Here is a 57,055-nt window from a genome sequence, read left to right as displayed (position 1 = left end):
GGCCGCGCTGGAGCGGGGCGAGTTCTTCATCGAGTACCAGCCGCTGGTGCACCTCGGTGACGGCAGTGTGCGCGGCGCGGAGGCCCTGGTGCGCTGGCTGCACCCGCAGCACGGGGTGCTCGGCCCCGACCGGTTCATCCCGCTCGCCGAGCGCACCGGGCTGATCGTTCCGCTGGGCCGCTGGGTGCTGGAGCACTCGGTGCGGCAGGCCCGCGCGTGGCGAGAACGCAACGGGGAGACGACCCCCCTGCGCATCAACGTCAACCTCTCGCCGTGCCAGCTCACGCACCCCGGGCTGGTGCAGGACACCGTCGACATCCTGGAGCGCGCGGGCGTCGAGCCCGAGGCGCTGTGCCTGGAGGTCACCGAGTCGGCCCTGATCGGCGCCGACGACGATCTGCTCAAGCCGCTGCGCCGGCTCGCGGAGATGGGCGTCGACATCGCCCTGGACGACTTCGGCACCGGCTACTCCAACCTCGCCAACCTGCGCCGGCTGCCGGTGAGCGTGCTCAAGCTGGATCGGTCCTTCACCCAGAGCATGCAGCAATTCCCGGCCGACCCCGTCGACCTGAAGATCGTCGAGGGGATCGTCTCACTCGCCCACAGCCTCGACCTCGCGGTCACCGTGGAGGGCGTGGAGACCGGGGCCCAGGCCGAGCAGCTGCGGATACTGGGCTGCGACACGGCCCAGGGCTGGTACTACGCCCGCCCGGGCCCGCCGGAGCGGCTGCACGAGCTGGCCATGGCGGACGCGACGGGCTGAGCGCCGGGCGGGCGCACCCGTCCCGGTGGCCCGCCCGCCGGCCGCTTCCTACGATCGGGGAAGAGGACCCGACCGGGCCCGGTCGCAGGGAGCGCGGGTATGGACACCACCGAGATGCGCCGCCTCTTCGAGACCCACCGGGAGGCGGAGGCGGCGCGGGACATCGACGGCATTCTCCGCACGTTCGTCACGGACTGCTTCCTCGAGACGAAGGCGCTCGGGCTGCGCAGCCAGGGCAGGGACGCGGTGCGCGCCGCCTACCAGCAGCAGTACTTCACGGCGTTCCCCGACCTCACCCCCGAGGACGAGGGGATCACCTACGGCGACGACGTCATCGCCGTGTGGGGAACTCTGCGCGGCACCAGCCGCGGGGACTGGCTCGGCGTCCCCCCGGGAGGCGGCGCCTTCGAGGTGCCCTTCGCCAACGTCGTCCCCTTCCGGGACGGCCGGATGGCAGGCGAGACGATCTACTTCGACCTGGCCACGCTCTGCGCCCAGGCCCACATCCCCCTGAACGCCATCCGCTCCGCGGCAGCCGACCGCCACAGCCGCCCCAACCCCTGACCACCCCGTCCGCCGGCCCCGCGGCGTGCCTTCACGGCCGGCCGAGGGCCGGGCGGACCCGCCAGGGGCGCGGGGAACTGCGCGACCGGCCCCCACGCGCCCGCGCGGTCCGCGACGGCGCGCATCCGAAACGGCGGCAACAGGCCCCGCAAGGGACCCTCACCGCTCCAGCAGCATCCGCTGCAACTCCCGAGCCGCCCGAGGCGGAGCCACATCGCTGCGGTGGGCCAGGGCGATCGTCCGGTGCAGCCCGGGGCGGGCCAGCGGGGTGACCCTAAGGCCCCGCCCGGAGCGCGCGGCGACCATGCGCGGTACGACGGCGACCCCCAGCCCCGCCCGCACGAACCCCAGCACCGCGTCCATCTCCCCGCCCTCCACCGCGAAGTCCGGCTCGAACCCCTCGGCACGGCAGGCCGCGACGGTCAGTTCCCGCAGGTCGTAGCCGTGGCGGAACATCACCAGGCGTTCGCCCTCCAGGTCGGCGATACGGACCGTACGGCGGCCGTGGCCCGGACGCGTGGCCTCCGGGGAGGAGACGACCACCAGGTCCTCCCGCAGCAGCTCCACCGTCGTCAGGGCGGGGGAGGGCGTGGGCAGCGGCAGGACGACCAGGGCCAGGTCGAGTGCGCCACGGGCCAGCTCGCGCACCAGGTCGTGCGAGCCGCCCTCCTCGATCAGCAGCCGGATGCCGGGGTACCGGTCGTGGAAGGCACGCAGCACGTCCGGCAGCAGACCCGTGCACAGACTCGGGGTCGCGCCGAGCCGCACCCGGCCGCTGCGCAGCTGCACCAGCTCCTGCACCTCGTACCGCGCGGTCTCGGTGTCCGCGAGGATCCGGCGGGCCAGCGGCAGCAGCGCCTCCCCGGCGTCGGTGAGGGTGATGTTGCCCCGCGCCCGCAGGAACAGATCCGCCCCCAACTCCCGCTCCAGCGCCTTGATCTGCTGGGACAACGACGGCTGCGCGACATGCACGAGCTCGGCGGCCCGGGTGAAGTGCCGCGTCTCGGCGACCGCCACGAAGTACTGGAGCTGCTGGAACTGCATCCAGCCATGATAGGCCTGCCCTATCGAATCCAGCCGTACCATGTCTTGGACTGATGGGGTGGGACGGCTCTAGCGTCCTGTGCCATGGCTCTGGCAACGCGGACGGACCGACGGCCGTCGATGGCGCGCACCGTGTGGGACTCCTCCGTCGGCAAGAAGACGGTGATGGCCGTCAGCGGCCTGATCATGCTGCTGTACCTGGTCGTCCACATGATCGGCAACCTGAAGATCTTCTTCGGGCCCGGCGAGTTCAACCACTACGCCCACTGGCTGCGCACGGTCGGCGAACCGTTCATGCACTACGAGTGGACGCTCTGGCTGATCCGCGTCGTCCTGCTCGTCGCGGTCGTCGCACACGCCGTCTCCGCCTACCAGCTCAGCCGCCGTGACATCAAGGCACGCCCCAGCAAGTACGTGCACAAGAAGCCGCGGGCGAGCTACGCGACGCGCACCATGCGCTGGGGCGGGATCATCCTCGGCCTGTTCATCGTCTGGCACATCCTCGACCTGACGACCGGCACCGTCCACCCGGGCGGCTTCCAGGAGGGCCACCCGTACCAGAACGTCGTGGACACCTTCTCCACCTGGTACGGCAACGTCGTCTACATCGTCGCGATGCTCGCCCTCGGCCTGCACGTCCGGCACGGCTTCTGGAGCGCCGCCCAGACCCTCGGCGTCGGCAGTCGCACCCGAGACCGCGCCCTGAAGGCCGTCGCCGACGTCCTCGCGCTGCTGCTCACGGCCGGCTTCATCGCCGTCCCCGTGGGCGTCATGACCGGAGTGGTGAGCTGAAGATGACCTACACCGACTACACGACCGGCGAACCCGTCGTCGACGCCAAGGCCCCCTCCGGCCCCGTCGCCGAACGCTGGGACAAGCGCCGCTTCGAGGCCAAGCTGGTCAACCCCGCCAACCGCCGCAAGCACACCGTCATCGTCGTCGGCACCGGCCTCGCCGGCGGCTCCGCCGGCGCCACCCTCGCCGAACAGGGCTACCACGTCGTCCAGTTCTGCTACCAGGACTCCCCGCGCCGCGCCCACTCCATCGCCGCGCAAGGCGGCATCAACGCGGCGAAGAACTACCGCAACGACGGCGACTCCGTCCACCGCCTGTTCTACGACACGGTCAAGGGCGGTGACTTCAGGGCCCGCGAGTCCAACGTCCACCGGCTCGCGCAGATCTCCGTCGAGATCATCGACCAGTGCGTCGCGCAGGGCGTCCCGTTCGCCCGCGAGTACGGCGGTCTGCTCGACACCCGCTCCTTCGGCGGCGTCCAGGTCTCCCGTACCTTCTACGCCCGCGGCCAGACGGGGCAGCAGCTCCTCCTCGGCGCCTACCAGGCGCTCAGCCGGCAGATCGCGGCGGGCAACGTCGAGCTGCACCCGCGCACCGAGATGCTCGACCTGATCGTCGTCGACGGGCGGGCGCGCGGGATCGTGGCCCGGGACCTGATCACCGGCCGGATCGACACGTACTTCGCGGACGCCGTCGTCCTCGCCAGCGGCGGCTACGGCAACGTCTTCTACCTGTCGACGAACGCCATGAACTCCAACGCCACCGCCATCTGGCGGGCGCACCGCCGTGGCGCCTGGTTCGCCAACCCGTGCTTCACGCAGATCCACCCCACCTGCATCCCGCGCACCGGCGACCACCAGTCGAAGCTGACGCTGATGAGCGAGTCGCTGCGCAACGACGGCCGGATCTGGGTGCCGAAGGCCAAGGGCGACACCCGCCCCGCGCACCAGATCCCCGAGGACGAGCGCGACTACTACCTGGAGCGCATCTACCCCTCCTTCGGCAACCTCGTCCCGCGCGACATCGCCTCGCGCGCCGCCAAGAACGTCTGCGACGAGGGCAGGGGGGTGGGCCCCGGCGGACAGGGCGTGTACCTGGACTTCGCCGACGCCATCAAGCGGATGGGCCGCAAGGCCGTCGAGGCGAAGTACGGCAACCTCTTCGACATGTACCAGCGGATCACCGACGAGGATCCGTACGAGGTGCCGATGCGGATCTACCCGGCCGTGCACTACACGATGGGCGGACTGTGGGTCGACTACGACCTCCAGACCACCGTCCCCGGCCTGTTCGCGATCGGAGAGGCCAACTTCTCCGACCACGGCGCCAACCGGCTCGGCGCCTCCGCGCTCATGCAAGGCCTGGCCGACGGCTACTTCGTGCTGCCGGCGACCATCAACGACTACCTCGCCCGCAACCCGCACCAGGGTGAGGTGAGCGCCGAACACCCGGTCGTGCAGGAGGCGCTGGCGGAGACCCAGGACCGCCTCAACCTGCTGCTGTCCGTCGACGGCGACCGCACCCCCGACTCCTTCCACCGCGAAGTCGGCGAGCTGATGTGGGAGTTCTGCGGCATGGCCCGCAGCGACTCCGGACTGCGCAAGGCACTGGAGCGCATCCCGCAGATCCGCGAGGAGTTCTGGCGGCGCATCAAGGTGCCCGGCACCGGCGAGGAGTTCAACCAGTCCCTGGAGAAGGCCAACCGCGTCGTCGACTACCTCGAACTGGCCGAACTGATGTGCCTCGACGCGCTGCACCGCGCCGAGTCCTGCGGCGGCCACTTCCGTGAGGAGTCGCAGACGGCGGACGGCGAGGCGGCCCGCAAGGACGACGAGTTCGCCTACGCCGCCGCCTGGGAGTTCACCGGCACCGGAGCGGCGCCCGTCCTGCACAGGGAAGACCTGGTCTTCGAGTACGTCCACCCCACCCAGCGGAGCTACGCATGAAGCTCACCCTGCGCGTCTGGCGGCAGAAGAACGCCGACGCCGACGGCGCCATGTCCACGTACGAGGTGGACGGCGTCTCGCCCGACATGTCGTTCCTGGAGATGCTCGACACGCTCAACGAGGAGCTCATCCTCAAGGGCGAGGACCCGGTCGCCTTCGACCACGACTGCCGTGAGGGCATCTGCGGCGCGTGCTCGCTCGTCATCAACGGCGACGCGCACGGGCCGGAGCGCACCACGACCTGCCAACTGCACATGCGGTCCTTCCGGGACGGCGACACGATCGACATCGAGCCGTGGCGGGCGTCGGCGTTCCCCGTGATCAAGGACCTGGTCGTCGACCGGTCGGCGTTCGACCGGATCATCCAGGCGGGCGGCTACATCACCGCGCCGACCGGCTCCGCGCCCGAGGCCCACGCCACACCCGTACCGAAGCCGGACGCCGACTTCGCCTTCGAGCACGCGGAGTGCATCGGCTGCGGGGCGTGCGTGGCCGCCTGCCCCAACGGCGCCGCGATGCTGTTCACCTCCGCCAAGATCAACCACCTCAACGTGCTGCCGCAGGGCGCGCCCGAACGCGAGACCCGGGTGCTGGACATGGTGGCGCAGATGGACGAGGAGGGCTTCGGCGGCTGCACCCTCACCGGCGAGTGCGCCACCGCCTGCCCCAAGGGCATCCCGCTGGTGTCCATCACCGGGATGAACAAGGAATGGCTGCGGGCCACGCGGAAGGTGAAGCGGTAGCGGGGCACACGGAACGTTCGCCGAGACGGTGGACGGGCGGGGCCGGGAGTGGTGCTCATCCCCGGCCCCGTCTGGCTCTCCGGGCGGGGCCGCGGCACGACACGCCCGAGCGCCTGGCATTCAGCATTCCCACATCCGCTCTCCGGGCACCGGTCACGTGGGCGCCAACCGGCGTCGGAAGAAACAGGGGGTACCGCTCCGTCCCCCTTCGTGCGTGTCCAGGAGTAAGCCATGACCGGCGTTTCCACGCTCGATCGTCCCCCGCAGTCCACGGCCCCCGTCCGCTACACCGTCTCCCTCGCCCGCGACGAGGCCGATGTGCGGGCCGCGCAGCGCCTGCGGCACGACGTCTTCGCCGGGGAGATGGGCGCGCTGCTCACCTCCGCCCAGCCCGGCCTCGACATCGACCCCTTCGACGCCTACTGCGACCACCTGCTGGTCCGCGACGCCGACACCGGGCAGGTCGTCGGCACCTACCGGCTGCTCCCGCCGGAGCGTGCCGCGGTCGCCGGGCGGCTGTACTCGGAGGGCGAGTTCGACCTGGCCCCGCTCGACGGCATCCGGCCCGGCCTCGTCGAGGTCGGCCGCTCCTGTGTGCACCCCGACCACCGCGACGGCGCCGTCATCGGCCTCATCTGGGCCGGGATCGCCCGCTACATGGTGGACCACGGCCACGAGTGGCTGGCCGGCTGCTGCTCGATCCCGCTCGCCGACGGCGGCGCCCTCGCGGCCGGCGCCTGGGAGCGGGTGCGCGACAAGCACCTGGCGCCGGAGGAGTACCGGGTCCGGCCGCTGCTGCCGTGGGTGCCGCGGGCCGACGTCCCGCCGCCCGCCCGCACCGAACTGCCCGCCCTGCTGCGCGGCTACCTCCGCCTCGGCGCCTGGGTGTGCGGGGAACCCGCACACGACACCGACTTCGGCGTCGCCGACCTGTACGTGCTGCTGTCGATGCGCCGGGTCAACCCGCGCTATCTGCGGCACTTCCTCTCCCTCGTCCCGGCCTGATGAGCGTCTGGCTGCCCAGCGCGCCCTGCACCCCGAGGGCATGCGTGGAGGCGACGGCGTCCCTGACCGCCGTACCGCGGGCAGTGCTGCGGCTGGCCGCCGTGGTGCTGCTCGTCCTCACCGGGATCCTCCTGTCGCCGCTCGGCCGGGGGGCCACCCGGACGAGCGGGAGGATCCCGGCCGCGGTGGTACGGCGGTGGAGCCGGGCGGTCGTGCGGGCGGCGGGCGTGCGGGTCCGTGTCACGGGGACGCCCGCACCCGCCGGCGGACTGCTGCTGGTCGCCAACCACATCTCCTGGCTGGACATCCCGCTGCTGGCCGCCGTCCGGCCGGCCCGGATGCTCGCCAAGACCGAGGTGCGGCAGTGGCCCGTCGCGGGAGCGCTCGCCGAGCGCGGCGGCGCCCTGTTCATCGACCGCGACCGGCTGCGCGCGCTGCCCGGCACGGTCGCCCGGCTCGCCGCCGCGCTGCGTGCCGGGCAGGCCGTCGCGGTGTTCCCCGAGGGCAGCACCTGGTGCGGCCGCGCGCAGGGCCACTTCCGACGGGCCGTCTTCCAGGCCGCGTTGGACGCGGGCGCCCCCGTCCAGCCGGTCCGCATCCGCTACCGCTCCGCCGACGGCACCGCCAGCACGACCCCCGCCTTCGTCGGCGACGACTCCCTCCTCGCCTCCCTGTGGCGCGTCGCGACGGCCCGGCACCTCGTGGCGGAGGTGGAGGCGGGCCCGCCGATCCCCCCGACGGCCCATCCCGATCGCAGGAGCCTGGCCGCGGCCGCCGGGGCGTGGACCCTGCCCGCCGCCCGGCCGCACGAGGAGCAGGTCCTCTCCTCAGCCGTCCAGGACCTCGCCGTGGCCGGCCGAGCGGGCCGCTGTCCGAACCCGGGCTCGCCGGGCGTGCGGGTCGGCGGTCGAGGCGATGTGCTCCGGCGGGCCGAGGAGGGCGGGAGCGGGCCGGCCCGGCAGCGGCTGGTGGGCGACTTCCCAGCGGAGGCAGGTGTCGCGGGGGCGGGGCCGGCGGTCCAGGGCGAAGAGGGACTCCCGCAGGAGGCCCGGGCGGTCGGCCGCGTCGAGGCGGGCGGCCGGTGACTCGCCGTCCCGGGCGCTCTCGACCGACCGGCAGGGGGAGTTGACGTACGCGTCCAGCCGGCCGCCTGCGGCGAATTCCTCGTGGGCGAGGGTCGGTCGACCGGTGATGGTGCGATCATGACAGATCTCGACCCGGTACCCGACCCTCCCGAGGAGCGCGCGCGTGAGTGCAACCCCGGCCGGCCGGCCGGTCCTGGTGACCGGTGGCAGCGGCTTCGTCGCCGCGCACCTCGTACAGCAGCTGCTGGAGCGCGGCCACCGGGTGCGCACCACGGTGCGCCCCACCGCGAGCGCGGCGAAACTGCGGCCCCTGCACGCGATGCGGGCCGCGCACCCGGGCCGCCTCGACCTCTTCGAGGCGGACCTCCTCGAGGACGGCTCCTTCGACGAGGCGATGAAGGGCTGCGCCGTCGTCTTCCATGTGGCCTCGCCCTTCCTGATGCCGGAGAAGATCAAGGACGGCCGCCGCGACATGGTGGAACCGGCACTGCGCGGCACCCGCAACGTCCTGGCCGGCATCGACCGCACGGAGACCGTGGAACGGCTGGTGTTCACCTCCACCGTCGGGGCGATCTTCGGTGACTACGCCGACGTCCTGGAGATGGACGACCGGACGCTGTCGGAGAAGTACTTCAACACCACGAGCACCGTGGAGAACAACCCCTACCACTACGCCAAGACGGTCGCCGAGCGGGCGGCCTGGGAGGCGGCGCACGCCCAGGACCGCTGGGACATGGTCTCCGTCAACCCCGGCCTGATCCTGGGCCCGTCCCTCACCCCGGCCTCGGACTCCGGCAGCCTGTTCCTCCTGGACGAGCTGTTCAAGGGGTACTTCTTCTACGGCGCCCCCGACTTCAGCTTCACCACGGCCGACGTGCGCGACGTGGCGGCCGCCCACATCGCGGCGGCGGAACGGCCCGAGGCGCACGGCCGGTACATCGTCGCCGCCCCGGAGATGACGTCGTTCCACGAGATGGCGAGGATCCTGCGCGCCCACCACCCCCGCTCCCCGCGCCTGCCCCGCACCGCCCTCCCGCACTGGCCGGTCCGCTTCCTCGGCCCCGCCTTCGGCCTCACCCAGGACTACATCCGGGGGCACCTCGGCATCCGCTTCCGTGTCGACAACCGCCGTGGCGTCGAGGAACTGGGCCTCACCTACCGCCCGGTCGAGGAGACCCTCGTGGACCACTACCGGGCCTGGCGCGAGCAGCGACGGGGGCGGGCGTAGGGCTTGCCGGCCGTGCTGCGAAGATGGCGCCGACCGTGATGGTGAGAACGGTGACCGGGGATCTCCATGGAACTGCTCGTTGTGTCGTGCCTGCTCGCGCTCGTCGTGGGCGGGTGCGTCTGCGTGGTGTGGGCGGCGCGGGGCGGCCCGCGCTGGGTGCGCGTGGTGGCTGCCGTCTTCCGGGCGGCCGGCGAGCTGCTGAGCGTGGCCGGGCGTGGAAGCCGCAGCTCCGGCCGCTCGGACGTGAACGACTGACCTCTGGGGCGTCAGGACGGCCCGACCGAGGGCAGGTTGCCCACCGGGTTCACGATGCCGGCCAGCCGCCGGTAGGAGTCCAGCAGCGCACCACGATCATGGGTGCTGGTCGTGACCAGGATCTCCTGGGCCTCCGTCTCCTTCACCAGGGTCTCCAGCTCCTGAGCGACCTGCTCGTCGGTGCCGGCGATGTGGCCCGTGAGACCGGACGTGTAGAACTCGCGTTCCTTGGCGGTCATCGTCCGCCGTTCGACGTCCTCGGCCGGCGGCAGCGGCGGGAAGGTGCCGTGGGTGCGCGCATACGCCATCGACCAGGCCTCCGGGACCAGCAGCCGACGGGCCTCCTCGGCCGTCCGGGCCACGGCGACGGTGCCCGAGACGACGACGTACGGCTCGGCCGCCCACGGGGAGGGACGGAAGCGGTCCCGGTAGCGGTCGATGCCGCGCCGTATCCGGTCGCGGTCGCGCAGGTCACCGATGACCATCGGCAGGCCCGCCTCCGCCGCGATGCGCGCCCCCTCGCCCATGGCCAGCACGAACGGCGGCACGCTCAGGCCCTCGGCGGGTCGCGCGCGCACCCCGGTCGGCGAGGTGCCCCGGAACCAGCCGAGCAGCTCCCGCAGCTGGGCCGCGAAGTCCTCGGCGTCGTCCTTGTCGCGCCCCAGGGCCCGGCGCACGCCGTCGGTGAAGCCCACCGAACGGCCCAGACCCATGTCGATCCGGCCGGGGAACAGCGACTCCAGCACCCCGAACTGCTCGGCCACGACCAGCGGCCGGTGGTTGGGCAGCATCACCCCGCCCGTGCCGACCCGGATCGTGTCCGTGGCGGCGGCGACGGCGGCCGCGAGGACGGTCGGCGCGGAACCCGCGACGCCGGGCACACCATGGTGCTCGGACACCCAGAAACGGTGGTACCCGAGCGCCTCGGCCTCCCGGGCCAGCGCCACGGTGTCCCGCAGCGCCTCGGCGGGCGGGCGGCCCTCGCGGGTGCGGGAGCGGTCCAGGACGGAGAAGCGGACGGCTTCGATCGCAGAGCTCACACGGTGTTCAACGCGTACGGGACGTGGTGATTCCCGCCCGTGGCCGACGCGGCGCTGCTCGTGCTCGCAGGCCTCGTCGACGCCGTGGGTCTCCCACGCCGGGAACGGATCGTCGGCCGGCACCCTCTCGCCTTCGGCCAGGAGGCAGCCGTCGAGAGCCGCGCGCAGGGCGTCCGCGTCCAGATGCGTGCCGATGAACACCAGCTCCTGCGCGTACGGCGCGTCGGTGTCCCGGGCGGCGGACGGCCCGAAGCGGGCCACCGAACCGGCCTGCGACCACAGGCCCGTCACCCGCGGACGGGTGGCCAGTGTGAAGAACCCCTTGGAGCGCAGCACCGTCCCGTACGCCCCGCTGTCCATGCCTCGGTCACGAAGGTCCACTTCTCTCGGTGTCCTCCTTGTGTAGTGGGACGTTGTGCTCCTTGAGCGGACAGACATCACCGCCTTCCTGAACCGGCTGGCCTATCTCCAGACCCAGGACGTCATCAGCGGCCAGGTCCGCTTCCGTCACGCCCAGGCGGCACGACAGGTGCTGGGACGGATGCGCACCCTGGCCCTGACCCGGCCCGGCCGCCCACTGCATGGACTCCCCGACGACTTCGTCCTCACCCGCGAGGACATGCCGGATCTTCCTGAAGACCAGGAGGCAGGACGGGATCTGCCCGCCGAGGTTCTCCAGCACCTGTGTGCCTGCCTCGACCAGCTCGAAGGGGAGGTCCGCGTCGCAGTGGAGCTGCTGGTCGACACCGGTCGCCGCCCCGAGGACATCTGTCGCCTCCCCTGGGACTGCCTCAGGCGTGAGCACGACGGGAAAGCCGTCCTGGTCTACGACAACCACAAGGCCAACCGACTCGGACGTCGGCTGCCGATCTCCGAAGCGACGGCCACGCTGATCACCAAGCAGCAGAAGGCAATCCGTGACCGGTTCCCCCAGACACGTCCCAGGGAGCTCAAGCTGCTGCCCTCGCCGGTGATGAACCCGGACGGAACCAAGCCCATCAGCGAGAACTGGGTCAGCAACCGTCACAGGCGCTGGGTCGCCTCGCTGCCCGAGCTCGCCGTTCCTACAGCGGTCGAGGACAGCGGCCAACTGGTCACCAAAATGCTGCCCTTCGACAAGGGGCGCATCTTCCTCTACGCCTACCGGCACAGTTTCGCCCAGCGTCACGCGGACGCCGGCGTCCCACCGGATGTCCTGCGAGACCTCATGGATCACCGGGACATGACCACCACCCAGTGCTACTACCGGGTCAGCGAGAAGCGCCTACGTGAGGCTGTCGAGCGAGTGACCACCATGCAGTTCGACCGCCACGGCAAACGGATCTGGCGGGAAGCAAAAGCACTCCTGGACTCCGAGCACGCCCGCCGCGCCATCGGCGAAGTAGCCGTTCCCTACGGGGTCTGCACCGAACCCAGCAACGTCGCCGCTGGCGGCCAGGACTGCCCGGTCAGATTCCGCTGCGTCGGCTGCGGGCACTTCCGCACCGACGTCTCCTACCTGCCCGACCTTGAGTCATACCTCGGCGACCTGCTGCGCAACCGGGAGCGCCTCCTGACCGTGGTCGACGCGGACACCTGGGCCAAGAACGAGGCAATGCCCTCGGACGAGGAGATCAGCCGCATCCGCCGCCTTATCGACCGGGTGCGCGGCGAGCTCGACCAACTCACCGAGGAAGACCACGCTCAGACCCTCGAAGCCGTCACGATTGTCCGCCGCGCCCGCAACGGCCTCGTCGGCCTCGGCCTACCCCGGATCCGACAGCCCCTGCCCGACGTCCGACCGGAGCGACCCGCATGACCAACCCCATGATTCAAGGCCGTCGAGCCGACTCCGCCCGCCGCCGCGAACGGGTACTCAAGGCTCTCCGGACGGCCAACGCGAACGGGTCCGAGATCAGCGTCTCAGCAGTGGCCCGCGCGGCTGGCGTGGATCGCACCTTTCTCTACCGGCACCGCGACCTGCTCAGCCAGGTCCACGCTGCCGCCAGCAACCCGCCCGGCACTCATGCGAACGGCCCGCAGGTCAGCCGTGACTCCTTGAAGGCCGACCTCGCCAACGCTCATGACCGCCTCAGCCGCCAGGCCACTCATATCCGACAACTGGAGCAGAAGCTAAGCGCCTTGCTCGGTGAACGGGTCTGGGCAGAATCCGGTATCGGCACGCCCACCGACATCGAGGAACTTCAACGCCGCATCACGTCCCTGGAACAGCAGGTGGTGGACCTGACCAACCAGCTCGAAAAACGCGACCAAGACCTCGACGCCGCCCGGGCGGCCAACCGCGAACTGATGTCTCGCCTCAACGCGCCACGCCCCAGGGCGTCGCCAAGGTAGCCGATCAACGGCTGACGCGGCTGGTGTCGGCTGGATAGTCGGGCAGGGTCACGGTGCTGCTGACTTTCTCCCCCAGCCTGAGCATTCCGTTCAGGAACAAAGGACGGGACAAGACGGTGTTGCGGAACCGTATGCCGGCGGTGGTGCCGGGCGCGAGGAACTTCCCGGTGCGGCCGCCGCCTGCCTGACACCCCCTGGCGTACTTCCGGAGCCTGCTCTCGTACCGGGCGAAGGCCACCCGATGGTCGCCCTCGGCTCGCGCGAGTTCGCCGGCCAGCACGTATGCGGCGACGACCGCGGTTCCCGTGCCCATGCCACCGATGGTGGCCCCGCAGGCGGCGTCACCGACGAGGCACACTCGCCCCGTCGACCAGGTATCCACGTCCGCCCGGCTGATCGAGTCGAAGTACAGGTCGGGGGCCTGGTGCAGCGCGCTCAGCAGGCGGGGCACCTCCCAGCCGAGGCCGGAGAACGCCTTGTCAATCAGACGCTTCTGCTGTTCGGGATCGTGGCGGTCGTACGACAGCTCAGGCGCGGCGAATACAAAGAACGCCCCTGCCTGCGCCGGGTCCCGGTGGTCGGCACCGACGGAGGCGAACCGACCCGGGACGTTGTACCCGATCGAGCCCTTTCCCAGGCCCAGGTGGTTGGGCAGTTGCCAGGTGGCGGCGTAGTAGCCGAGGTGGCTCACATAGCGCTCCTCCGGGCCGAAGGCGAGGCGACGGACGTTGGAGTGCAACCCGTCCGCGCCGATGACCAGGTCGAAGTCGCGCGGGGCTCCGCTTTGGAAGTCGACCCGCACGCCGGAGGAGGTCTCCGTGAGGCTGGTGATCGAGTCGCCGAAGATGTACTCGGTGTGGGGGAGGCTGTGTTCGTACAGCACTTTGGCCAGGTCTCCGCGGAGCACCTCTATCTCGCCGCCGGCGAACTCGGCTGGCAGATGCAGCAGTGTCCGGCCGAGTTCGTCGACGAAGCGCACCGGGCTGCCGCCGGTCTGGATAAGTCGTAGCTCGGCGATCAGGCCCATGCGCTCCAACACGGTCAGGTGCGTTTCACCACGGAAGTCGACGGCCTGGCCCCCCTTGCGTAAGGCCGGGGCCAGTTCGACGACCGTGGGCCTGAAGCCGTGGCGTCCCAGCCAGTAAGCCAGCGCCGGACCGGCGATACTCGCGCCGGAGATGAGGACGTTCCTGTTCACGGGTTCCTCCGCTCTAAAACTGTGTCCGATGGACACTAATAATTACTGTGTACCGTAGACACAGTTAGTTCGGCAAGGCCGGTGGAGGGGTGGCAGACATGGGTGGCGAGCACGCCGAGTTGGTGCGGCTGCTGTGGGGACCGCACCCCAAGCCCGCGCGAGGTCCCCGACCAAAATTCGATCTGGACCTCATCGCGCGGGCCGGGATCGAGATCGCCGACGCGGAGGGATTGGCCGAGGTGTCCATGCAGCGGGTCGCCGCCCAACTGGGCGTGACCAAGATGGCGCTGTACCGGTATGTGCCAGGCAAGGCGGAGTTGGTCGCTCTGATGGTGGACGCCGCGATCGGCCCCTACCCGGAGGCGAAGGCGCGGCGCGGTGGCTGGCGTGAACAGCTGGAGGAATGGGCTCGCCAACTGCTCACCGTGTTTCGCCAGCACCCCTGGGCGCTGGACGCCACCATCGGGCCACGGATCCCGGGGCCTGGAGAACTGTCCTGGCTGGAGCACGCCATCTCGGCCCTGGATGGCACGGGGCTGAGCGGCGCCGAGCGGATGGACGCGGCTGTCCTGCTGGTGGGTCACGTACGCGGCATCACCCAGCAAGCCCGCGCAGCAGGCCCCGCGGGCAACCCCGAGGCCCAGCTCGGCACCATCCTTGGCGCTCTGATGCAGACACACGGCGAGCGATTCCCCGCGCTCACTGAGGCCCTCGCGTCAACAGCCCAGTCCGACGGGCAGGATCAGGCATGGGAGTTCGGCCTGCAGCGCATCCTGGACGGCTTGGCCGCCCTCATCGACAAGCGCACGCGCTGACCGCTGCTTGGATCACAGTCGGCTGGCCTGCCCTGCTCGCCGCCGCACGTTGGCAGGAGCCGGTCGCCGCTGGCCAGGTGCCGCGCGTCGCCCTCGACGAGCTACCGGCTACCTCAGACGGCCCGGCCGAAGCCGACGCCGGCCAAGACGCAACATCCACGGACCGGCCAGCCGGTGAGTCAGCTTGCACCACACGTGTTGCGATCAGTACCTTTCCGAGCCGAGCCACTGATCTGCGAAAACCTCCTTGGAACGCACGCCGGGACCGGCCACCCCAAGAGAACAGGCCAACCGGTCCGGATAGAAGGGCAGTCGGGAGCGGAAGATGGTGGAGGAGATGAGTCCGTCGAGCGCCTCATCCCCGGCGCCGCCCCGGCTTACCCGACCGTCACGGTCACCGAAACGCTGCCCGGCACCGTAGAGAAGAAGCACACCTGGACCGGCGTGTTCACCGCCCTGTACGGCCGGCCGCGCACGGGCGAGCAGACCAGCCCGCTCGCCCAGGCCGAGGACGCCGAGCGTCGCCGGGACCTCGTCGGCGAGGCCGGCGCGCCCTCATGTCGGCCGGGGCCGCGCTGGAGTTCGTGCCCTGGTACCCGTGCCGCCCCGGCGACCGCCCGAGGCAAGTACGTCAGCCGAGTCCGCCCGGCACGCCATGCGTTATGCAGACTCCGCACGCGCCCTGCTGGAACAGGCCGCTGAACAAACCTGTGAGAGCACGCAGTGACCTTCTGCGATTCTGCTTGTCATGCCTGCACGAAATCGACGATTGCCCCGCCACCGTGCGTGGCCTCTGACCACCACCGACATCAACGAGAGTCTTGGCTCCTGCATGAGCCGCGTCACGGACCTGAGATTCCTCACTGGGCACGACAGCGGGACCATCGTCCTGGGAGCTGAATGGGTCGCTCCGAACCCCCGTAACTACGGCCGCGGCATCCACCCGGACATGGTCGGCATTCGCATTGACGTCCACCCGGTCGATGCCAGTGAACGTGCTGCGGTCCGCGCTGTTCTACGAGCGCATGCCCTCCCACAGCTCCATGAATGGATCACGCAGGCGATCACTGCCGACGAGACCTGGCAACTGACCCCTCACCAGCACTACTGGCGGCTCACCGACGGCTGCCTCACCCAACACGATGACGCGTGAACCGAGTCGGGTTCCAGCCGAGAAACCTTCAGTCCGTCTGAACTTGCGGGGCTCCACGGGTGTGAGTAGTTGCGGTACAGAAAGTGCCGTTGCTGGACGAGCCGGGCGGTGGCCTCGCCGGCGACAGGCGTGAGGGCGTCCAGGCCGGTGAGGGTGACCATGGTGCCCGAGTCGAGGACCTGGACGAGCGTGTGGGCGGTGCGCTGCTCCTTCGGTGAGGTGGAAAACCCGCTTCCTTGATACCCCGCCGGGTATCCGGCGCAGTGGACGCAATGCCGTACCCAGGGATATAGGGGATGTTCTGGACCTAGGAATACCCCCGGGGGTACCCCTGTTAGGGTGGGTACACCAAATACCCCCCGGGGTACGCCGTTCTTGTGGAGGAGCCGCAGTCGTGTTCTTCATCGACACCCTTGAGTTGGAGGGTCTGGGCAACCGCAGCTACCTGGTCGGCGGGGCCGCTGCCGCGGTGGTCATCGATCCGCCGCGCGACATCGACCAGGTGATCGCCGCCGCCGCCGGGCGCGGGGTGCGCATCGCGTACGTGGCGGAGACCCACGTGCACAACGACTACGTCACCGGTGGCCTGGAGCTGGCCCGCGTCACCGGCGCCTCCTATCTGGTGCCGGCCGCGGCGCACGTGTCCTTCGCCCGCACCCCGGTCGCCGACGGCGACACCGTAGACGTGGACGCGGGTCTGGTCCTGCGCGCGATCGCCACGCCCGGGCACACCCCGCACCACACCTCCTACGTCCTGGAGCAGAACGGGCGCGGTGTGGCGGCGTTCACCGGCGGATCGCTGCTGATCGGCACGGTGGGCCGCCCCGACCTAGTGGAGCCGCGGCTGACCGAGCAGCTGGCCCGGGCCCAGCACGCCTCCGCCCGCCGCCTGGCCGTCGAGCTGGACGACGAGGTGCCGGTGCTGCCCACCCACGGGTTCGGCAGCTTCTGCTCCTCCGCCCAGGCCGAGGGGGACGCGACCACGATCGGCAAGGAACGCACCAGCAACGACGCGCTCACCCTGGACGTGGACACCTTCGTTCAGCGGATGCTCGCCGGGCTGGAGGACGTGCCCGCCTACTACGCGCACATGGGCCCGGCCAACGCCGCGGGCCCCGCCCCCGTCGACCTGACCCCGCCCGAGCGTGCGGGCGCAGGCGAGATCTCCTCCCGGCTGGCCGCGGGCGAGTGGGTCGTGGACCTGCGCAGCCGCATGGCCTTCGCCGAGGGGCATGTGGCCGGGTCGTTCAACTTCGAGGGCGAGGGCAAGCTCGCCACCTACCTGGCATGGCTGATCCCGTGGGGCAAGCCGGTCACCCTGCTCGCCGACACCCCGGAGCAGATCGCCCACGCGCAGCGGGAGCTGGCGCGGGTGGGCATCGACCGCCCGGCCGCCGCCGCCACCGGCGACCCGGCCGGCTGGGTCCGTGAAGGCGAGCAGCTCGTCTCCTTCCCGCGTGCCCGCTTCGCCGACCTCGCCGAGATCCGTCAGCGCGGCGATGACGTGGTCGTCCTGGACGTGCGCCGGGACTCAGAGCGCGCAGGCGGCTACATCGACGGCTCGGTCCACATCCCGATCCACGAGCTGCACGGCCGCACCGGCGAGGTGCCGGACGGCACGGTGTGGGTGCACTGCGCCGGCGGGATGCGCGCGGCGATCGCCGCCTCCCTGCTCGATGCTGCCGGCCGCGACGTGGTCGCCGTCGACGACGGCTTCGACGCCGCGACGGAAGCCGGGCTGCCCCTGGCCTCCGCCTGAGTTCGGCCGCCCCCCCGCAAGGAAGGAAGCGTGTGATGTTCCTCTTTCGCCGAAACGGGCCCCGCGTCACGGTCGACGAGGCACACAGCCGCACCAGCGGCGACCGGCCCGACGCCGTCCTGCTGGACGTCCGTGAAAAGCCCGAATGGACCGCGGGCCACGCCCCGGGCGCCGTCCACGTACCGCTGACGGAACTGGTCGCCGGCGCCACCCTGCCCGCCCAGGCGCGGGGCCGTCCGCTGGTGGTGATCTGCCGCAGCGGACACCGCTCCCAGCAGGCGGCGAAGCTCCTCGCCGGGCGCGGAGCGCAGGCGGTGGACGTCGAGGGCGGCATGAACGCGTGGGCCGCCGCCGGACACCCGGTCGTCGACGAACGCGGGAACAGCGGCCAGATAGCGTGACCGTACTCGTTCTCGCCCTCATCGCTGGGGCTGTCATCGGCCTCGCCCTCGGAGCCCTCGGCGGCGGCGGCAGCGTCCTTGCCGTACCGGCACTGATCTACCTGCTCGGCTTCACTCCGGCCGCCGCCACCACCGCCGGTCTGATCATCGTCACCGCCACCTCCGCCACCGCCCTGTACGCCCACACCCGCGACGGGAAGGTGGCATGGAAGACAGGGGCGCTGTTCGCCGCGGCGGGCATCGTCCCCGCCTTCCTCGCGGGCGCCGTCGCGGGGCGCCTGCCCGAAGCGGTACTGACGGCGGCGTTCGCGGTCATCGCCGCGCTGGCGGCCCTGCGCATGCTGCGTCCGTCCGCGTCCGAGCCGCCAGACCGGATCCGTCCCGGCAAGGCAGCCGGTGCCGGTGCCGGACTCGGCACCGTGACGGGCTTTCTGGGGGTCGGCGGGGGATTCCTCGCTGTGCCCGCCCTGGTGAGCGTCCTGGGACTGGCCATGCGCCGGGCGGTGGGCACCAGCCTGCTCGTCATCACAGTGAACTCGCTCGCCGCGCTCGCCGCTCGCACCGGCACCAGCAGCGGGCTCCACTGGGAGATCATCGGCCCCTTCACCGGAGCGGCGATCCTCGGCGCCTGGGACGGCAAACGCCTCGCGACGAAGATCTCCGGCACCACCCTTCAGAAGATCTTCGCCGGCGTCCTGCTGGCAGTGGCGGCCTTCATGCTCGTCGACGTGATCGTCTGAACACGAGGGCCGCCACCGGCTCAGACCAGGGACCGGAAGCGCTTCTCCAGCCGGCCGCGCATCTCACGACCGCCTTCCGTCCGGCTCCCGTCAGACCAAGCTCAGCACACTCCGACACCCAAGGATGGCATCTGCCATGACCACACCCACGGCCCTCGCCACCGACGAGGCGCGCACCCGCCTGCACGAACTGACCATCATCGACGTGCGCACCCCAGGCGAATACGCCGGCGGCCATCTCCCCGGCGCGCTCAACATCCCCCTCGACCAGATCCAGCGCGCGCTGCCCGACATCCGTCACGCCACCGACCGCGGCGACGTCCTGGTCGTCTGCGCCTCGGGCGCCCGCTCCGAGAACGCCTGCAAGATCCTCGCGGAGAACGGCATCACCGCCGCCACCCTGTCGGGAGGCACCGGCGCCTGGGCGGCCGACGGCCACGAGCTCCACCGCCCCCAGGGCGCCTCCCGTGCCACCTGGGGAATGGAGCGGCAGGTAAGGCTCACCGCAGGAGTGATCGTGCTGCTCGGCCTGCTGCTCGGGCTCGTCGTCCACCCCGCCTTCCAGCTCATCTCCGCCGGCATCGCGGGCGGCCTGGTCTTCTCCGCCCTGACCAACACCTGCGGCATGGCCGCCATGCTCGCCAAGCTCCCCCACAACCGCCCCCGCGCCGCCGACCTCGACAACACGCTGGCCGCACTGCGCAACCGCTGAACCACACCACAAAGGGGAGGGACCCGGCTCCGGATCCCTCCCCTTTCGCATGCCAGGCCATATGGCCAACCGCTCCGAACCGGGCGGGTGGTCCGGCGTCGCGGCACCACAAGTCAGGCCAGGGAAAGGAACAGCTTCTCCAGCCGAGTACGCATCTGCTCCCGGTCACCGGAAGCAGCCATGTCCGCATCGGTCAGGCAGTGCTGCAGCCCGGTGGCGATGATCGCGAAACCGGCCTTGTCCAAAGCCCTGGACGCCGCGGCGAGCTGGGTGACAACGTCCTCGCAGTCCCGCCCCTCTTCAATCATCTTGATCACACCGGCGATCTGACCCTGCGCCCGGCGCAGTCGGTTGACCACCGTCTTCAGTTCCTCAGCCGCCATCGCCAGTTCCACAACCCACACTCCTTCGAGATACCCCCTTGGGTATCCTACCGAAGGGGTAACCCCAACCGGGCGAAGGAAAGTCCCCGTCGCGCTGCGCGTACCGACCCCGGCCGATCGGGGTCCGGGCCAGCCCTGGCGGCCGGGCACCCCGCCCCCGGCACCGATCGACCCTGACCTGCCGAGGGCGGACGCCCGTATCGAGTACGCGCGCTGCTCGACGCTCGGGCAGGAACTCGACTCCCAGCTCGACGATGCGCCTGTCTCCGCGATCGAGCATCCGCCCGAATGCGGTTCTCCTGTGCGGACTTGAGGGGAGGGGACTGTCAGTGCCCGACGCCGACCAGGCCCGGCGCCAGCATGCTTACCTGGGTCATGCCCCCAGATCCTCCGTCACGGACAGGCACTCGGCGAGCAGGTCGACGACGTCGCGCCAGGCTCGCTGCGCGTGCCGTGGGTGGTAGCCGACGCCGGGGACCGTGGGGTGGTCGACCGGCGGGTGGTGGAAGGCGTGCAAGGCGCCGCCGTAGATCGTGAGGCGCCAGTCGACGCCCGCGGCCTGCATCTCAGCGGTGAACGCGTTCCGTTGCGCGGGCGGCATGATCGGGTCTTCCGACCCGACCCCGGCCCACACCGGGCAGCGGATGCGCGCCGCCTCGCCCGGTCGGCCCGTGGTCAGTGCGTTGACTGTCCCGATCGCGCGCAGGTTGACGCCGTCGCGCCCGAGTTCCAGCCCGACGGCGCCCCCGGTGCCGTAGCCGATGGCGGCGATCCGGTCGGGGGCGGTCCGCGGTTCGGTGCGCAACACGTCGAGCGCCGCGTGGCCGATGCCCCGCATCCGGTCGGGATCGGCGAGCAGTGGCATGCAACGGGCCAGCATCTCCTCGGGGTCACTCAAATAGCGCCCGCCGTGAAGGTCGAAGGCCAGCGCTACATATCCCAGCTCGGCGAGAGCGTCGGCCCGGCGGCGCTCGACGTCGCTGAGCCCCATGCCCTCTGGTCCGAGCAGCACCGCGGGCCGGCGGTCGACGCCGGCCGGGAGCGCGAGGTGCCCGATCATCGTCAAACCGTCAGCCGGGTACTCGACCGTACGCGTCGTCATCTTCGTCATGAGACTGGACGGTACTGATCGTCGAGCCCGGTCCGGCCGGTGTTCTGCCGCTGGCAGACGCTCAACATCACCACCAACGACACCGAGCCGAATGGGTGGGGGCCGGGAGCTCAGGGCTGCGAGATCATCTCGTCGCCCCACCCGAGGAACCCGGACAGCACGGTGACGGGCAGTCGCTACGGCATCCGGTCAGCCCTCGGGGCGCAGCAGGCCGCGCTCGTACGCCTTCACCAGGTGCTGCGGGACGAGGTGGCGGACCCCGTCGACGGTGACCGGGACGAGCTGCGGCGTCGTGGCCTTCCACTGCGCGCGGCGGTGACGGGTGTTGCTGCGGGACATCTTCCGCTTGGGCACGGCCATGGCGGACCTCCTCGGTGGGGTGATGAGCACCGAGGACGCTACATGAAAATGGATCCCATTAGCAATTGTGGGCCGCCGCACCCGGGTGCGGCGGCACTACGCTGGGGGCGTGACCGACACCAGCAAGCGGCCGCTCGCCGTGTTCGACCTGGACAACACCCTCGCCGACACGGCCCACCGGCAGCGCTTCCTGGAGTGCAGGCCCCGTGACTGGGACGCCTTCTTCGCTGCCGCGCCGCAGGATCCGCCGATCCCCGAGGGCATCGCCCTGGCCGTGGAGAGCGCGCGGGAGTGCGAGGTCGTCTATCTGACCGGGCGGCCCGAGCGGTGCCGGCGCGACACCCTGGACTGGCTCGAACGGCAGGGGCTGCCCGAGGGGCGCGTGTACATGCGGCGCGACAGCGACCGTCGGCCCGCCCGCCGTACCAAGCTGGAGATCCTGCGCCGGCTCGGCCGTGACCGTGCGGTGCGGGTCCTGGTGGACGACGACGACCTGGTGTGCGACGACGCCGAAGCGGCCGGCTTCACCGTCGTCCGGGCGCGCTGGGCTGTGCCCTCGGTGACCCTTCGGGTGGCGCAGGAGCGGGAGGGGCGTACCTGAACCGGTCCGGCCCGCGGGCCGGACGCCGCGCCGGCGGCGGGATCACTCCGACTCCTCCAGGCGGAAGCCGACCTTCAGGCCGACCTGCCAGTGTGCGATCTCGCCGTTGTCGATCTGGCCCCGCACCTGGGTCACCTCGAACCAGTCCAGGTTGCGCAGGGTCTGCGAAGCGCGGCTGATGCCGTTGCGGATCGCCTGGTCCACGCCCTCCGGCGAGGTGCCGACGATCTCCGTGACCCGGTAGGTGTGGTTCGACATGCGGGTGCTCCTCTCCGCGCCTGCGGCTGCGTCACGCGTATGCCACGCGTCACTCCACCGTGCCCCAAGCCGGACCCGAGCGCGAGGCGTCGAAGACGGATATTCCTATCTATCTGATGATATAAGGATCATGTTGTAAGGGGTGTGGCTGCTCGCTTTCGGTGCTCCCGCGGCCACGCCCACGCTCTGCGATGGGAGGTTTGGAGGAGACCATGCGGCGGTTCAGAATCCCGATGACCCGACAGGCGCCGGTCCCCATGGCGCGCCACCCCGTCCACCGCGAGGAGACCCGGGCCCGTTGGTACGCCCCCTTCTCGGTGAGTGTGGACCTCCTTGCCGCGGCCCTCCCGGTCACGGCGGCTTTCGTGGAGGTCCACGAACCCCACCCGCTGCGCCTCGCGGCCGTCGCGGCCCTGCTGTGGCCGCTCATCGGCGTGGTCAGCAAGCGGTACACCCCGCAGGCCTGGGGCGACGGGGGAGGGCTCCGCGCCGTGATACGGGACTGGCTGGTGCTGGTCGGCGCCCTGGCGACGCTCCGCGTGGTCTGCGGACTGGACAGCGTGCCCGCCGAGGCGTTCACCGCGCTGATCCCCGCGCTGGTGCTCACCGGCGTCTGCCAGAAGGTGATCCACCGTCACCTCCTCGCCGCCCGCCGCGACGCGCGCGCCCTGCGCCCCGTGGTGGTCGTCGGCGAGGCCCCGACCATCGACGCCGTGGTCGAGCAGCTCGCCCAGCGCACCGACCACGAGTACGTGGTCGTCGGCGCCTGCCCGGTCGGCGACGGCGACGTGCGCTCCGGGGTCCCGGTGTGCGAACGGCTGCCCTGCGAGGCACCGGAAACGCCCGAGGCGGACGCCGTCGCCGTGCTCGGCGCGGCCGACGAACTCGCGGCCGAACTGGTCTTCGTGGCGCCCGGACCGTACATGTCCGGCGAACGGGTGCGGCGGCTGTCCTGGGCGCTGCACGACCAGGGCCGCTCGCTGATGGTGCTGCCCGGCATCATCGAGGTGGCGCGCCGGCGGGTACGGCTGACCTCCGCGGCCGGCCTCACCCTGCTGCACATCGCACCACCGCTCCAGCGCGGCACGCACGCCCGGGTGAAGGGCCTGATGGACCGGGCGGGCGCCCTGGCGCTGATCGTCCTGCTCTCGCCGCTGCTGCTCCTGCTGGCGCTGGCCGTCCGGCTCGGCTCACCCGGTCCGATCCTGTACCGCCAGACCCGCGTCGGCCGGAACCTGGTGCCGTTCCCCATGTGGAAGTTCCGCACGATGGTGGTCGACGCCGACCGGCTCAAGAGCGGACTGGAGGCGGAGAACGAGAACGACGGGCACATGTTCAAGATGCGCCGGGACCCCCGGGTCACCCCGGTCGGGCGCGTCCTGCGCCGCTACTCCCTGGACGAGCTGCCCCAGCTGTTCAACATCCTCTTCGGCCACATGTCGCTGGTCGGGCCGCGTCCCCCGCTGCCCGAGGAGGTCGCCAAGTACAACGCGATCGAGCTGCGCCGGCTCAGCGTCAAGCCGGGCCTGACCGGCCTGTGGCAGGTGAGCGGCCGCTCGGACCTGTCCTGGCGCGAGACGGTCGCCCTCGACCTGCGCTACGTCGACAACTGGTCGCTGGCCGGCGACATGAACGTCATGGCCCGCACCGTGCGCGCGGTGCTGGACGGCCAGGGCGCCTACTGAGACGGATGCGGCGCCGGCGGCGCCGCATCCGCCATCCGGGCACGTCTGCCGTCAACACGCGGTGATCGCGGGTGATCCGCCGCCGGCGGCGTGAAGGATCGCGGACGTCGACGTCTCGGGCCCTCGGAAGGGACACCGCCATGGCACAGACCACAGCCGCACAGCCCGCCGCCCCGCACCCGGGTGACACCACCGGCGCCACGACGCACCGGCCCGTCGTGGCGCGGTCCCTGCGCGGCTTCACCGGCGCCGGATACGACAAGGGGCGGCCCCTGCCGGTGCAGGCCGCCTGGTTCGCCGCCCAGCACCTGTTGTTCGTCAAGTGGTGGTTCCCGGCCCGCTGGCGGCCGGCCCTGCTGCGCGCCTTCGGGGCCCGCGTCGGACAGCGGGTGCTGATCCGGCGCGGGGTGCGCGTCCACTGGCCGTGGAAGCTGGACATCGGCGACGACGTGTGGATCGGTGAGGACGCCTGGATCCTCAACCTCGAACCGGTCACGATCGGCAGCGACTGCTGCGTCTCACAGAGCGCGCTGCTGTGCACGGGCAGCCACCGCCGCCGCTCCGCCACCTTCGAGTTCGACAACGGCCCCATCCGGCTGGAGCCGGGCAGCTGGGTCGCGGCCCGCGCGGTGGTGCTGCGCGGCGTCACCGTCGGCCGGGGCGGTGTGGTGGGCGCCGGGGCGGTCGCCCACCGGGACCTCGCACCGGGCGCGGTCCTGACCACGGACGGCACGAAGGGAGCCACGGCATGAAGCTCGTCCACGCGGTCACACTGGTCAGCGACGACGGGGCCTTCGGCGGGCCGACGAGCGTGGCCCTCGCCCAGCTCCAGGAGTGCGCCGCCCGCGGCCACGACGTGACCCTGGTGTCGCTGTGGCGGGGCAGGTCACCCGCCGCGCGGCGCATCGGTGCCGTCCGGTTCGTCTCCCGCCCCGCGTGGCGCCTCGTCCCGGGCCGGGGCTGCCTCGGGCTCATGCACCCGCTGCTGCTGCGGGACCTGTGGCGGGCGATGGGGCGCGCCGACGCCGTCCACCTGCACGCGGGACGCGACCTGGTCTCGCTCGCCGCGCTCATTGTGGCCCGGCTGCGGCGCACCGCCTTCGTCACCCAGACGCACGGCATGGTCGAGCCGCGCTCCGGCGTCGTGGCGCGTGTCTTCGACGCGGTGTACGTGCCGCTGCTGCGCCGGGCCCGCTGCTGCTTCGTGCTCACCGAGCGGGAGCGGCGGGCGCTGAGCGAGGTGCTGGGCCCGGACGGGCCGCCGCTGGTGACCCTGCCCAACGGCCTGCGCGCGGCGGGCGACGAGGCGCGCACCCGGCCGCGCGACGACCACCAGGTGATCTTCCTCGCCCGGCTCCACCCCCGTAAACGGCCCGAGGCGTTCGTCGAGATGGCCGCCCTGGTCCACAAGGAGATGCCCGAGGCCCGCTTCACGCTGTACGGCGCGGACGAGGGCTCCCTGCCGGCGGTGTCGCGGCTCATCGCGGACCGAGGGCTGACCGACGTGGTCTCCTACGGCGGCGCGCTGGACCACGCCGCCGCGCTGGAGGCCTACCGCAGGGCCGCCGTGTACGTGCTGCCGAGCGTGCACGAGCCGTTCCCGATGACGGTCCTGGAGGCGCTGGCCGAGGGCACCCCGGTGGTGTGCACGGACAGCAGCGGCATCGCGGCCGAACTGGCCCGCCGGGAAGCGGCCCTGGTCACCGACGGCAGCCCCGAGGCCCTGGCCGACGCGGTGTGCCTGCTGCTCGCCGACACGCCGCTGCGCCGCCGCCTGGCCGACACCGGCCGGCGCGCGATCGACGAGGTCTTCTCGATCCGCGCGGTCGTGGACCGCCTGGAGACCGCCTACCGGAACCGCGCCCCGCAGACCTGACGGATCGACGCAGGGCACTCCTGCCCGAAGAACCCCTCGGCCCCGCCGTGTCGACGGCGGGGCCGAGGGGTTCTTCGGGCGGGGTCAGCGTGTCCGGGGGCGGCCGACCCGGCGGAGGATGTCCTCGAAACGGGAGGCGCAGTCCTCCAGGGCGAATTCCCGTTCGGCCAGGGCGCGGCTCTCCTTGCCCAGTGACTGCGCGCGCGCCGGGTCGGACAGGACCTCCCGGGCCCAGACGCAGGCCTCGTCGAGCGCGGACTCCTCCGGCGGGAAGACCGCGGACCCCGCCTGCCGCAGCAGTTGCGCGGCCAGGTTGTCGGCCGGCATCAGGCCCAGCACCGGACGCCCGGCGCACAGGTACGACAGCGTCTTGGACGGGACGGAGAACTCGCCGGCGTCCGCCGCCAGGAGGACGACGAGGAGGTCGCCCGTGCCCAGCACCTCGGGCAGCCGCTCGTAGGGCTGGAAGGGCAGCAGCGTCAGCTCGACCCCGTGCGCGGCGGCGGCCTCCCGCAGCACGGGCACGGCCGGGCCGTCATTGACGACGACGAGACGGACCGGGGTGCCCCGCTCCCGCAGCCGCTCGGCCAGCCGCACCAACAGCACCGGGTTGTGCTTCAGGCCGAGGGTGCCGGAGTACAGCACCGTCCGCACCCCGTCCAGCCCCTGCTCGGCCGACCAGGCGTTGGCCCGCGGCACCGGGACGATCTCGTCCAGCGGCGCCCAGTTGGGGATGACGGTGACCTTGCCGGCCGTGCCCCACCGCTCGTGGATCCGCACGAAGGACTCGGCGATCACCACGATGGCCGCGGCCCGCCGCGCCGACCACTTCTCGCCCGCCCCGAACACCTTGGCGGCGACACCCATGGATTTCGCCACGTCGGCGGCGGCGAAGCTCTTCAGGGCGACGGCGGTCACGTCCTGGTGCCACAGCACCCAGGGGATGCGCAGCCGCCGCAGCACCGCCGCCGCCACCACCAGTACCGGGATCGGCAGGTTGGACAGCAGCGCCACGTCGGGCTTCTCCCGCCGTACCTGCCGGGCCAGTTCGAGGCCCAGCAGGGTCTCCTGGCGCAGGCGGTGGAAGTACGCCTCCTTGCGCAGCGCGGTGCCGTCCCCGATGGTGACGAAACGCAGGCCCGGGGTGTCCCCGGCGAGGTTGCCCTTGCCGGAGACGTAGGCCGTGCAGGTCGAGTGGACGACGTCGTGGCCACGGCGCGCCAGTTCCCGGCTCAGCTGGGCCTGGAACGGGTGGCCGCTGTAGTCGTGGACGAGGATCCTCATCGGTTCTCCTGTCCTGGAAGTCGTCCAGCCATCACTGGTGGGAGCGCTTGACCTGGTCGTAGACCCAGGCGTAGGTCTTCTCCAGGCCGTCGACCAGGGTGACCGACGGTTCCCAGCGGTAGATCTCGCGGATCAGGGTGTTGTCGGAGTTGCGGCCGCGCACGCCCTGCGGGGCGTCGAGCCGGTAGGTCCGCTCGCAGCGGACACCCGCGATCCGCTCGACGATGTCGACGAGCTGATTGATCGTCACCAGCTCCGACGACCCGAGGTTGACCGGGACGCCACTGTCCCCCTTCATGATCATCTGTGAGCCGTGCAGGCAGTCGTCGATGTACATGAAAGAGCGGCTCTGCAGCCCGTCTCCCCAGATCTCGATCCGGTGGTCACCGCGGACCGCAGCCTCGGCGACCTTCCGGCACACCGCGGCCGGCGCCTTCTCCCGGCCACCGGTCCAGGTGCCGTGCGGGCCGTACACGTTGTGGTAGCGGGCGACGCGGGTGACGAACCCGTAGTCCTCGGCGTAGTGGCGGCACATGCGCTCGGAGAACAGCTTCTCCCAGCCGTAGCCGTCCTCCGGCTGCGCCGGGTAGGCGTCCTCCTCCCGGAGCGCGGTGACGTTCGGGTCGGTCTGCTTGCCGGCGGCGTACACGCAGGCGGAGGAGGAGTAGAAGTACCGCTCCACACCGGCCTCGTGCGCGGCCTTCAGCATGTGGGTGCTGGTCAGCACCGACATCATGCAGGCGGCCTTGTTGTTCTCGATGAAGCCCATGCCGCCCATGTCGGCGGCCAGCATGTACACCTGCCGGGCGCCGCGCACGCCGTCGCGCGCACTGTCCAGGAGCGACAGGTCGGCGACCACGTTCTCGGCGTCCTGGTGGACCTGGTACCACTCGTTGCGGGGCTTGATGTCGATGGAGCGGACGGTCAGCCCCTGGGCGAGAAGGTCGCCCACGAGGTGCCCCCCGATGAATCCCCCGCCTCCGGCGACGACGACGTCGACCTGCTTGCTCATGCGCACTCCCTTGGGACAGCCGAGATCTGAAGTGAGGTCAGCCGGTCATCCGCGGCCTGCGACATCCGTCCGGCACCGGGCCGGGACTCGGCCGCGCGGAGACCTGCGCGACAAGCTATGCAGACTTGTCATGGTTTGGTGTAAAAGGCACGCCGCTGATAACTAAGATCACCCGATGACTCGGTTTGCGGACTGCTGCACAGAAGTTCTCGATTTGTGCGCGCCTAGGATCATTTGCAGAGTAAAGGCGCTATATATCTTTCGGTGATGTTTCAGCCTGAAAACTCGCTCGGCGGAGAGGTCGGAATGCAGGACGACGCGCGCGTCCGCAGTGTCGCTGCGGTCTTCCTCTGGGCCGTGGTGCTGACCCTCCTGCTGCCGGGGCTGATCCTCCAGTCGGACGGTGTGCGGCTCACGCCCGCGCTCGCTCTGCAGGGCGTCGTGGTGGCGCACACCGGCGGCGCGCTCGCCCGGGTGCTCACCGCGCCCACGGTGCGGTTCGTCGCCTTCGGCTTCTGGGTCTTCGCCTACATCTGGCTCGGCCTGGCGCCCCTGGCGATGGTCGCCACCGACACCTACCCATGGCCCTACCGGACCAGTGAGCAGACCACCTTCGAGGCCGTCGCGGTCGTCGAACTCGGGCTGCTCGCCTACAGCGCCGGAACGGCCCTCGCCGCCCGCCGCCGCCAGGACCGCGCCGGCACCGCCCCGCCGGGGCCACTGGAGCGAGTGCTCTCCCGCCGTGTCGCGCCCTGGCGCCTGCTGACGCTGTGCGGACTCGCCCTCGCCTTCACCTTTCTGCTGATCTCCCGTCAACCCAGCCGCCTTTCGGCCTACTTCACCAGCCGCCAGGCCATCTCCGAGGCCGGCGCGATGGAGAACGCGCAGGACGCCTTCCTCCAGGTCCTGCTCACCTGGTCGCTGTCCGTGCCCGCGTTCTGGGCACTGCTCGGCCTGCTGCGCGTACCGCGTGCGCCGGCCGGCGACCGCTGGCTGCGCGGCGTGCGCTGGCTGCTGCTGCCGGTGCTCCTCGCGCTGAACGCGGTCGTCAACAACCCGATCAGCAAGCCGAGGTTCTGGGTCGGCACCGTCCTGCTGACCCTGCTGTTCTCCGTTCCCCGGCTGTGCCGCCCCCGTGCCTTCAGGGCCACGGCGGCCGCCCTCATCGCCGCTCTCCTGGTCGTCTTCCCCTACAGCGACTACTTCCGCTACAGCGACCGCGAGGACGTCTCCGTCGTCTCCCTCGCCGACCAGTTCACCACCAACGGCGACTACGACGCCTTCCAGCAGGTGCTGACCGGCGTCGACTACGCGCGGGAGCACGGGTTCTCCCCGAAGGACGCGCTCGGCCCCCCGCTGTTCATGGTGCCGCGCTCGCTGTGGCCGGACAAACCCCGGGACACCGGCATCGAACTGGCCCGGTACGCGGGCTACGAGTTCCTCAACCTCTCGGCACCGCTGTGGATCGAGAGTTACCTGTGGGCCGGCCCCTTCGCGGTGGCCGTCGTCTTCTGCCTGCTCGGCGCGGTCGGACGGCGGGTGGACGACGTACGCCATCTGCTGCGCGACCGGCCGGGCACCCTCGCGGCGCTTCTGGTGCCGGCCTTCGCCTTCTACCAGATGGTCTTCCTGCGCGGCAGCCTGCTCGGCATCGCGGGCCCGCTGACGCTGCTGGTGGCCGTCCCGCTGCTCATCAGTACCCGTACCGCCCGGGCAACCCGCTTCCCCGCACCGGCGGTGCCGACCGCACCCATCCGTCACGCATCGATCCCCGGAACAGGAGGGCACCTGTGACCGGCCCCATCCTCTTTGACGACCGGTACGACGAGCCGGACCAGCTGCGCGACCAACTGCGCCGCATCCTGCGCCACCGTGTCCTGATCACGCTGGGAATCCTCCTGGGAGTGCTCGGGGGGCTGGCCCTGTCCGTACAGCGCGCTCACACCTACACCGCCACCAGCGAAGTCCTGGTGCGCTCCACCACCGACCCGTTCGGCGCGATCGGTGTCTCGGCCGACAACCAGATCAGCATGAGCACCGAGCAGCGGATCGCCGCCAGCGCGGCCGTCGTCCTGCGCGCGGCACGCATCCTGGAGCGGCCCGCCGACCAGGCCACCGCGCTCGGGTCCGCGCTGCGGGTCACCAACCCGATGAAGTCCCAGGTCCTGCGCTTCGAGTTCACCGACGACAACCCCGAGCGCGCGGCACGCGGCGCCAACGCCTTCGCCGAGGCCTATCTCGACGACCGCGAGAGCCGCAACGCCGCCACGGTGCAGCGGACCACCCGAGGCCTCCAGCAGCAGATCGCGGTGCTGAACCAGCGACTGGCGCTCGGCCAGGTCGAGGCGACGGCGAAGACCGCCGTGCAGCAGCAGCTCTACAACCTGCAAAAGCGCGTCCTCGACATCAAGTCCCGGGACACCGACGGCGGTGACGTCGTCCGCAAGGCCTCGGCGCCCACTCTGCCGGCGGGCCCCGGGCTGCGCACCATGCTCGCCCTCGGCCTCGGATGCGGACTCCTGCTCGGCATCGTGCTCGCCTGGGCGCGCTCCGCCCTCGACAACCGGGTCCGCTCGGTCGCCGAGGTCCAATCCGCCCTGCGCGCTCCGGTGCTCGGCATCCTGCCCTCCGACGACGGCGGCGACGACGCGCTGCTGACCGTCGGCCGCACCAGCAGCCCCCGCACGGAGGCCTACCGGGCGCTGGCGTTCCGGCTGCGGCAGAACGCCGGTCCGGCCGGCCAGAGCCGGGTGCTCGTGGTGGCCCCCCGGCAGAGCGGCGAGGCCGAGGAGGTCGGCGCCAACCTGGGCGCGGCCCTCGCCGACGACGGCGGCGACGTGCTGCTCGTGGACACCGCCCCCGACACCAGCGGCCTCGCCACCCGGCTGCCGCTGATGCCGTACGAGGCCCCCACCCTGGAGGAGGCGTTCCTGCCCGCCGGCAGCGTCCTCGTCGACACCCACGTCGACGGTCGCTTCGCCTTCGCCTCCAGCGGCACCGGCCGGCGCCGGGGCGTGACCGCCGAGCCCGACATGTCGACCGTCGTCGTCTCGGGGCCGTTCCTCACCCACGCCGACGCGCTGGCCGTCGCCCAGCGCGTCGACGGTGTCCTCGTGGTCGCCCGGCTCGACCGCACCCGGCGGGACGATCTGCGGCAGATGCAGGAGCTGATCGGCTGCTCCGGCGGACGCCTCCTCGGGGCCGTCCTCGACACCGGCCGCCCGCGCCGGCGCATGAAGGCCCTGCGCCGCCGTCCGAGGTTCGGGTCCTCGGCGCACGCCGACACCACGTCCATGGAACTTCCCGCGCAGGACGGCACGTTGAGCATCTCCCACCGATGACCGCCCCCGAGACGACCGCCCGCCCCCGCGCCGGCGCCGCCGCCCCGAGCGGGGTGGCCGCCACCGCGCGGGGCGGCTGGTGGGGGATGGCGGGTTCCGTCGCGAACGCCGTCTTCTCCTTCCTCCTCGTCGGCCTGATCACCCGGGCCGTCGGGGCCCAGGGGGCCGGCGCCGTCTTCACGGGCGTCGCCCTGTTCACCATCCTCAGCAACGCCTGCAAGCTCGGCGCCGACACCGGGCTCGTGCGTTTCGTACCGCGCGACCTCGCCGTGAACGACGGACGCTCGGTGGACGCCCTGCTGCGCACCGCCGTCCTGCCGGCGGCCGTGGCCGGCGTCGCGGCCGCCGTGCCGCTGGTGCTGTCCCCCTCGGTGGCCACCGCGCTCCTGCCGGATCTGGCGCGCGAGGACGCCGTCGCCCTGGTCCGCCTCTTCGGGCTGTTCCTGCCCGCCGCGACCGTGGGCATGGTGCTGCTCGGCGCCACCCGGGGATACGGCACGGTGGTGCCGTTCGTCGCCGTGGAGCAGATCGGCAAACCGGTGCTGCGGGTGCTGATCGCCGTCCCCGTGGCCTTCTGGGCGCCCGGGGTGCTGTCCCTGGCCTCGGCCTGGCTGCTGCCCGCGCTGGCCGGCTCGGTCGCCGCCTGGATCTGCCTGCGCCGCTGCCGTGCCGCCCGTCCCGCGGTCCCACCGGCGGAAGGGGAGAGCGTTCCGTGGCGGGACTTCTGGGGCTTCTCCGCGCCGCGCGCGATCTCCTCCGTCTTCGACATCGGCGCGGTCTGGGTCGGCGTCATCCTGCTGTCCGTGCTGGCCACCCCCGACGAGGCGGGCGTGTACACCGCCATCGGCCGCGTCGTCACCGCGGGCACCCTCGTGCAACTCGCGGTCCGGCTCGCGGTCGCACCGGAGCTCAGCCGTCTGCTCGCCGTCGACAGGATTGACGAGGCGCGGGATCTGCACCGGGTCTCCACCTGCTGGACCGTGCTCTTCTCCTGGCCGCTGTTCGGTGTCGTCGCCTGCTTCCCCGGGACCGTCCTGTCCGTTTTCGGGCCGGAGTTCACCGACGGCGCCCTGGCGCTGCTGGTGCTGTGCGCGGCCTCCATGGTCAACGTCGCGGTCGGCAACGCCCAGACCGTGCTGCTCATGGCCGGCCGCAGCTCCTGGCATCTGGCCGTCACGGCCGTGGCGTTCACGGTGCAGCTGACCGTCGGCGTGCTCGCCGTACCGGTCTGGGGGGTGCTCGGCGCCGCGGTGTCCTGGGGCGCCGCCATCGTCGTGGAGAACCTCTCGGCGGCCGTGCTCATCAGGCTGCGCCTCGGCTTCACCACCGTGCACGGCGCCTATATGAAGGCGCTCGCCGTCGGTCTGGCCGTCTCGTTGCTGCCGATGGCCTCGCGGCAGGACCATGGTGACACTCCGTCAGGACTCGCCGTGGGAATGGCCTTGGGAATGTGCGTATTTGGTATTACTTTGTGGCGATATCAGACGTCGCTGAGGGTGAGCGAACTGGTCGGAGTGCTGCGCCGCCGCGCCGCATGAGCCCAGACCGGTCGTACCGTCCCGGGCCACCCCGTCGGCGTCCCTCCCCTCCACCACTGCCATCCCGGGGTCTCCCTTGCACCTGAGAAAACTCCGTACGAAGCCGGTCGCCAGGGTCGCTGCCACCGCACTCGTGTGCGGCGCCACCGCCCTGCTCGACTCCCCCCTCGCCGCGGCCGCCGACGGCACACCGGCGTTCTCCGCCGATCACCTGACGACCTGGCAGACGGACGGGATCGTCTGGTCGCTGGCCGCCGCGAACGGTGTCGTCTACGTCGGAGGATCCTTCGACACCGTCCGCCCGCCGGGGGCCGCGCCCGGCGACCGCCTGGTGAAGCGCCGCAACTTCGCCGCCTTCGACGCCGTGACCGGCAAACTGCTGCCCTGCGCCCCGTCGTTCAACGGCCACAACCACACCGTGCGGGCCATGAAGGCCTCCCCCGACGGCCGAGTGCTGTACGTGGGCGGATCCTTCAACCGTGCCGGATCCACCGCGGTGGCCAACGCCGCCGCCCTCGACACGGCCGGCTGCACCGTGAAGGAGACCTTCCGGCCGTCGGTGTCCGCCACCGTCCGTGCCATCGAGACCACGGGCAACGCGGTCTACCTGGGAGGCGACTTCACCAAGGTCGGCGGACAGCCCAGGAACCGGGTCGCCGCGCTCACCCCCCAGGGCTCCCTGATGCCCTTCCGGGCCGACGTCGACCAGCCGGTGCGCGCCCTGTCGGTCGCCTCTTCGCACGGCAGGCTCTTCCTCGGGGGCGACTTCGGATCGGTCAACGGAAAGGCGGCCCGCGCGCTCGTCACGCTGCACCCCACCACCGGCAAGACCATCGTCACCTACCCGGACTGGTTCCCGCCGCAGTCGTCGGTGAAGACGATCGCCCGCGACCAGACCCGCTTCTTCGTGGGCGCCGAGGGCCGCGGGCCCGGCATCTTCGACGGCCGGATCGCCGGCCGGCTCACCAACGGCACCCTGGTGTGGAAGGACACCTGCCTCGGCGCCACCCAGTCGGTCCTGCCCTACAAGGGCGTCCTCTTCAGCGCCTCGCACGCGCACAACTGCAGCGAGACGCCCGGCGGGTTCCCCGAGCGCGGCGACCGGCAGCACCTGCTGGCCCAGTCGATCAACGACCGCAGGATCCTGCACTGGTTCCCCGACACCAACGACGGCCTCGGGGAGCAGGTGGGCCCCCGCGCCCTGGTCGTGTCACGGGGCGTGCTGTGGGTGGGCGGCGAGTTCACCCGGGTCAACGACAAGCCGCAGCAGGGCCTCACCCGCTTCGGCAGCCGGGACACCGGGGCCCCCGCGGTCCCCGCCCTGTCGCTGTCCGAGACCGCCCCCGGCAAGGTCACCCTCACTTGGCGCGCCTCCTGGGACCGGGACGACGCCTACCTGACGTACCGGATCTACCGCGACGGCACCCTCGTGGCACGCAAGACCAAGTCCTCCACCCACTGGGACCGTCCGAAGCTCAGCCACACCGACACCGTGCCCGCCGGTACCCGCCACACCTACACCCTCGAGGTGACCGACGGGACGAACACCTCGCCCAAGTCGAACTCCGTGACCGTGACCGTGCCGTCGAAGGCGGCCCAGGACCGAAGGGTGGGTGACGCGCAGTGACACGCATCGGATTCGCGCCCGGCGTCTACGACCTGTTCCACATCGGGCACCTCAACGTCCTGCGCGAGGCGCGCAAGCACTGCGACCGGCTCGTGGCCGGCGTGACCTCCGACGACCTGACCGCGCGCCTGAAGGGCCGGGTCCCCGTCGTCCCGCTGGCCGAGCGCCTGGAGATCGTCCAGGGGGTGCGCTATGTCGACGAGGCCATCGTGGAGACCGAGGTCGACAAGCTGAGCACCTGGAGACGGGTCGGTTTCCACGTCATCTTCAAGGGCGACGACTGGCTGGGGACGCCCAAGTGGACGGAGTACGAACGACGCTTCGCGGAGGTCGGAGTGGACGTCGTGTACTTCCCGTACACCATGCACACCTCCAGCACCCTGCTGCGCGGAGCCCTGGAACTGCTCTCCACCCGCCAGTCGCCGGAGATTCCCTCAGCGCAGCTCCCGGAACCACTTCACCAGGAAGGCGCCCATGAACAGAACGTGGGCCGCCAGCAGCGCGCAGTACACGACGAGGAAGACCTGCTGGCTTCCCAGGAGTAGGAAGCTGACGCAGGTCAGGCCGTAGTCGACCGGCAGGAGTAGCACGGAGCGCAGCCCCGTGGGCGCCCCTGCCGGGGCTGCGCCGGGCGTGCGCCACTTGAGCTTCTCCGTCAGGATCCCGCCGAAGAAGATCACCACGGCCGCGAGCTGGAAGACCATCGGGGCCAGCAGGAAGACCGGGCCGGGCAGCGTGAAGAACCGGTAGAACGACACCAGCACCACCAGGTGCAGGGTGACGATCTTGACGCAGTCCAGCACATGGTCGAGCCACTCGCCCGAGGGGCTCCCCGAGCGCTGGCCGCGCGCGAGCTGGCCGTCCGCCGAGTCCAGCGCGAACCCCACGACCAGGGCCGCGCCGACGCAGGCCGCCATCCCCGGGCCGGGCGGCAGCAGCGCCACCGCGGCCAGGGCCGGGAAGGTGAACAGCGCGCCGAGGACGGTCAGCTGATTCGGCGTCGCCCCCACCCGGTAGGCCAGCGCGGCCAGGAAGCGGCCGGCCGGGCGATTGACGAACACGGTGTAGAGCGAGGCCCCCTTCGGGGGCTTCTGCGCCGCCGACAGGTGTCTGAACACCTCGGCAAAATCAGACATTTTACTCCTTTTAGGAATAAAGCGGCTGGAAAGAAGGCAATTATGACAGAACGGGGAGGCGGGATGTCTCGTCTCAGCCGTCGGCAACTTCTGCGTGGCGGAGCGACGGTGCTCGCCACGACGGCCCTGACGGCGCACAGCGCGTCCGCCGCCGTCGGACCGGAAGCCCGCCCCGCTCCGCCCGGTCCCGCCGGTCCCGGCCGGGGCCGCGGGGCCCGGCCGCCGCTCGTGATCAATGTGGCCGACCTCGGAGCGGTGGGCGACGGACGGACCGACGACACCACCGCGTTCGAGATCGCCTACTCGCTCGCGGCCTCCCGGGTCTCCCGCGGTGTCGGGCGCACGGTGATCGAGATCCCGGCCGGCGACTTCCTCATCACCCGTCCGCACGCGCTGCTGAACGGCGTCGCCCCGCCGCGCGCGGCCAACGGGCTGCGCTTCAGCGGGGCGGGCAAGCGTATGACCACTCTCGTCTTCCGCCCCCGCACCGGCCCGGGCTCCTACCTCTGCCGCAACGAGGACGTCTGGTCGAACCTCTCCTTCGAGCGCGTCCAGTTCCGCTCGGCCACGCCGGGCGCTTCCTTCTTCAGCTCGTACTCCACCGGGCAGGCCCAGGACTACCGGTTCTCGGAGTGCGAGTGGATGGGGGAGTGGGAGTACGGCATCGGCCTGGACGGCACGGACACCAACTCGGAGATGCGCTGGGAGGCGTGCCGGGTCGGCGGCAGCTACCGCAGGGCGTTCCTGTACTCCGGTCTCTCGCAGCGCCACCAGCCGGACCCCAACGACCAGGACCAGTTCCTCAACTACTGGTTCACCGACATGAAGGTCGAGTACGAGTGGGGCAACTTCCTGGAGTTCCCCTACGGCGGTTCGATCACCTGCCGGGGCGGCTCGTACATCATCACCGGCGTCCGCCCGGAACCCACCGAGGAGTACGGCACCAGCAGCACCTTCTTCCGCTTCCCGGTGGCCCGGCACCATGACTCGGTGCAGCGGTTCCACGCCGAGGACATCCGCTTCGAGGTGCGCAACCCGGACGCCCGCGTCATCGACAGCATGTGGCGGACCGGCACGATCCACTTCAGCGACTGCGACGACACCGGAATCGCCTTCAAGGACTTCTCCGCCGACGCCCGACCGCACCGCTACACGGTGGGCCCGCGCGGGCCGCTCATCCGCTACGACTCCTGCCAGCTGGTCGGCCGGCACGAGTACCGGACGACCGACGGGCGGCAGGACCTGCCGACGCTCGCCCGCTACGACATGTGCCTGCTGCGCAGCCACCCGGCGAACGAGTTCCTGGTGACCGAGGGCACCGCGCGGGCCGGCTTCGTCAGCTTCGTCGACTGCCTCGACGGCTCCGGCGCGGTCGACGAGTCCACGGCGGGCCCCGGCGCGGTCGAGGAGTCCACGGCGGGCCCCGGCGTCGTCGAGGAGCCCGCGACGGGTTCCGGCGCCGTCGAGGACTCCGCGACGGCCGAGGCGAGCAGCCCGCCCCTGACGCCCCCGTCGCCGCCGTCGTCTCCCGCGTCCCCGCCTTCGTTCTCGTCGGCGCCGGGCCCGTCGTCCTGAGTCAGCGCGCGACGCTCAGCGACAGCGCGAAGCGTCCGGCGCGGTCCGTCCACCAGTGCGTCAGCTCCAGGCCCGCGGCGGCCAGTTCACCGCGCACTCCGTCCTCCCGGAACTTCGCCGACACCTCCGTCCGCAGCTCCTCGCCCGCCGCGAAGTCGACGGCGAGGTCGAGCGCGGGGATCTTCACCGTCTGCGCCCGCCGCGAGCGCAGCCGCATCTCGATCCACTCGCGGCCGGCGTCCCAGAGGGCCACATGGTCGAAGGCGCCGGCGTCGAAGTCGGCGCCCAGCTCCCGGTTGACGACCGTCAGCACGTTCCTGTTGAACGCGGCCGTCACCCCGGCCGCGTCGTCGTACGCCCGGACCAGCACCCCCTCGTCCTTGACCAGGTCCGTGCCCAGCAGCAGCGCGTCGCCCGGCGCCAGCAGGGCCCGGACCGAGGCGAGGAAAACCGCCCGCTCGCGCGGCAGCAGGTTGCCGATGGTGCCGCCGAGGAACGCCAGCAGCCGCGGGCCCGGAGTGTCCGGCAGCGCCAGCCGGGCGGTGAAGTCGGCGATCAGGGCGTGCACGTGCAGCCCCGGATGCTCGGCGATCAGCGCGTGTCCGGCCCCGGTGAGCGCGCTCTCGCTGACGTCGACCGGCACATAGGTGTGCAGGCCGGTCAGCGCCTCGATCAGATGGCGGGTCTTCTCCGAGGAGCCCGAGCCCAGCTCGACGAGGGTGCGGGCGCCGGACGCGGCGGCGATCTCGGCGGCGCGGTCCAGGAGGATCTCGCGCTCGGCGCGCGTCGGGTAGTACTCGGGCAGTTCGGTGATCCGCTCGAACAGCTCGCTGCCGTGCGCGTCGTAGAACCACTTCGGCGGCAGCGTCTTCGGGGTGGCGGTGAGGCCGTGCAGGACATCGGCGCGCAGAGCGGCGTCCGTGGCGTCCTCGGGAAGGGTTCGGGTGATGTGGAACGGACTCACGTGCGGGTCTCCTCAGGTGGTACGGGTGCCGCGTCCGCGCCCGGGTCCTTGAGCGGGGTGAGCAGGACCTCGGCGCGGTCCGCCGTGAGCAGGGTGCGATCCGGCACCTCCCGCCAGCGCGGGTCGTCGTCGTGGGGCTCGGAGGCCACGACCACGCGGCCGGACTCCGTCAGGTACCAGAGGGTGTCGCCCCAGGCGGTCGCGGTGATCGTCGTGCCGTCGGTTAGCAGCAGGTTGAGACGGGAGTCGGGGGCCGCCGCGCCGACCTCCAGCACGGTGTCGGCCAGCGCCTGGCCCGCGGTGTCCCCGGCCCGCAGCCGGGCCAGGACCAGCGCCCACACGAACGCGGAGTCGTTGCGGGCCTCCATCGACAGCAGGTCGGCCGCGGGCAGCGACCGCGCGAGCGGCTCCAGGGAGCCCGGCCAGCCCCTGACCGCCCCGTTGTGGCTGAACAGCCAGGAACCCGCGGCGAACGGCGCCGCCGCGGCCTCCGCGTCCGCTCCGGCCAGCGTCGCGTCCCGTACGGCGGCCAGCAGCGCGCCGCTGCGCACCACCCGGGCCAGGTCGGCGAAGGACAGGTCCGCCCAGATGGGTCCGGCCCGGCGGTAGCGGGCCGGCACCGGGTCGCCCTCGGCGTACCAACCCACCCCGAAACCGTCGGCGTTGACCGTGCCGTGCCGCTGCCGCCGGGGCGCCCACGACTGGCGGTACAGGCCGTGCGGGGGCTCCACGAGCAGTCGGCCGAGCGGCTCCGGCGGCCCCACGTACGCCGTATGCCGGCACATCAGACGGCCTCCGAACGGGCGGTGCGGAAACCGGAGAAGATCTGCCGCCGGATCGGGTGGTCCCAGTTGCGGAAGGTGCCCCGGCAGGCGACCGGGTCCACCGCGAAGGAACCGCCGCGCAGCACCTTGTAGTCCGGCCCGAAGAACACCTCCGAGTACTCCTTGTACGGGAAGGCCCGGAACCCGGGGTAGGGCCGGAAGTCGCTCGCCGTCCACTCCCACACGTCGCCGATCAACTGCCGTACGCCGAGCGGCGACTCACCCGCCGGGTAGCTGCCGGCGGGGGCGGGCCGCAGATGGCGCTGGCCGAGGTTGGCGTGCTCGGGACCGGGGTCGGCGTCGCCCCACGGGTAACGCGTCGAGCCGCCCGTCACCGGGTCGAAGCGGGCCGCCTTCTCCCACTCGGCCTCGGTGGGCAGCCGGCGCCCGGCCCAGCGGGCGAAGGCGTCCGCCTCGTACCAGCACACGTGCAGCACCGGCTCCTCGCGCGGCACGGCCTCGGTGACGCCGAAGCGGCGGCGCAGCCACTGCCCGCCGTCGCGGTGCCAGAACAGCGGGGCGCGGATGGAGTGCCGGCGGATGTGCGCCCAGCCCTCCGGTGCCCACCAGCGCTCGTCGTCGTAGCCGCCGTCCTCGATGAAGGCCTGGTAGGCGCCGTTGGTGACCGGGGTGGTGTCGATGTGGAAGGGCGCCACCTCCCTCCGGTGTGCCGGGCGTTCGTTGTCCAGCGCCCACGGTTCGCCGGAGGTGCCCATCGTGAACGGGCCGCCGGGGACCAGCACTTCGGCGGGGCCCGTGAACAGCGGCACCGGATCCGGGTCGGGGGCGGTGAGGGCGGGCGGGCCCGAACGGAGCTGATGGGTGATCAGCATCGTCTCGTCGTGCTGCTGTTCGTGCTGCGCGATCATTCCGAAGGCGAAGCCCGCCTCCGTCAGCCGCGTGCCGTGGAAGTCGGCCGCCTCCAGCACGTCCAGCGCCCTTCCGCGCACCTCGGCCGCGTACCGGCGGGCCTCGTCCGGCGGCAGCAGCGGCAGCGACGGCCGCTCGGCGCGCGGATGCTCGAAGGCGTCGTACAGGCTGTCGATCTCGGGGCGTATCGCCTCCTGGCCTGCCACCGCGCGCAGCAGCCACTGCTCCTCCTGGTTGCCGATGTGCGCGAGGTCCCACACCAGTGGGGACATCAGCGGGGAGTGCTGGGCGGTCAGGTCGGGGTCCTCGACACAGCTGGTCAGCAGGGTGGTGCGGTCCCGCGCGGTGAGCAGCGAGGTCAGCGCGCGCTTGCGCAGGGCGTCGGCGTCGGTGTCGGTGCCGGTGTCGGGGGTCTCGGGTGCGGGCCCGGTCATGGGCGGAAGTCCTTCCCGTGGGTGCGGCCGTCGGGGTGGCCCAGGAGGTCGAGCTGGTCGTCGGCGGGGCAGCGGCCCCGCAGGACATAGCGGTCCAGGTAGGCGCCGACGGCGTCGGTGACCGCGAGGCCGGCACCGAGCCGGGGCAGCGCCTCCAGCGCGGCCGTGAAGCAGGCGACGGCGACCTCGCGCAGCTCGGGATCGGTCAGCCCGGCGCGGGCCGCCTGGATCCACAGCGGGTTGTGCGGGGCGGGACGCGGCAGGGCCCGTTCGGCCAGCGGTTTCACCGCGCGGTGGGCGCTCTCGGCGGCCTCCGGGTCGTCGAACAGCGCGGTCGTCACGGCGAGCGGCACGATCCAGCCGTCCTCGCCGGGCTGCGCGTCGATCATGCGCAGCTCCAGATGGCCGCGCGGCCGCACCGGCGGGAACAGGGTGGAGATGTGGTAGTCGAGATCCGCCCGGGTCGGCGTGCCCGTCCTGGTCCACTCGCGGAACGTCAGCCGCTCGGGCACGTCCCAGGGGCCGCTGTCGCGGCGTACGCACATCACCGGCGCGTCCAGCACGTGCCGGGCCCAGGCCGTGCGGGGGTCGGCGTCCGGGAGGGGAGCGCCCGCGCGGCCGGCGCCGATCTCCATCCACAGCAACTGCCGGGTGCAGCGCCAGCCGGTGGGGGTGCTGCCGAGCACGGGGGAGTTGGCGAAGGCGGCGACCAGCACCGCGCCGAGCGTGTGCGCCATCCACCAGCGCCGCCCGTGCCCCAGCGGGCCGGGCTCCTCGTGGCCGGCGTCCAGGCAGACCTGCACGGACGCCGAGGTGCACATCATGGCCCGGCCGGCCGGACCCGTGCGGTCCAGGCAGGCCTCCATGGCGTCGTAGCGGGGCTCGTGCAGGAACCGGCGGGGCGGGTGCCAGGGGTCCGTGCCCAGGCCGGACAGGGCGAGGCCCGACTCGCGCAGGACCGCGCGGACGGCGGCCAGGTCGGCGGAGACGGTGTCGACGCACTCCGTGAGGGAGGCGGCGGGCGGCGAGCTCAGCTCCAGCTGTCCGCCGGGTTCCACGGTGAGGGCCGACCCCAACGGCACGGACCCCAGTGCGGCATAGGCCGCTTCCAGTCGTTCGGGTGTCACGGGGAGCCGCGGTTCGCGCAGCTCGTGGACGAGCCATTCCAGTTCGACCCCGACGGTGCGGGGCGGGCCGGTCTTGAAACAGATGCCCCGGACCAGAGCTTCCACCTCGGCCTCGGTGAGGGCGGTACGGGGCTCCGTACAGCCGTCCACCGAGATGCTTGACGAATCGGACATGTCGGGATCCTCCTGAGATTCCACCATGCCACCGGTCCGGCGTCGGTGGACCCGGACCGGCATCACCTGTCCCACCCAAGACCGTCAGCGCCGTTCGCACAAGGGTGCACAACGGTACCTTCAGGACTCGGAATGCGAAATTCCGAGTTGTTTCGGGGCTCGGGAAACCCTGTTGCACCGCAGGACGGGCATCGCTCAGGATGCGTTCATGAGCACGACGGGGGAGAGGCGCCGGCGTGTGTTCACGGCGCGCACGGGGGTGGCGCCGTGAGCGCGCGGCTGCGCGGCATCGCGCGCCAGACCGAGGAGATCGTGGCCGCGGGCGGGTACCGCACGGCCGACGGGCGCGAGGTGTCCCTCGCGGCGCGCATCCGGGCGGCCCGGGAGGGCACCCGCGTGGTCGGGCCGGACCCGGTGCCCGTGCCCCGGCGGGCACCGGTGGAGACGTCCGTCGAGGTCACCGGCGAGAGCAGCCTGGAAGCCGCCCGCCGCCTCGCGGACACGGCACCGGTGGCGGTACTCAACTTCGCCTCCGCCCGCAACCCCGGCGGCGGCTACCTCAACGGCGCCCAGGCCCAGGAGGAGGCCCTGTGCCGCGCCTCCGCACTGCACACCTGCCTGCTGCGGGCACGCGCGTTCTACGACCACCACCGCGCCCACCGCGACCCCGTCTACACGGACCGTGTCATCCACTCACCGGCCGTGCCCGTCTTCCGCGACGACCGGGGCCGGTTGCTGGACGAGCCCTACAGCGCCGGATTCCTCACGGCCGCCGCGCCGAACGCGGGCGTGGTGCTGCGTACGGAGCCGCGACGCGCGCCCGAGCTGCCGCGCGCCCTCGCCGTCCGCGCCGAGCGGGTCCTGGAGACCGCCGCCGCGCACGGCTACCGGCGGCTGGTGCTCGGCGCCTGGGGCTGCGGCGTCTTCCGCAACGACCCCGCGCAGGTGGCGGGGGCGTTCCGGGCGCTGCTCGGCCCCGGCGGGCGGTTCGCGCACACCTTCGAGCACGTGGTGTTCGGGGTGCTGGACCGGACGCCGGACAGCGCGGTGCGGGGCGCCTTCGCGCGGGCCTTTCAGCTCCAGCCGTAGCGCTCGCGCAGCCGGTGCACCACCAGGTTGAACCGCATCCGGTCCAGCGCGCACGCCTCCCGCCGCATGCCCTGCTCGTGCAGGCGCAGCACCCGGTCCACGTCGACCCAGGAGTCGCGTCCCGAGCGGTCCCAGGGCCCGTTGCCGATCGGCACCCACTCCCGGTCCCCGTCGTGCCGCTTGCTCGACAGCTGCACGGCGAGAAACGTCCCGGCCGCCTCACGGGCGACCACCAGCACCGGACGGTCCTTGCCCCGCCCGTCGTTCTCCTCGAACGGCACCCACGTCCAGACGATCTCCCCGGGATCGGGGTCGCCGTCGTGCGCGGGGGAGTACTCGGTGCGCACCCGGCCGACCTCGCGCGGGTCGGCCTCGGTGGTGGCCGAGGGGCCGGAACGGCCGGGAACGTGCTCTTCGGTAAACGCGGTCACGGGGGCACCTTAGAGGCTTGCCCGGTGGGCTCCCCGTGAGGGTTCCCCCGCGGATTCCCCTGGGTTCCCCGTGAAGGTGCCCTCGTGGCATCCCCGTGGGGGCACCTCGAAGGGCGCCCCCACGGGAGCGTCACTTCTCCTCGACGGGCACCTTCCGCGCGGGCGGCGCGGGCACCACGCCGTTGAGGGAACTCTCCGGCGCCCCCTGGCCGTTGGGGTTCATGGACGCCAGCAGCTGCCGGGCAAGACCCAGGCCGGTGCCGCCCATCGTGAGCGCCTTGGCGAACAGCTCGGACATGCCGTCGGCGCCGTTGAGCAGCACCATGTTGTCGACATTGCCGAAGGCGGACGCGCCGGCCCGGACGATCTCCGGCCAGTTCTCGGCGAGTTGCTGGGCGACGACGGCCTCCTGGTTCTCGGCGAGGGCGGCGGCCCGCGCCTTGATGGCCTCGGCCTCCGCGAGCCCCTTCGCCCTGGCCGCCTCGGCCTCCGCGAGCCCCTTCGCCTGGGCGGCGGCCGCCTCGGCCTCACCGGTGGCCCGGGTCGCCGCCGCCGTGGCCGCACCCCGGGTCTTCGTCGCCTCGGCCTCCGCGCCGGCCGCCGTCTTCACCCGGGTCGCCTCGGCGGCGGCCGCCAGCTCCGTCTCCTTCGCCTTGGCCTGCGCCGCCGAGATCCGCGCGTCACGCTCGGCCTCGGCCAGGGTCCGCTTCTCGTACGCCATCGCGTCCGCGGGCTTGCGGACATCGGCCTGGAGCTGCTGCTCGCGCCGGTGCGCCTCCAGTTCGGCGACCCGCGTCTCCTGCACGACGACCTCCTGCCGGGCGGCGGCCTCGGCCAACGGTCCCGCCTGCCGGGCCGCCGCGGCCGCCTTGTCCCGTTCGGCCTGGTAGCCGGCCTGGAGGATCTCGCTGTCCCGGGTGGCCTCCGCCATCCGCGCGAACGACTGCTGCTCCGCCTCCGTCGCCAGCCGGTTGGCCTCCGCCTGCGCGATCCGCGCGTCGCGCTGCACGGCCGCCGCGTGCGGCATCGCCAGGTTCTTGATGTAACCGGTCGGGTCCTCGATCTCGTGGATCTGCAACGAGTCCACGATCAGGCCCAGTTTCTCCATCTCCGTGCCGCACGCGGCCCGGGTCTGCCCGGTGAGCTTCTCCCGGTCCCGGATCATGTCCTCGACGGTCAACCCGCCCACGATGGACCGCAGATGGCCGGCGAAGACGTTGTGCACCCGCTCCGACATCAGCTTCTGCTGGTCCAGGAAGCGGCGGGCCGCGTTGGCGATCGACACGAAGTCGTCGCCCACCTTGAAGATGACCACGCCGCGCACCCTGAGCGGAATGCCCTGGTGGGTCACGCAGTCCACCTGGAGTTCCGTCTCGTTCAGGTCCAGCGACAGCTTCCGCACCACCTGCACCCCGGGCAGCACCAGCGTGCCCCGGCCGGTGACGATGCGAAAGCCCATGCCCTCCTCCAGCCCCTCCGTACGGTGCGCGGAGCCGGAGATGACGAGTGCCTCGTTGGGTTCGGCGACCCGCCACATCATCTTGAACAGACCGATCACAACGAGGGCGGCGACGACCGCCACCCCCGCAACCACGCCGACGACCATCGGCATACGCCCCCTTTTGATGGTGCCCGTCCGGCACCGGACGAAGGGAGTGTGCGCCCGCACGGGCCCCGCGTGAAGGCGCTTGCCGTTCCTTGCCGAAACCTTGACGCCCGGCTCTCACCCGCGTCCCGGCAGGCTCAACCGTCGTACGCCTCCGTGACGTACACGGTCCTGGGCGGCAGGTGTTCCACGATCATCACGACGGTGCCGGGCGCGATCCGGCCCGTGCCGTTCGCCGGGTACGCCAGGAAGTGCTCGGCGCCGCCCCGCACCCGGACGATCACCTCGCCGACCAGTCCCGGTCCGACCGTCCCGGTGACCCGCCCCATGAGCCCGACCATCGACGCATCGTCCATGGACTCAGGGTAGGGGCGCCCCGGCGGCCGGGGAATCCTCGGTGAGCGGCCGAGGCCACCGTTCGTGCCAACGCGCCTCCGCCTCCACCTGCGCGGCGAGCGAGAGCAGCAGCGGCTCGCTGTTCGCCGGGCCGAGGAACTGCGCCCCGACCGGCAGCCCGCCGGGCGTGAAGCCGGCGGGCACGTTGACGCCGGGCCACCCCAGCACGTTCCACGGCCAGGCGTACGGGCAGGCGGCGATCATGGCCCGGTCGGTGGCGAATCCGCCCAGCTCGGCCATGGCCCCGATGCGCGGCGGGGGAGTGGCCGTGGTCGGCGCGAGGACGACGTCGTAGCGAGCGAAGAAGGCGCCGATACGGCGGTGCAGGGCCGCCTCCGCGCGCCGGGCGGCCCGCAGCGGGGCCCCGCCGAGGAGCCGGCCGAGCCGGGCGGCGTCGCGGGTGCGCCGGTCGAGCAGCGCGGGGAAGGGCGCCTCGGCGACGAACTCCGCGATCCCGGCGGTCGCCCGGGGCACGAAGGTCAGCCCGATCTGCCCGTAGGGCGGGTCGGCCTCCTCGACGATGTGCCCCGACGCGGCGAGCCGTTCGGCGAGTTCGACGACCCGGGCGCGCACCTCGGGCCGCAGCCGGGCGGGCACGGCGGTGAACGGCGGCTTCAGCGCGAGCGCGATCCGCAGCCGCCCGGGGTCGCGGCCGACGGCCGCCGAGGCGTCGACGGCGGGCGGCCGGTGCGGGTCGCGCGCGTGGTTGCCGCAGGCCGCGTCGAGCAGCAGCGCCGCGTCGGCCACGGTCCGGGCCAGGGTGCCGTTGACCGTGATGCCCTGGAAGGACTCGCCGCGCGGCCAGGTGGAGACGCGCCCGCGCTGCGGCTTGATGCCGACCAGGTGCGTCCAGGCCGCCGGGATGCGCACCGAGCCGGCCCCGTCCGAGCCGAGCGCGGCCGGCACCAGCCCCGCCGCCACCGCGGCCGCCGAGCCGCCCGAGGAGCCGCCCGGGGTGTGCTCGGTGTTCCACGGGTTGCGGGTGGCGCCGAAGGCCGGGCCCTCGGTGAACGGCCACTGTCCGAGTTCGCAGGTGTTGGTCTTGCCGACGATCACGGCGCCGGCGGCCCGCAGCCGCCGTACCGCCTCCCCGTCCTCGGCGGCCGGCGGGTGCTCGCCCTGGCAGCCGAAGGCGGTCGGCTCGCCGGCCACGTCCATGTCGTCCTTGACGGCGACGGGCACCCCGAGCAGGGGTGTGCGCACCCCGGCGGCCAACTTCCGGTCCGCCGCCTCCGCTTCGGCGAGGGCGGCCTCGGCGCGCACGATCCGGAACGCGTTGAGGGTGCCCTGGGTCGCCTCGATCCGCGCCAGGGTCCGCTCGACCAGCGTGCGGGAGGAGACCTCCCCGGCGGCGAGCGCACGGGCGGTGTCCACCAGGCCTGCGGAACGGTCGAGCGTCATGCGGGACACCTCCGGGAGCACGTCGTCTACCGCACGGTAACCTCTGGCGGGCCGTCAGCGGAACGTTCTTCCGCCGGATGCGCGTGCCCCGCAGGCCACAGGCGTCCCACAGGGCGCTCCCGTTCCTGCGCAAAGCATTGACGCGCCCCGGCCTCACCCCTACCTTCTGATCGACTTTCCGAACCCTGTTCGGCATGTCGAACCCCCGAGTCGTGGGGGCCCTGAGCCGTTAGGAAGAGCCGCACATGACCACACGTCCCACCCCGTCGCGCCGCGCCCTGCTGCGGGCGCTGACCGCACTGCCCGCCTCGGCGCTCGTCCTCGGCGAGTTCCCCGGCCTGCTCGGCACGGCCCTCGCCGCCGCGCCGCCCAGCGGCTCGGCCACCCGCTACACGATCGTGCCGTTCCTCAACAGCAACGACGGCACGGTCAACGTCTACCAGTCGGACGACGCCACCGACTTCCGCCTCGCCAAGGCCTCCGCCTACACCCCGCCCAGCAACCGCATCCGCGACGCGAGCATCTTCAAGCACACCGACGGCTACTACTACATCACCTACACCACCCACACCTGGCAGGACGTCAGCACCACCATCGGCTTCGCCCGCAGCGCCGACCGGCTCAACTGGACCTTCCTGTACGACTACACGGTCCCGATCGCCAACCTCTCCCGCGCCTGGGCCCCGGAGTGGTTCGTCGACAGCGACGGCAGCGTCAACGTCATCGTGTCCTGCTCGACCACCGACGACCAGTGGATCTTCACCCCGTACCGGCTGCGGGCCACCAACTCGGCGCTGACCGCCTGGAGTTCACCGGTCGCCCTGGCCGGCATCGGCGAGAACCACATCGACACGTTCATCGTGAAGATCGGCTCGACCTACCACGCCTTCACCAAGAACGAGACGACCAAGTACATCGAGTACGCCACCGCCTCGAACCTCAACGGCCCCTACACCATCTCCCGCACCGGCGACTGGGCCGGCTGGGGCAGCTACCGCGAGGGCCCCGCGCTCGTCCAGCTCGACAACGGCGCCTGGCGGCTCTTCTTCGACGGCTACGGCGACGGCAACTACTACTACAGCGACAGCTACGACACCTTCGCCACCTGGAGCACCCCCAAGGCCATGCCCGCCGTGTCCGGCACGGCCCGGCACTTCACCGTCATCAAGGAGACGGTCTCCGGCGGGGTGACCCTCGCGAAGAACGTCACCCGCTCCTTCCGCTCGGTCAACTACACCACCCGCCACTGGATGCGGCAGTCCGGGCTGCTCAACCTCCCGGTGGTGACGGCCTCCAGCACCACCGCCGAGAAGCAGGCCGCCACCTTCACCGTCGTCCCGGGCCTCGCCGACTCCAACGGCTACTCCTTCCGCGACGCGGCCGGCAACTACCTGCGCCACTACTCCTTCCGCGCCCGCTTCGACCCCAACGACGGCACCTCGACCTTCGCCAAGGACGCCACGTTCATCGCGCGGACGGGCACGGCGAGCGGTTCGGTGCGCTTCGAGTCGTACAACTACCCGGGGTACTACCTGCGCCACTACGACTACCAACTGCGGGTGGAGCAGGCCGACGGCACGGACCTCTTCCGGCAGGACAGCTCCTTCGTCCCGGTGACCGCCTGGGCCTGAGCCGCGGCGGCCCTCGGGCGGACGACCGGCCCGGCGTCCCGACTGCCGGGCCGGTCGCCGTCGACCGGCCTCGCCGGGCAACTCGGCCCCGCCGAGGGCCGCGAGTGCTTAACCTGGGGCATCGGGCTGTACGGGGCGGTTGGATGTCTATGGGGTGGGCGCGTGACGGATCCGCGGCGGGTGTTCCTCAGCCATACCTCGGAGTTGCGGAGATACCCGGACGCGCTGTCGTTCGTGGAGGCGGCCGAGGAGGCCGTGCTCCGGGCCGAGGACCTGCCCGTCGACATGAAGTACTTCACCGCCCGGGACGGCAAACCGGCCGCGTACTGCCGCGAGTACGTCCGGCGCGCCGACCTCTACGTCGGCATCATCGGCTTCCGCTACGGCTCGCCCGTCCCCGACCTGCCGCACCTGTCCTACACCGAGCTGGAGTTCGAGGAAGCCACCGACGCGGGCCTGGAACGGCTGGTGTTCCTGCTGGACGAGGAGCAGGACGTGGGGCTGCCCTACGCGGCGGTCAAGGACGCCCACGCCCAACGCCAGGAAGAGTTCCGGCGGCGGCTGCGCAGCGACAGCGGGGTCACCGTGCAGAAGGTGCACGACCCCAACCAGCTCGCGAAGCTCCTGTTGCAGGCCCTGCTGCGCAGGCCCGACGGCCCGCCGCCCCCCGTCGCGGCGCGACCCCGCCGGCCTGCCGCGCCGGCCACGCCCACGAGCCTGGACCCCGAGGCCTGGCTGCGCCTCGGGGAACTCCTCCAAGGACTGGAGGCGGCCCCCTGGGGCGCGGAGGCCTACCGGTGGTCCTTCGGCGTGAACGGAGAGGCGTGGGCGGCCGCGCCCTTCACGACGCCGACCGGTGACCTGTACGACTGGGCACTGGACCTGGACGCACGGGAACAGGACGCCGACGCGCTGCCGAAGGTGGTGGCGTTCGCTCACGCGCTGGCCGCCGGCTTCGCCGCTGCCAGGGGCGTCGAGGGGCGGCGGCGCGCGGCCGCCCTGAACTCCTGGGTGCGCGGGGTACGGCAGCGGCTGGACCTGCCCGAGCCGCCGCCGGCGCCGGAGCTCAACACGCTGCACGTCACCATGCTGGTGCGGCTCGACCAGGACCCCCAGGAACGCGACCGGGTCTTCGCGGAGGTCTGGCTGCGCGCGTCGTCCGGGCTGTCGGACTGGAAGCGGATCCAGCCGCCGGAGGACGCGACGGACCGGCTGCGGGTGACCGTCGACGAGGCCCGCGCCCTGGTCGACCAGTGCCTACGCACCTTCAAACGGGAGGCGGAGGCGCTCGGCCGGAGCGAAGCCGACTGCGGCCGGCCGCCGAAGCTGCGACGCATCGAGTTCGCCGTCACCGAGACACTGCTGGAGGTCGAGTTCGACCAGTGGCTGTGCGGCGCCAGCCTCTACAAGCCGTGGAAGCTCGGCGAGCAGTACGAAGTGGTGGTCCGCTGCCCCGCCGCGCGGGATCTCGCGGACTTCGCCCATCTGTGGTCGGTGCGCTGGGCCTGGCTCGAGACGAGCGGCGGCACGCACGACGACGCCGTCTGCTGGCTCGGGAACGAGGACCTCGCACTGCTGGACGCCCATGTCGCCCGCTGGCAGGACTTCGACCATCCCGCCTGCGTCGCCATCACCGCCCAGGACGCCGAGCCCGCCTGGCGCGCGGCGCTGCACGTCGGCATGCCGGTCGTGGTGTGGCAGCGCGCCGACCGTGCCCGGGACGGAGCCACGCCCGGCCTGCGGGACCTCCTCCCCATCGACGACGTCCGCGCCCTGCCGGGCGCGGTGAAGCGGGTCCGCAGGAACCGCGACCTCACTCCCTCCGCACAGGCGAGCGTCGTCCTCCTCTGGGACGATCCCGATCACGCCCTGGAGACCACCCCCCTGACCGACGCGAGCTTCGTCCTGTGACGACCGCCGCGCACCCGCAAGCCCCACGACCGGAGGTGCCGTGAACGACTGGTGGATCTACAAGGGCGACCGATCCGTCGACCGGCTCGCCCGGCTCGCCGAGAACCAGCCGCCCTGGCGCGTCTTCGACGGCGAGATCGACCCGGACTACCAGGCACCGTCACTGGACGACGAGCGCTACGCCGCGGACCGCGAACGCGGCGCCGGATACATCGCCGACGAGCCGGAGATCGACCTCGTCAACACCGCGCTGTACCTGCGCCGTCCGCTGCTGGTCACCGGAGTCCCCGGCGTGGGGAAGTCCACGCTCGCCCACAGCATCGCCGAGGATCTCGCCCTCGGCCCGGTGCTGCGCTGGCCCATCACCAGCAGGACCACCCTGCGGGACGGCCTGTACCGCTACGACGCGCTGCGGCGGCTGGAGGACGCCAACCTCAGGCGCCTGGAGCGGCCCTCGGACGCACCGCCCGCCGTGGACACCGACCCGGCCGAGACCATCGGCCGCTACCTCCAGCTCGGCCCCCTCGGCACCGCCTTCCTCCCCACCGAGCGGCCCCGGGTCCTGCTCATCGACGAGATCGACAAGGGCGACATCGACCTGCCGGGCGACCTGCTGACCGTCCTCGACGAAGGGCGCTTCGACATCCCGGAACTGGTCCGGCTGTCCGAGTCCTTCCCGACGGTGTCCGTGGGCACCGACGACCAGGCGGGCACGGCCCGCGTCCACGGCGGCAGGGTGCGCTGCCGTGCCTTTCCCGTCGTCGTCCTCACCAGCAACGGCGAACGTGAGTTCCCGCCCGCGTTCCTGCGCAGGTGCATCCGGCTCAACCTGCCGCTGCCCAACGAGGACAAGCTGTACCGCATCGTCGCGCAGCGCATCGGACAGGAGGCGGCCGACGCGGCCGGGGCCCCCGGCGGCCTCATCGAGGCGTTCCTGGAGCGGCGCAGCACCGGGGACCTGGCCACCGACCAGCTGCTCAACGCCGTGCAGCTCCGGCTCGCCGGCGCGTGGACGGCCCCGGAGGACCTCAAGCGCCTGTCCGAGGCGACCATGCACCAGCTGAGCGGGCCGGACGCCACATGATCTCCGATCTCCTGCCGCTGCTGGCCCAGGGCGGGGTCGAGGACCCCACCCCCGAGGAGCTGGCGGACGTCCTCTGGCTCGCCCAGCGGGTCCTGCCGCCGGGCTGGGCCCCGGGGCGCGTCGCCGAGCCGTGGCGGCGGCGGTTCCCCGGCGCGGCATCGGCCGACGAGACGGCCGAGGCCGCGGAGGAGCCGCGGTCGCGGCAGGAGGGGGAGGAGCCGGCGCCGGAGGAGGAGACACTCGGCCTCCACCTGCCCGGCGGCGACCCGCGCGACGGCGACAATCCGTCCGGTACGCCCGTGCGCGTCCCGGCCGCGGCGTCCCTGCCGCACGCCTTGTCACTGGCCCGCGCCCTGAAGCCGCTGACCCGCAAGGTCCCCTCCCGTACCGCAGTGGAACTGGACGAGGAGGCCACCGTCACCCGGCTGGTGGACGAGGACATCCTCATCCCGGTGCTGCGCCCCGAGCCGGCCCGGTGGCTCGGCCTCGCGCTCGTCGTCGACCGCAGCCCGTCGATGAGCCTGTGGCAGGACGAGATCACCGAGATCCAGCACGAGGTGGCACGGCTGGGAGCCTTCCGCGACATCCGCCGCTGGAACCTCTCGGCGGGCGCGGACGGCACCACCGTCGAGCTGCGTCCCCACCCCGCCGTGAACCGGCCCGCACGGCACCCCCGGGAGGTCGTCGACCCGGCGGGCGACCAGCTGATCGTCGTGCTCACCGACACGGTCGGCGCGATGTGGCGGACGGGCGCCGCGCACCGCCTGCTGCTCGACTGGGCCCGGTCCTCACAGGTGGCCCTCGCCCATCTGCTCCCGGCCGCCCTGTGGAACCGCGTCGGCATCGCACCGGTGCCGACGCTGATGCACATCCCCCAGCCGGGCCTGCCCAACAGCCGCTGGCACACCCTGGCCACGGAGCCCCACCGCGCACGCCGCGGCGCGGCCGCCCTCCCCGTTCCCGTCGTCGAACTCGAACCGCGCCCGCTGCGCGCCTGGGCCGAGATGACGGCCGGCAGCGGCCGGTGGACCACCTCCGCGGCGCTGCTCCTCCCGACCCGCCCGCCGTCCGCGACGACCACGGGCCCGGCCCGGCGATCCTCCTCGGCGGCCGCCACCGTGGCCCCGCAGGAGGCGATCCGCAGGTTCCGCGCCTCGTCCTCCCCCCAGGCCTGGCGGCTGGCGGGCCTGCTGTCCGCGCTGTCCGAGCTGACCATCCCGGTCGCCCGGCTGGTGCAGCGCGCCCTGCTGCCGGAATCGTCGCGCAGCGACCTGGCCGAGGTCTTCCTCGGCGGGCTCCTGCGCCGTACCACCGGACCCGACGGGCTCCCCCTGCCGGGGGAGCCGCGGTTCGAGTTCGCGCCGCGCGTCCGGGACGCCCTGCGCGGCGCCCAGTACCGCGAGGAGGCCGACAAGGTCCGCGAACTCGACCGCGCGCAGGTCGCCGGATACCTCAGGCCCCGCTACGGCAGCCCGCGCGGCATCAAGGGCGCCCTGACCGGCACATCTCGGCAGACCGTCACGGTTGCGGCCGGGCCGGAGGCGTTCGCCAGACCGTCCTGGGCCGATGTGGCCGGCATGGGAGCGAGCCCCGCCGCCGCGCCGGAGGAACCGGCGCAGACCCCTGCCGGCACGGAGCCGGAACGCGTCTTCATCAGCTACGCCCCAGAGGACCGGGCGTGGGCCGAATGGGTGGCCTGGCACCTGTCGGACGCCGGACACCGGGTCGAACTCGACGTCTGGTCCTGGGATACCGGAGACGACTTCGTCGAGCGGATGAACACGGCGCTCGAGCAGGCCACCGTCATCGTGGCGCTCCTGTCACCCGCGTACCTCGAGCCCGGCCGATGGACCGAGGACGAGTGGCTGGCGGGTCTCGGCCGGAACGGACGGAACGGCCGGTTCGTCCCCCTCGTGGTCGAGCCCGTCGAAGCCGACGACCTCCCCGCCGTCCTGGCGCCCCTGCTGCGCAAGGAGCTGCACGGCCTCGACGAGACGGAAGCCCTCACCGCTCTGCTGGAGGCCGTGGAAGGACCGAAGCGACCTGCCGGGAGACCGCAGTTCCCCGGCGGCGCAGGACAGGAGACGCCGGACACCGCACCACGGCCCGGTGTCTCGAACCTTCCCCGGCGCAATCCCGACTTCGCCGGTCGCGAGAACCTGCTGGTCCACCTCCGTACCGTCCTGCTCGACAGCAAGAGGGCCGCCATCCAGGCACGGCACGGCATGGGTGGGGTCGGCACGACCGAGACCGCGCTGGAGTACGCGCACCGCTGCGCCGACCAGTACGACGTCATCTGGTGGACCGACGCCGAGGACTCCGCGGACCTGGTCGACCAGCTGGCCGAGTTGGCCGTCCGGCTGGGCGTCGCCGATCCCCAGGGGGACGCCGGGATGAGCGCCGCCGCGGTCAAGGAGCACCTGCGCTTCACGGACCGCTGGCTCGTCGTCCTGGACAACGCCGACGACCCCCGTGTCCTCGACGCGCTGCCCGAGGGCGCCGGGCATGTGCTGATCACGTCCCGCAACCCCGACTGGCATGCCGCGGTCCGCGTCATCCGCCTGGACGTCTTCTCCCGCGGCGACGCCCTCCTCTATCTCCACGAACGGCTGCCCGGCCTCACCGCCGAACAGGCGGACACGCTCGCCCTGCACCTCGGTGACCTGCCCCTCGCGCTCGCCCAGGCGGCCGGCGTGCTGGGCGAGGGCATGAGCGTCGAGCGGTATCTGCGACTGCTCACCGAGCGCACGGCCGCGCTGCTGAACGAAGGAGCCGTCACCGCCTACCCGGCGTCCCTCGCCGCCACCGTCCAGATCGCCATGGACCGGCTCACCGCCGCGCATCCCGGTGCCGCGTCCCTGCTGCGCCTCGGGTCGTTCTTCGGCCCCGAGCCCATCCCCGTCCGCTGGCTGCAACACGCGCGCCATCGTCTGTCAGCCGTCCCCGTGGACACCGATGACCTCTCCTGGCCCTACGATTCCCTGCGTCTGATCACCCGTTACGGCCTGGGCGGCGTCGACCACGAGAAGTTCCACGTCCATCGGCTGACGCAGGCCATCCTGCGTGAGCGCACCTCAGCCGACGAGGCGGCCGCCCTGCGCTCGGACGTCACCGTCGTCCTGGCGGCGGCCGACCCCGGTGATCCGGCCCTGCGGTCCACCTGGCCGGAGTGGGCCGTCCTGACCGCACATCTCACGGGACGAGCCGGCGCGACCGACCACGCCGAGCTGAGCTACATGCTGCTCCGCTCGATCCACTACCTGCTCCGCAGCGGCCGGCCCGATGACGCCCTGCGACTGTCCACGCAGTTGCACCGGCAATGGGCCGCCACCCTGGGCGAGGACCACTCGACCACCCTCAGCTACGCGGCGTGCCTGGCCGAGGCGACCTCGGCCGTCGGTGACCACGCCGAGGCGCGGCGGCTCTTCGAGGACGTGCTGACGCGGCGGCGTCGTCTCATCGGTGACGATCACCCCGACACGCTGGAGTCCGCGCACCAGCTGGCCGTCATGCTCGGCTCGGTCGACGACCACGCCCAGGCGCGGCGGCTGCACGAAGACGTGCTCGCGCGACGGCGCCGGGTTCTCGGTGACGACCATCCCGACACGCTGGAGTCCGCGCACCAGCTGGCCGTCACGCTCACCGCCTGTGGGAGGTATGCCGAGGCCGAGGCGGCGTTCAGGGACACGCTCTCCCGCACCCGACGCGTCCTCGGAGAGGAGCACCCCCGCACCGTGGACGTCGTGCACGCACTCGCCGGAGTGCTGAGGGCGCTGGGCAAGTGGTCCGAAGCGCAGAAGGTGCTGACCGACAGGCAGAGCGGGGGACCCGGGCGACGTCGCCGGTGAGATCAGATCATCCGTTGCCCCCAGATCCTCGGGGTGATCCTGGTGACGACCACCATGGGCGGACACGTCTTCGTCTCCGAGGACGGCCTGCGCACCGCCGCCCTCCTCGTCGGCGCCGCCCCGCGGCGCTGAACCGGCGCTACGGCCTCGCCAGGCGGCGCATCGTCAGAGCGAGGTGGAGTCGCAGGCGGCCCTGGGGGGTGCGGACCGGCCAGCCCAGGAGGTGTTCGGCGTGGGCCAGGCGGTCCTGGAGCGTCGAGTGGTGCACGGCGACCTCGGCGGCCGCCGCCCGCAGACTGGCCGTAGCGGTGACCGCGTGGAGGGTGGCCAGCAGCCAGGGGGCGTCCGCGGCGGCGGCCTCCAGCGCCCGGACGTCCGGCGGCGGCTCGGCACCCGGCGGGACGAGATCGGCCAGCAGCGCGAGGCCGCCGAGGTCCTCGGCGTGCACGACGCGGGGGCCGGGGTCGTGCGCGGTGCCGTCGGCGGTGAAGCGCAGCGCGACGCGGGCGGCGGCCCAGGAGCGGGGCAGTTCGAGCACCGGGACGGCGGGACCGACCCCGGCCCGGCCCTCGGGCGGCCCGGCCTCCCGCGACGCGGCCCGCACCCGGGGCCGTCCGTCGGGTGCGGCCAGCGCACGGGCCGGGGCGGCGGGATCCAGGCCCAGCCGGCGGGCCGCGTGCAGCCGGGCCGTCGCGGGAGCGGTGGCGTCCAGAAGCGTCTCCACCAGGGCCGGGTCGTCGTCCCCCGACCCAGGAGCCCGGCCGCGCGTACGGTCGAGGACGCGCCGTACGACGCCGGCCGCCCGCTCCAGGATCACGGCGTCGACGACGCTCGGCGGCGCGTCGCCCCGTTCCAGCCACAGCGCGGGCACCCCGCCCGGCACCAGGGCGGCCGACGGCCAGGCCGGATCGGGCGGCAGATCGCTGTCGCGGCGCGTGCCGTCGGCCTCCACCCGCACCCGCACCCGCCGCTCGGCGTCGACCAGCCGCGCGGGCACCCCGGAGAGCACGGCGGCCCCGCGCACCAACGCCTCCACCCCGGCCCGCGCCTCGGCCAGCCGGTCGAAGTAGGCGATGACCTGCACGGCGGCACCGGCGTCCGGGTCCAGCGCGGTCAGGCGCCCGGCCAGCTCTTTCATACGCCCATCATGCGCCACGGACGGCGCCCGGGAGGAGGGGTGCGCACGGGCGCGCCGCCGGTGCCCCCGGCTGCCCGCCCGGCGAGAGCCCCACGGCGGTCGCGGGCGCCCGCGATGTGACACAGTGGCGGGAAACCGATGGCCGAGAGCGCGGAGCGGACAGCGCGGGGGTGGGCGACATGCCGGAACTGGGCAAAGGCGGGAACACCGCTCTGGGGGACGGACCGGTGACGGTCGAGCTGTACGCGCAGGGCGACACGGTCGACCTCAGCGCCCTGCTCGTGGCGGCCGACGGCAAGGTCAGGTCGGACGACGACCTGGTCTTCTACAACCAGCCCGCCGCGGAGTCGGGGGCCGTGCGTCACCGGGCCGCCGACGCCGACGGACCCGAGCGCATCGAGGTGGACCCCGCCGCCCTGCCCGCCGAGGTGGACCGGGTGGTGCTGGTGGCCAGCTGCGACCCCGACGACGCCTCGCGCACCTTCCGCGACATCAAGGACGTCCGGGTGAGCGCCACCCAGCCCGGCGCCGAACCCGTCGTCTTCCGGCCGCCGGCCCTCACCGACGGCGAACGCGCCGTGCTTCTCACGGAGCTGTACCGCCGTGGGCCGGTCTGGAAGCTGCGCGCGATCGGCCAGGGCTACGCCGACGGACTGGCCGGCCTGGCCACGGACTTCGGCATCGAGGTCGCGGAGGCGGAGGAAACCCCGGAACCCGCCCCCGAACCCGCCCCCGCGCCCGTCGCCGCGCCCCTCGCGCC

51 protein-coding genes and 3 pseudogenes (1 of these 54 cut by a window edge) are annotated in these 57,055 nt (G+C 72.3%); 33 read left to right on the top strand and 21 right to left on the bottom strand.

All coding sequences use genetic code 11. The features are described from left to right. Both ALMP_RS31850 and ALMP_RS31845 read left to right on the top strand, forming a co-directional pair. On the top strand, nt 1-763 hold the final stretch of the coding sequence (locus ALMP_RS31850) for a bifunctional diguanylate cyclase/phosphodiesterase (protein ID WP_264934714.1). The gene continues 1,373 nt to the left of window position 1, outside the view; 763 of the gene's 2,136 nt are visible here — the last part of the coding sequence; its start codon lies off the left edge, out of view; its stop codon occupies nt 761-763. Nucleotides 764-862: 99 nt separating this feature from the next. After that, nucleotides 863-1,327, top strand: coding sequence for an ester cyclase (locus ALMP_RS31845; protein ID WP_264934712.1), 465 nt, complete (start codon nt 863-865; stop codon nt 1,325-1,327). A gap of 159 nt (nt 1,328-1,486) precedes the next feature. Here the strand turns inward: ALMP_RS31845 and ALMP_RS31840 are convergent, their stop codons facing one another. After that, a complete protein-coding gene (locus ALMP_RS31840; protein ID WP_264934710.1) occupies nt 1,487-2,371 on the bottom strand; it encodes a LysR family transcriptional regulator in 885 nt (294 codons plus the stop codon). Nucleotides 2,372-2,491: 120 nt separating this feature from the next. Here ALMP_RS31840 and ALMP_RS31835 point away from each other — a divergent pair, with 120 nt between their 5' ends. The 7 genes from ALMP_RS31835 (at nt 2,492) to ALMP_RS31805 (ending at nt 9,428) form a co-directional block, all read left to right on the top strand. Further along, nucleotides 2,492-3,163, top strand: a complete 672-nt coding sequence (locus ALMP_RS31835; protein WP_264934766.1) for a succinate dehydrogenase — start codon at nt 2,492-2,494, stop codon at nt 3,161-3,163. A gap of 2 nt (nt 3,164-3,165) precedes the next feature. Next, nucleotides 3,166-5,112: a fumarate reductase/succinate dehydrogenase flavoprotein subunit gene (locus tag ALMP_RS31830; protein ID WP_264934708.1), complete on the top strand. Its 1,947-nt coding sequence runs from the start codon at nt 3,166-3,168 to the stop codon at nt 5,110-5,112. After that, nucleotides 5,109-5,855, top strand: a complete 747-nt coding sequence (locus ALMP_RS31825) for a succinate dehydrogenase/fumarate reductase iron-sulfur subunit (protein ID WP_264934706.1) — start codon at nt 5,109-5,111, stop codon at nt 5,853-5,855. The genes ALMP_RS31830 and ALMP_RS31825 overlap by 4 nt, the downstream gene beginning before the upstream one ends. A 231-nt stretch (nt 5,856-6,086) precedes the next feature. After that, nucleotides 6,087-6,860 carry a GNAT family N-acetyltransferase gene (locus tag ALMP_RS31820; RefSeq protein ID WP_264934704.1) on the top strand — a complete coding sequence of 258 codons (774 nt, stop codon included), beginning with the start codon at nt 6,087-6,089 and terminating at the stop codon, nt 6,858-6,860. Next, on the top strand, nt 6,860-7,945 hold the full coding sequence (locus ALMP_RS31815) for a 1-acyl-sn-glycerol-3-phosphate acyltransferase (RefSeq protein ID WP_264934703.1): 1,086 nt from the start codon (nt 6,860-6,862) through the stop codon (nt 7,943-7,945). Before ALMP_RS31820 ends, ALMP_RS31815 begins: the two co-directional genes overlap by 1 nt. Nucleotides 7,946-8,108: 163 nt before the next feature. Continuing rightward, nucleotides 8,109-9,173, top strand: coding sequence for an NAD-dependent epimerase/dehydratase family protein (locus tag ALMP_RS31810; protein ID WP_264934701.1), 1,065 nt, complete (start codon nt 8,109-8,111; stop codon nt 9,171-9,173). Between the two features lie 66 nt (nt 9,174-9,239). Then, nucleotides 9,240-9,428 carry a hypothetical protein gene (locus ALMP_RS31805; protein ID WP_264934700.1) on the top strand — a complete coding sequence of 63 codons (189 nt, stop codon included), beginning with the start codon at nt 9,240-9,242 and terminating at the stop codon, nt 9,426-9,428. Between the two features lie 11 nt (nt 9,429-9,439). On the opposite strand, the gene ALMP_RS31800 is transcribed toward ALMP_RS31805, so the two are convergent. Both ALMP_RS31800 and ALMP_RS31795 read right to left on the bottom strand, forming a co-directional pair. Further along, nucleotides 9,440-10,468, bottom strand: coding sequence for an LLM class flavin-dependent oxidoreductase (locus ALMP_RS31800; protein WP_264934764.1), 1,029 nt, complete (start codon nt 10,466-10,468; stop codon nt 9,440-9,442). 153 nt (nt 10,469-10,621) lie between these two features. Then, nucleotides 10,622-10,828: pseudogene (locus ALMP_RS31795) on the bottom strand (GTP-binding protein); the annotation flags it as partial. 55 nt (nt 10,829-10,883) lie between these two features. Between ALMP_RS31795 and ALMP_RS31790 the strand changes: the two are divergent. Both ALMP_RS31790 and ALMP_RS31785 read left to right on the top strand, forming a co-directional pair. Further along, nucleotides 10,884-12,266 (top strand): site-specific integrase, encoded by a 1,383-nt coding sequence (locus tag ALMP_RS31790; RefSeq protein ID WP_264934699.1) that lies wholly within the window; start codon nt 10,884-10,886, stop codon nt 12,264-12,266. Next, nucleotides 12,263-12,802, top strand: coding sequence for a DUF6262 family protein (locus ALMP_RS31785; protein ID WP_264934698.1), 540 nt, complete (start codon nt 12,263-12,265; stop codon nt 12,800-12,802). Before ALMP_RS31790 ends, ALMP_RS31785 begins: the two co-directional genes overlap by 4 nt. A gap of 4 nt (nt 12,803-12,806) precedes the next feature. Here the strand turns inward: ALMP_RS31785 and ALMP_RS31780 are convergent, their stop codons facing one another. Next, nucleotides 12,807-14,000: an FAD-dependent monooxygenase gene (locus ALMP_RS31780; protein ID WP_264934697.1), complete on the bottom strand. Its 1,194-nt coding sequence runs from the start codon at nt 13,998-14,000 to the stop codon at nt 12,807-12,809. 98 nt (nt 14,001-14,098) lie between these two features. Between ALMP_RS31780 and ALMP_RS31775 the strand changes: the two genes are divergently transcribed. Both ALMP_RS31775 and ALMP_RS31770 read left to right on the top strand, forming a co-directional pair. Next, nucleotides 14,099-14,815: a TetR/AcrR family transcriptional regulator gene (locus ALMP_RS31775; protein ID WP_264934696.1), complete on the top strand. Its 717-nt coding sequence runs from the start codon at nt 14,099-14,101 to the stop codon at nt 14,813-14,815. 748 nt (nt 14,816-15,563) lie between these two features. Then, nucleotides 15,564-15,968, top strand: a complete 405-nt coding sequence (locus ALMP_RS31770) for a hypothetical protein (protein ID WP_264934695.1) — start codon at nt 15,564-15,566, stop codon at nt 15,966-15,968. A 98-nt stretch (nt 15,969-16,066) separates the two neighbouring features. On the opposite strand, the pseudogene ALMP_RS31765 reads toward ALMP_RS31770, so the two are convergent. After that, nucleotides 16,067-16,162 (bottom strand): annotated as a pseudogene (locus ALMP_RS31765) (DUF302 domain-containing protein); the annotation flags it as partial. A 200-nt stretch (nt 16,163-16,362) separates the two neighbouring features. On the opposite strand from ALMP_RS31765, the gene ALMP_RS31760 reads away from it, so the two are divergent. From ALMP_RS31760 to ALMP_RS31745, 4 genes are all read left to right on the top strand, one after another. Next, complete coding sequence (locus ALMP_RS31760; RefSeq protein WP_264934694.1) at nt 16,363-17,727, top strand: MBL fold metallo-hydrolase; 1,365 nt, start codon at nt 16,363-16,365, stop codon at nt 17,725-17,727. A gap of 35 nt (nt 17,728-17,762) precedes the next feature. Continuing rightward, a complete protein-coding gene (locus ALMP_RS31755) occupies nt 17,763-18,128 on the top strand; it encodes a rhodanese-like domain-containing protein (protein WP_264934693.1) in 366 nt (121 codons plus the stop codon). Beyond that, nucleotides 18,125-18,868, top strand: a complete 744-nt coding sequence (locus ALMP_RS31750) for a sulfite exporter TauE/SafE family protein (RefSeq protein ID WP_264934692.1) — start codon at nt 18,125-18,127, stop codon at nt 18,866-18,868. The genes ALMP_RS31755 and ALMP_RS31750 overlap by 4 nt, the downstream gene beginning before the upstream one ends. Nucleotides 18,869-19,004: 136 nt before the next feature. After that, nucleotides 19,005-19,580, top strand: a complete 576-nt coding sequence (locus ALMP_RS31745) for a rhodanese-like domain-containing protein (protein WP_264934690.1) — start codon at nt 19,005-19,007, stop codon at nt 19,578-19,580. Between the two features lie 113 nt (nt 19,581-19,693). On the opposite strand, the gene ALMP_RS31740 is transcribed toward ALMP_RS31745, so the two are convergent. The 3 genes from ALMP_RS31740 to rpmF all read right to left on the bottom strand — a co-directional run bounded on the left by ALMP_RS31740 (nt 19,694) and on the right by rpmF (nt 21,434). After that, nucleotides 19,694-19,975, bottom strand: coding sequence for a metal-sensitive transcriptional regulator (locus ALMP_RS31740; RefSeq protein WP_010358257.1), 282 nt, complete (start codon nt 19,973-19,975; stop codon nt 19,694-19,696). Between the two features lie 361 nt (nt 19,976-20,336). Next, entirely contained in the window at nt 20,337-21,074 is a 738-nt protein-coding gene (locus tag ALMP_RS31735; protein ID WP_264934689.1) for a dienelactone hydrolase family protein, read from the bottom strand. Between the two features lie 189 nt (nt 21,075-21,263). Continuing rightward, complete coding sequence (rpmF, locus tag ALMP_RS31730) at nt 21,264-21,434, bottom strand: 50S ribosomal protein L32 (protein ID WP_194048965.1); 171 nt, start codon at nt 21,432-21,434, stop codon at nt 21,264-21,266. Nucleotides 21,435-21,543: 109 nt separating this feature from the next. Between rpmF and ALMP_RS31725 the strand changes: the two genes are divergently transcribed. Beyond that, complete coding sequence (locus ALMP_RS31725; RefSeq protein ID WP_264934687.1) at nt 21,544-22,035, top strand: hypothetical protein; 492 nt, start codon at nt 21,544-21,546, stop codon at nt 22,033-22,035. Nucleotides 22,036-22,077: 42 nt separating this feature from the next. On the opposite strand, the gene ALMP_RS31720 is transcribed toward ALMP_RS31725, so the two are convergent. Next, nucleotides 22,078-22,293: a dodecin gene (locus ALMP_RS31720; protein ID WP_264934685.1), complete on the bottom strand. Its 216-nt coding sequence runs from the start codon at nt 22,291-22,293 to the stop codon at nt 22,078-22,080. Nucleotides 22,294-22,505: 212 nt separating this feature from the next. Here ALMP_RS31720 and ALMP_RS31715 point away from each other — a divergent pair, with 212 nt between their 5' ends. The 3 genes from ALMP_RS31715 to ALMP_RS31705 all read left to right on the top strand — a co-directional run bounded on the left by ALMP_RS31715 (nt 22,506) and on the right by ALMP_RS31705 (nt 25,854). Then, complete coding sequence (locus ALMP_RS31715) at nt 22,506-23,978, top strand: sugar transferase (RefSeq protein ID WP_375803554.1); 1,473 nt, start codon at nt 22,506-22,508, stop codon at nt 23,976-23,978. 140 nt (nt 23,979-24,118) lie between these two features. After that, a complete protein-coding gene (locus tag ALMP_RS31710) occupies nt 24,119-24,730 on the top strand; it encodes a putative colanic acid biosynthesis acetyltransferase (protein ID WP_264934684.1) in 612 nt (203 codons plus the stop codon). Beyond that, the gene (locus tag ALMP_RS31705; RefSeq protein WP_264934682.1) at nt 24,727-25,854 is read left to right on the top strand and encodes a glycosyltransferase; all 1,128 of its coding nucleotides are present in this window, start codon (nt 24,727-24,729) and stop codon (nt 25,852-25,854) included. The genes ALMP_RS31710 and ALMP_RS31705 overlap by 4 nt, the downstream gene beginning before the upstream one ends. A gap of 84 nt (nt 25,855-25,938) precedes the next feature. Here the strand turns inward: ALMP_RS31705 and ALMP_RS31700 are convergent, their stop codons facing one another. After that, entirely contained in the window at nt 25,939-27,138 is a 1,200-nt protein-coding gene (locus ALMP_RS31700; protein WP_264934680.1) for a glycosyltransferase family 4 protein, read from the bottom strand. Nucleotides 27,139-27,169: 31 nt separating this feature from the next. After that, a complete protein-coding gene (locus ALMP_RS31695) occupies nt 27,170-28,150 on the bottom strand; it encodes an NAD-dependent epimerase/dehydratase family protein (RefSeq protein WP_264934678.1) in 981 nt (326 codons plus the stop codon). Between the two features lie 267 nt (nt 28,151-28,417). Between ALMP_RS31695 and ALMP_RS31690 the strand changes: the two genes are divergently transcribed. The 5 genes and pseudogenes from ALMP_RS31690 to ALMP_RS31670 all read left to right on the top strand — a co-directional run. Next, nucleotides 28,418-29,944 (top strand): hypothetical protein, encoded by a 1,527-nt coding sequence (locus ALMP_RS31690; RefSeq protein ID WP_264934676.1) that lies wholly within the window; start codon nt 28,418-28,420, stop codon nt 29,942-29,944. After that, nucleotides 29,941-31,491, top strand: a complete 1,551-nt coding sequence (locus ALMP_RS31685) for a hypothetical protein (protein ID WP_264934674.1) — start codon at nt 29,941-29,943, stop codon at nt 31,489-31,491. Before ALMP_RS31690 ends, ALMP_RS31685 begins: the two co-directional genes overlap by 4 nt. Continuing rightward, entirely contained in the window at nt 31,488-33,029 is a 1,542-nt protein-coding gene (locus tag ALMP_RS31680; protein ID WP_264934672.1) for a lipopolysaccharide biosynthesis protein, read from the top strand. The genes ALMP_RS31685 and ALMP_RS31680 overlap by 4 nt, the downstream gene beginning before the upstream one ends. A 133-nt stretch (nt 33,030-33,162) precedes the next feature. After that, on the top strand, nt 33,163-34,656 hold the full coding sequence (locus ALMP_RS31675) for a fibronectin type III domain-containing protein (RefSeq protein ID WP_264934670.1): 1,494 nt from the start codon (nt 33,163-33,165) through the stop codon (nt 34,654-34,656). After that, nucleotides 34,653-35,072: pseudogene (locus ALMP_RS31670) on the top strand (adenylyltransferase/cytidyltransferase family protein); the annotation flags it as partial. The gene ALMP_RS31675 and the pseudogene ALMP_RS31670, both read left to right, overlap by 4 nt. 18 nt (nt 35,073-35,090) lie before the next feature. Here the strand turns inward: ALMP_RS31670 and ALMP_RS31665 are convergent. Then, on the bottom strand, nt 35,091-35,792 hold the full coding sequence (locus tag ALMP_RS31665) for a CDP-alcohol phosphatidyltransferase family protein (RefSeq protein ID WP_264934669.1): 702 nt from the start codon (nt 35,790-35,792) through the stop codon (nt 35,091-35,093). Nucleotides 35,793-35,855: 63 nt separating this feature from the next. Here ALMP_RS31665 and ALMP_RS31660 point away from each other — a divergent pair, with 63 nt between their 5' ends. Then, nucleotides 35,856-37,367, top strand: coding sequence for a glycoside hydrolase family 55 protein (locus tag ALMP_RS31660; RefSeq protein ID WP_264934668.1), 1,512 nt, complete (start codon nt 35,856-35,858; stop codon nt 37,365-37,367). A 1-nt stretch (nt 37,368) separates the two neighbouring features. On the opposite strand, the gene egtD is transcribed toward ALMP_RS31660, so the two are convergent. The 4 genes from egtD to egtA are packed head-to-tail and all read right to left on the bottom strand — an operon-like array spanning nt 37,369 to nt 41,760. Next, on the bottom strand, nt 37,369-38,331 hold the full coding sequence (gene egtD, locus ALMP_RS31655; RefSeq protein ID WP_264934666.1) for an L-histidine N(alpha)-methyltransferase: 963 nt from the start codon (nt 38,329-38,331) through the stop codon (nt 37,369-37,371). Continuing rightward, complete coding sequence (gene egtC, locus ALMP_RS31650) at nt 38,328-39,116, bottom strand: ergothioneine biosynthesis protein EgtC (RefSeq protein ID WP_264934664.1); 789 nt, start codon at nt 39,114-39,116, stop codon at nt 38,328-38,330. Before egtC ends, egtD begins: the two co-directional genes overlap by 4 nt. After that, a complete protein-coding gene (gene egtB, locus ALMP_RS31645) occupies nt 39,116-40,459 on the bottom strand; it encodes an ergothioneine biosynthesis protein EgtB (protein WP_264934663.1) in 1,344 nt (447 codons plus the stop codon). Before egtB ends, egtC begins: the two co-directional genes overlap by 1 nt. Then, nucleotides 40,456-41,760 (bottom strand): ergothioneine biosynthesis glutamate--cysteine ligase EgtA, encoded by a 1,305-nt coding sequence (gene egtA / locus ALMP_RS31640; RefSeq protein ID WP_264934661.1) that lies wholly within the window; start codon nt 41,758-41,760, stop codon nt 40,456-40,458. Before egtA ends, egtB begins: the two co-directional genes overlap by 4 nt. A gap of 267 nt (nt 41,761-42,027) precedes the next feature. Between egtA and ALMP_RS31635 the strand changes: the two genes are divergently transcribed. Then, nucleotides 42,028-42,849: a TIGR02452 family protein gene (locus ALMP_RS31635; RefSeq protein ID WP_264934659.1), complete on the top strand. Its 822-nt coding sequence runs from the start codon at nt 42,028-42,030 to the stop codon at nt 42,847-42,849. On the opposite strand, the gene ALMP_RS31630 is transcribed toward ALMP_RS31635, so the two are convergent. From ALMP_RS31630 to ALMP_RS31615, 4 genes are all read right to left on the bottom strand, one after another. Beyond that, on the bottom strand, nt 42,834-43,280 hold the full coding sequence (locus ALMP_RS31630) for a type II toxin-antitoxin system PemK/MazF family toxin (protein ID WP_264934657.1): 447 nt from the start codon (nt 43,278-43,280) through the stop codon (nt 42,834-42,836). The two genes, ALMP_RS31635 and ALMP_RS31630, sit on opposite strands and share 16 nt — an antisense overlap. Nucleotides 43,281-43,410: 130 nt before the next feature. Further along, nucleotides 43,411-44,892, bottom strand: a complete 1,482-nt coding sequence (locus ALMP_RS31625; RefSeq protein WP_264934655.1) for a flotillin family protein — start codon at nt 44,890-44,892, stop codon at nt 43,411-43,413. A 131-nt stretch (nt 44,893-45,023) separates the two neighbouring features. Then, nucleotides 45,024-45,242: a hypothetical protein gene (locus tag ALMP_RS31620; protein ID WP_264934653.1), complete on the bottom strand. Its 219-nt coding sequence runs from the start codon at nt 45,240-45,242 to the stop codon at nt 45,024-45,026. Nucleotides 45,243-45,246: 4 nt separating this feature from the next. Then, nucleotides 45,247-46,683, bottom strand: coding sequence for an amidase (locus ALMP_RS31615; RefSeq protein ID WP_264934651.1), 1,437 nt, complete (start codon nt 46,681-46,683; stop codon nt 45,247-45,249). A 245-nt stretch (nt 46,684-46,928) separates the two neighbouring features. Between ALMP_RS31615 and ALMP_RS31610 the strand changes: the two genes are divergently transcribed. From ALMP_RS31610 to fxsT, 4 genes are all read left to right on the top strand, one after another. After that, nucleotides 46,929-48,314: a glycoside hydrolase family 43 protein gene (locus ALMP_RS31610; protein WP_264934649.1), complete on the top strand. Its 1,386-nt coding sequence runs from the start codon at nt 46,929-46,931 to the stop codon at nt 48,312-48,314. A gap of 162 nt (nt 48,315-48,476) precedes the next feature. Further along, nucleotides 48,477-50,225, top strand: a complete 1,749-nt coding sequence (locus tag ALMP_RS31605; RefSeq protein WP_264934647.1) for a DUF4062 domain-containing protein — start codon at nt 48,477-48,479, stop codon at nt 50,223-50,225. Nucleotides 50,226-50,265: 40 nt separating this feature from the next. Then, nucleotides 50,266-51,309 (top strand): MoxR family ATPase, encoded by a 1,044-nt coding sequence (locus ALMP_RS31600; RefSeq protein WP_264934645.1) that lies wholly within the window; start codon nt 50,266-50,268, stop codon nt 51,307-51,309. After that, complete coding sequence (gene fxsT, locus ALMP_RS31595; protein ID WP_264934643.1) at nt 51,306-55,157, top strand: FxSxx-COOH system tetratricopeptide repeat protein; 3,852 nt, start codon at nt 51,306-51,308, stop codon at nt 55,155-55,157. Before ALMP_RS31600 ends, fxsT begins: the two co-directional genes overlap by 4 nt. Before the next feature lie 139 nt (nt 55,158-55,296). Here fxsT and ALMP_RS31590 read toward each other — a convergent pair whose 3' ends face one another. After that, nucleotides 55,297-56,295: a helix-turn-helix domain-containing protein gene (locus ALMP_RS31590; RefSeq protein ID WP_264934641.1), complete on the bottom strand. Its 999-nt coding sequence runs from the start codon at nt 56,293-56,295 to the stop codon at nt 55,297-55,299. A 179-nt stretch (nt 56,296-56,474) separates the two neighbouring features. Here ALMP_RS31590 and ALMP_RS31585 point away from each other — a divergent pair. Next, a partial coding sequence (locus ALMP_RS31585) for a TerD family protein (RefSeq protein WP_264934639.1) occupies nt 56,475-57,055 on the top strand: 581 nt, incomplete at its 3' end.

The organism is Streptomyces sp. A012304, from assembly GCF_026008495.1.
GTDB lineage: Bacteria > Actinomycetota > Actinomycetes > Streptomycetales > Streptomycetaceae > Streptomyces.
This window is presented reverse-complemented; position numbering and strand designations above follow the sequence as displayed.

Coding starts and splice junctions, on each gene's coding strand:
- ALMP_RS31805 (WP_264934700.1), top strand. CDS start 9,240: ATGGAACTGCTCGTTGTGTCGTGCCTGCTCGCGCTCGTCGTGGGCGGG.
- ALMP_RS31770 (WP_264934695.1), top strand. CDS start 15,564: ATGCCTGCACGAAATCGACGATTGCCCCGCCACCGTGCGTGGCCTCTG.
- ALMP_RS31845 (WP_264934712.1), top strand. CDS start 863: ATGGACACCACCGAGATGCGCCGCCTCTTCGAGACCCACCGGGAGGCG.
- fxsT (WP_264934643.1), top strand. CDS start 51,306: ATGATCTCCGATCTCCTGCCGCTGCTGGCCCAGGGCGGGGTCGAGGAC.
- ALMP_RS31785 (WP_264934698.1), top strand. CDS start 12,263: ATGACCAACCCCATGATTCAAGGCCGTCGAGCCGACTCCGCCCGCCGC.
- ALMP_RS31720 (WP_264934685.1), bottom strand. CDS start 22,293: ATGTCGAACCACACCTACCGGGTCACGGAGATCGTCGGCACCTCGCCG.
- ALMP_RS31680 (WP_264934672.1), top strand. CDS start 31,488: ATGACCGCCCCCGAGACGACCGCCCGCCCCCGCGCCGGCGCCGCCGCC.
- ALMP_RS31615 (WP_264934651.1), bottom strand. CDS start 46,683: ATGACGCTCGACCGTTCCGCAGGCCTGGTGGACACCGCCCGTGCGCTC.
- ALMP_RS31830 (WP_264934708.1), top strand. CDS start 3,166: ATGACCTACACCGACTACACGACCGGCGAACCCGTCGTCGACGCCAAG.
- egtC (WP_264934664.1), bottom strand. CDS start 39,116: ATGTGCCGGCATACGGCGTACGTGGGGCCGCCGGAGCCGCTCGGCCGA.
- ALMP_RS31835 (WP_264934766.1), top strand. CDS start 2,492: ATGGCGCGCACCGTGTGGGACTCCTCCGTCGGCAAGAAGACGGTGATG.
- egtA (WP_264934661.1), bottom strand. CDS start 41,760: ATGTCCGATTCGTCAAGCATCTCGGTGGACGGCTGTACGGAGCCCCGT.
- ALMP_RS31715 (WP_375803554.1), top strand. CDS start 22,506: ATGCGGCGGTTCAGAATCCCGATGACCCGACAGGCGCCGGTCCCCATG.
- ALMP_RS31840 (WP_264934710.1), bottom strand. CDS start 2,371: ATGCAGTTCCAGCAGCTCCAGTACTTCGTGGCGGTCGCCGAGACGCGG.
- ALMP_RS31745 (WP_264934690.1), top strand. CDS start 19,005: ATGACCACACCCACGGCCCTCGCCACCGACGAGGCGCGCACCCGCCTG.
- ALMP_RS31695 (WP_264934678.1), bottom strand. CDS start 28,150: ATGAGCAAGCAGGTCGACGTCGTCGTCGCCGGAGGCGGGGGATTCATC.
- rpmF (WP_194048965.1), bottom strand. CDS start 21,434: ATGGCCGTGCCCAAGCGGAAGATGTCCCGCAGCAACACCCGTCACCGC.
- ALMP_RS31620 (WP_264934653.1), bottom strand. CDS start 45,242: ATGGACGATGCGTCGATGGTCGGGCTCATGGGGCGGGTCACCGGGACG.
- ALMP_RS31775 (WP_264934696.1), top strand. CDS start 14,099: ATGGGTGGCGAGCACGCCGAGTTGGTGCGGCTGCTGTGGGGACCGCAC.
- ALMP_RS31590 (WP_264934641.1), bottom strand. CDS start 56,295: ATGAAAGAGCTGGCCGGGCGCCTGACCGCGCTGGACCCGGACGCCGGT.
- ALMP_RS31610 (WP_264934649.1), top strand. CDS start 46,929: ATGACCACACGTCCCACCCCGTCGCGCCGCGCCCTGCTGCGGGCGCTG.
- egtB (WP_264934663.1), bottom strand. CDS start 40,459: ATGACCGGGCCCGCACCCGAGACCCCCGACACCGGCACCGACACCGAC.
- ALMP_RS31665 (WP_264934669.1), bottom strand. CDS start 35,792: ATGTCTGATTTTGCCGAGGTGTTCAGACACCTGTCGGCGGCGCAGAAG.
- ALMP_RS31735 (WP_264934689.1), bottom strand. CDS start 21,074: ATGACGAAGATGACGACGCGTACGGTCGAGTACCCGGCTGACGGTTTG.
- ALMP_RS31660 (WP_264934668.1), top strand. CDS start 35,856: ATGTCTCGTCTCAGCCGTCGGCAACTTCTGCGTGGCGGAGCGACGGTG.
- ALMP_RS31690 (WP_264934676.1), top strand. CDS start 28,418: ATGTTTCAGCCTGAAAACTCGCTCGGCGGAGAGGTCGGAATGCAGGAC.
- ALMP_RS31625 (WP_264934655.1), bottom strand. CDS start 44,892: ATGCCGATGGTCGTCGGCGTGGTTGCGGGGGTGGCGGTCGTCGCCGCC.
- ALMP_RS31710 (WP_264934684.1), top strand. CDS start 24,119: ATGGCACAGACCACAGCCGCACAGCCCGCCGCCCCGCACCCGGGTGAC.
- ALMP_RS31825 (WP_264934706.1), top strand. CDS start 5,109: ATGAAGCTCACCCTGCGCGTCTGGCGGCAGAAGAACGCCGACGCCGAC.
- ALMP_RS31815 (WP_264934703.1), top strand. CDS start 6,860: ATGAGCGTCTGGCTGCCCAGCGCGCCCTGCACCCCGAGGGCATGCGTG.
- ALMP_RS31705 (WP_264934682.1), top strand. CDS start 24,727: ATGAAGCTCGTCCACGCGGTCACACTGGTCAGCGACGACGGGGCCTTC.
- ALMP_RS31700 (WP_264934680.1), bottom strand. CDS start 27,138: ATGAGGATCCTCGTCCACGACTACAGCGGCCACCCGTTCCAGGCCCAG.
- ALMP_RS31820 (WP_264934704.1), top strand. CDS start 6,087: ATGACCGGCGTTTCCACGCTCGATCGTCCCCCGCAGTCCACGGCCCCC.
- ALMP_RS31755 (WP_264934693.1), top strand. CDS start 17,763: ATGTTCCTCTTTCGCCGAAACGGGCCCCGCGTCACGGTCGACGAGGCA.